55 protein-coding genes, 1 other RNA gene, 2 pseudogenes and 1 riboswitch (1 of these 59 running past the window's edge) are annotated in these 55655 nt (G+C 72.0%); of the genes and pseudogenes, 25 read left to right on the forward strand and 33 right to left on the reverse strand.

Annotated features, from left to right (window positions below):
- Positions 1 to 679 (forward strand): M4 family metallopeptidase (locus K7G59_RS05740; RefSeq protein WP_225830760.1); only part of this gene is annotated, 679 nt, incomplete at its 5' end.
- A gap of 185 nt (positions 680 to 864) precedes the next feature.
- On the opposite strand, the gene K7G59_RS05745 is transcribed toward K7G59_RS05740, so the two are convergent.
- Complete coding sequence (locus K7G59_RS05745; RefSeq protein ID WP_225830761.1) at positions 865 to 1764, reverse strand: ketopantoate reductase family protein; 900 nt, start codon at positions 1762 to 1764, stop codon at positions 865 to 867.
- Between the two features lie 92 nt (positions 1765 to 1856).
- Between K7G59_RS05745 and K7G59_RS05750 the strand changes: the two genes are divergently transcribed.
- Positions 1857 to 2123, forward strand: a complete 267-nt coding sequence (locus K7G59_RS05750; RefSeq protein ID WP_225830762.1) for a DUF2277 domain-containing protein — start codon at positions 1857 to 1859, stop codon at positions 2121 to 2123.
- Positions 2124 to 2393: 270 nt separating this feature from the next.
- On the forward strand, positions 2394 to 2957 hold the full coding sequence (locus tag K7G59_RS05755; RefSeq protein ID WP_225830763.1) for a DedA family protein: 564 nt from the start codon (positions 2394 to 2396) through the stop codon (positions 2955 to 2957).
- 52 nt (positions 2958 to 3009) lie between these two features.
- On the opposite strand, the gene K7G59_RS05760 is transcribed toward K7G59_RS05755, so the two are convergent.
- Entirely contained in the window at positions 3010 to 3654 is a 645-nt protein-coding gene (locus K7G59_RS05760; RefSeq protein ID WP_225830764.1) for an HNH endonuclease family protein, read from the reverse strand.
- Between the two features lie 375 nt (positions 3655 to 4029).
- Here K7G59_RS05760 and K7G59_RS05765 point away from each other — a divergent pair, with 375 nt between their 5' ends.
- Together K7G59_RS05765 and K7G59_RS05770 are read left to right on the forward strand one after the other, a co-directional pair.
- A complete protein-coding gene (locus K7G59_RS05765) occupies positions 4030 to 4611 on the forward strand; it encodes a TMEM165/GDT1 family protein (RefSeq protein ID WP_225830765.1) in 582 nt (193 codons plus the stop codon).
- Positions 4612 to 4768: 157 nt separating this feature from the next.
- Positions 4769 to 5449, forward strand: a complete 681-nt coding sequence (locus K7G59_RS05770; protein WP_225830766.1) for an HAD-IA family hydrolase — start codon at positions 4769 to 4771, stop codon at positions 5447 to 5449.
- A gap of 52 nt (positions 5450 to 5501) precedes the next feature.
- Here K7G59_RS05770 and K7G59_RS34940 read toward each other — a convergent pair whose 3' ends face one another.
- A complete protein-coding gene (locus K7G59_RS34940; RefSeq protein WP_225830767.1) occupies positions 5502 to 6470 on the reverse strand; it encodes a peptidoglycan-binding protein in 969 nt (322 codons plus the stop codon).
- Between the two features lie 162 nt (positions 6471 to 6632).
- On the opposite strand from K7G59_RS34940, the gene K7G59_RS05780 reads away from it, so the two are divergent.
- The gene (locus K7G59_RS05780; protein ID WP_225830768.1) at positions 6633 to 8711 is read left to right on the forward strand and encodes an MDR family MFS transporter; all 2079 of its coding nucleotides are present in this window, start codon (positions 6633 to 6635) and stop codon (positions 8709 to 8711) included.
- Between the two features lie 23 nt (positions 8712 to 8734).
- On the opposite strand, the gene K7G59_RS05785 is transcribed toward K7G59_RS05780, so the two are convergent.
- Together K7G59_RS05785 and K7G59_RS05790 are read right to left on the reverse strand one after the other, a co-directional pair.
- Positions 8735 to 9244 carry a GNAT family N-acetyltransferase gene (locus tag K7G59_RS05785; protein WP_374114191.1) on the reverse strand — a complete coding sequence of 170 codons (510 nt, stop codon included), beginning with the start codon at positions 9242 to 9244 and terminating at the stop codon, positions 8735 to 8737.
- Positions 9213 to 9704 carry a DUF1992 domain-containing protein gene (locus tag K7G59_RS05790; protein WP_225830770.1) on the reverse strand — a complete coding sequence of 164 codons (492 nt, stop codon included), beginning with the start codon at positions 9702 to 9704 and terminating at the stop codon, positions 9213 to 9215. Before K7G59_RS05790 ends, K7G59_RS05785 begins: the two co-directional genes overlap by 32 nt.
- A gap of 133 nt (positions 9705 to 9837) precedes the next feature.
- Here K7G59_RS05790 and K7G59_RS05795 point away from each other — a divergent pair, with 133 nt between their 5' ends.
- On the forward strand, positions 9838 to 10230 hold the full coding sequence (locus tag K7G59_RS05795) for a hypothetical protein (RefSeq protein WP_225830771.1): 393 nt from the start codon (positions 9838 to 9840) through the stop codon (positions 10228 to 10230).
- A gap of 22 nt (positions 10231 to 10252) precedes the next feature.
- Here the strand turns inward: K7G59_RS05795 and K7G59_RS05800 are convergent, their stop codons facing one another.
- Positions 10253 to 10924 (reverse strand): O-methyltransferase, encoded by a 672-nt coding sequence (locus K7G59_RS05800; RefSeq protein WP_225830772.1) that lies wholly within the window; start codon positions 10922 to 10924, stop codon positions 10253 to 10255.
- 813 nt (positions 10925 to 11737) lie between these two features.
- Here K7G59_RS05800 and K7G59_RS05810 point away from each other — a divergent pair.
- Positions 11738 to 13789 (forward strand): bifunctional glycosyltransferase 87/phosphatase PAP2 family protein, encoded by a 2052-nt coding sequence (locus tag K7G59_RS05810; RefSeq protein ID WP_225830773.1) that lies wholly within the window; start codon positions 11738 to 11740, stop codon positions 13787 to 13789.
- Positions 13790 to 13923: 134 nt separating this feature from the next.
- Here K7G59_RS05810 and K7G59_RS05815 read toward each other — a convergent pair whose 3' ends face one another.
- The 7 genes from K7G59_RS05815 to K7G59_RS05845 form a co-directional block, all read right to left on the reverse strand.
- Positions 13924 to 14622 (reverse strand): YoaK family protein, encoded by a 699-nt coding sequence (locus K7G59_RS05815; RefSeq protein WP_225830774.1) that lies wholly within the window; start codon positions 14620 to 14622, stop codon positions 13924 to 13926.
- Positions 14623 to 15092: 470 nt separating this feature from the next.
- Positions 15093 to 15509: a lytic transglycosylase domain-containing protein gene (locus K7G59_RS05820; RefSeq protein ID WP_225830775.1), complete on the reverse strand. Its 417-nt coding sequence runs from the start codon at positions 15507 to 15509 to the stop codon at positions 15093 to 15095.
- Positions 15510 to 15858: 349 nt separating this feature from the next.
- A complete protein-coding gene (locus tag K7G59_RS05825) occupies positions 15859 to 16674 on the reverse strand; it encodes an ECF transporter S component (protein WP_225830776.1) in 816 nt (271 codons plus the stop codon).
- Positions 16671 to 18485 (reverse strand): ABC transporter ATP-binding protein, encoded by a 1815-nt coding sequence (locus K7G59_RS05830; RefSeq protein ID WP_225830777.1) that lies wholly within the window; start codon positions 18483 to 18485, stop codon positions 16671 to 16673. The genes K7G59_RS05825 and K7G59_RS05830 overlap by 4 nt, the downstream gene beginning before the upstream one ends.
- Positions 18397 to 19617 carry an energy-coupling factor transporter transmembrane protein EcfT gene (locus K7G59_RS05835; RefSeq protein WP_225830778.1) on the reverse strand — a complete coding sequence of 407 codons (1221 nt, stop codon included), beginning with the start codon at positions 19615 to 19617 and terminating at the stop codon, positions 18397 to 18399. Before K7G59_RS05835 ends, K7G59_RS05830 begins: the two co-directional genes overlap by 89 nt.
- Complete coding sequence (locus K7G59_RS05840; protein WP_225830779.1) at positions 19610 to 20266, reverse strand: SCO2322 family protein; 657 nt, start codon at positions 20264 to 20266, stop codon at positions 19610 to 19612. Before K7G59_RS05840 ends, K7G59_RS05835 begins: the two co-directional genes overlap by 8 nt.
- Entirely contained in the window at positions 20263 to 21498 is a 1236-nt protein-coding gene (locus K7G59_RS05845) for a prenyltransferase/squalene oxidase repeat-containing protein (RefSeq protein ID WP_225830780.1), read from the reverse strand. Before K7G59_RS05845 ends, K7G59_RS05840 begins: the two co-directional genes overlap by 4 nt.
- A 113-nt stretch (positions 21499 to 21611) precedes the next feature.
- Positions 21612 to 21740: riboswitch (cobalamin riboswitch) on the reverse strand.
- 59 nt (positions 21741 to 21799) lie between these two features.
- Here K7G59_RS05845 and K7G59_RS05850 point away from each other — a divergent pair.
- Positions 21800 to 22474 (forward strand): phosphotransferase, encoded by a 675-nt coding sequence (locus K7G59_RS05850; protein WP_225830781.1) that lies wholly within the window; start codon positions 21800 to 21802, stop codon positions 22472 to 22474.
- Here the strand turns inward: K7G59_RS05850 and K7G59_RS34945 are convergent.
- Positions 22471 to 23514 (reverse strand): hypothetical protein, encoded by a 1044-nt coding sequence (locus K7G59_RS34945; RefSeq protein ID WP_225830782.1) that lies wholly within the window; start codon positions 23512 to 23514, stop codon positions 22471 to 22473. The two genes, K7G59_RS05850 and K7G59_RS34945, sit on opposite strands and share 4 nt — an antisense overlap.
- Before the next feature lie 253 nt (positions 23515 to 23767).
- On the opposite strand from K7G59_RS34945, the gene K7G59_RS05860 reads away from it, so the two are divergent.
- Together K7G59_RS05860 and K7G59_RS05865 are read left to right on the forward strand one after the other, a co-directional pair.
- Positions 23768 to 24373, forward strand: coding sequence for a helix-turn-helix transcriptional regulator (locus tag K7G59_RS05860; protein ID WP_225830783.1), 606 nt, complete (start codon positions 23768 to 23770; stop codon positions 24371 to 24373).
- Between the two features lie 221 nt (positions 24374 to 24594).
- The gene (locus K7G59_RS05865) at positions 24595 to 25038 is read left to right on the forward strand and encodes a hypothetical protein (protein ID WP_225830785.1); all 444 of its coding nucleotides are present in this window, start codon (positions 24595 to 24597) and stop codon (positions 25036 to 25038) included.
- A 69-nt stretch (positions 25039 to 25107) separates the two neighbouring features.
- Here K7G59_RS05865 and K7G59_RS05870 read toward each other — a convergent pair whose 3' ends face one another.
- Positions 25108 to 25743, reverse strand: coding sequence for a TetR family transcriptional regulator (locus K7G59_RS05870; protein WP_225830787.1), 636 nt, complete (start codon positions 25741 to 25743; stop codon positions 25108 to 25110).
- A gap of 221 nt (positions 25744 to 25964) precedes the next feature.
- Between K7G59_RS05870 and K7G59_RS05875 the strand changes: the two genes are divergently transcribed.
- From K7G59_RS05875 to K7G59_RS05890, 4 genes are all read left to right on the forward strand, one after another.
- Positions 25965 to 27392 (forward strand): glycosyltransferase family 4 protein, encoded by a 1428-nt coding sequence (locus K7G59_RS05875; RefSeq protein ID WP_225830789.1) that lies wholly within the window; start codon positions 25965 to 25967, stop codon positions 27390 to 27392.
- Complete coding sequence (locus K7G59_RS05880; protein WP_374114192.1) at positions 27386 to 28183, forward strand: class I SAM-dependent methyltransferase; 798 nt, start codon at positions 27386 to 27388, stop codon at positions 28181 to 28183. The genes K7G59_RS05875 and K7G59_RS05880 overlap by 7 nt, the downstream gene beginning before the upstream one ends.
- Positions 28180 to 29250: a prenyltransferase gene (locus K7G59_RS05885; RefSeq protein ID WP_225830791.1), complete on the forward strand. Its 1071-nt coding sequence runs from the start codon at positions 28180 to 28182 to the stop codon at positions 29248 to 29250. Before K7G59_RS05880 ends, K7G59_RS05885 begins: the two co-directional genes overlap by 4 nt.
- Before the next feature lie 123 nt (positions 29251 to 29373).
- Entirely contained in the window at positions 29374 to 29940 is a 567-nt protein-coding gene (locus K7G59_RS05890) for a hypothetical protein (RefSeq protein ID WP_225830793.1), read from the forward strand.
- A 64-nt stretch (positions 29941 to 30004) separates the two neighbouring features.
- Here the strand turns inward: K7G59_RS05890 and K7G59_RS05895 are convergent, their stop codons facing one another.
- The 4 genes from K7G59_RS05895 to K7G59_RS05910 form a co-directional block, all read right to left on the reverse strand.
- Positions 30005 to 30841 (reverse strand): DUF5336 domain-containing protein, encoded by an 837-nt coding sequence (locus tag K7G59_RS05895; protein WP_225830795.1) that lies wholly within the window; start codon positions 30839 to 30841, stop codon positions 30005 to 30007.
- A 446-nt stretch (positions 30842 to 31287) separates the two neighbouring features.
- The gene (locus K7G59_RS05900) at positions 31288 to 32274 is read right to left on the reverse strand and encodes an N-acetylmuramoyl-L-alanine amidase (protein WP_225830797.1); all 987 of its coding nucleotides are present in this window, start codon (positions 32272 to 32274) and stop codon (positions 31288 to 31290) included.
- 22 nt (positions 32275 to 32296) lie between these two features.
- On the reverse strand, positions 32297 to 32950 hold the full coding sequence (locus K7G59_RS05905; protein WP_225830799.1) for a class I SAM-dependent methyltransferase: 654 nt from the start codon (positions 32948 to 32950) through the stop codon (positions 32297 to 32299).
- A 184-nt stretch (positions 32951 to 33134) separates the two neighbouring features.
- The gene (locus K7G59_RS05910) at positions 33135 to 33767 is read right to left on the reverse strand and encodes a response regulator transcription factor (RefSeq protein WP_225831501.1); all 633 of its coding nucleotides are present in this window, start codon (positions 33765 to 33767) and stop codon (positions 33135 to 33137) included.
- Between the two features lie 83 nt (positions 33768 to 33850).
- Here K7G59_RS05910 and K7G59_RS05915 point away from each other — a divergent pair, with 83 nt between their 5' ends.
- On the forward strand, positions 33851 to 34075 hold the full coding sequence (locus K7G59_RS05915; RefSeq protein ID WP_225830800.1) for an AbfB domain-containing protein: 225 nt from the start codon (positions 33851 to 33853) through the stop codon (positions 34073 to 34075).
- On the opposite strand, the gene K7G59_RS05920 is transcribed toward K7G59_RS05915, so the two are convergent.
- Positions 34053 to 35351 carry a sensor histidine kinase gene (locus tag K7G59_RS05920; protein ID WP_374114193.1) on the reverse strand — a complete coding sequence of 433 codons (1299 nt, stop codon included), beginning with the start codon at positions 35349 to 35351 and terminating at the stop codon, positions 34053 to 34055. The genes K7G59_RS05915 and K7G59_RS05920 overlap by 23 nt on opposite strands.
- Positions 35352 to 35636: 285 nt before the next feature.
- On the opposite strand from K7G59_RS05920, the gene K7G59_RS05925 reads away from it, so the two are divergent.
- Positions 35637 to 36512: a MaoC/PaaZ C-terminal domain-containing protein gene (locus K7G59_RS05925; RefSeq protein WP_225830804.1), complete on the forward strand. Its 876-nt coding sequence runs from the start codon at positions 35637 to 35639 to the stop codon at positions 36510 to 36512.
- 27 nt (positions 36513 to 36539) lie between these two features.
- Positions 36540 to 36709, forward strand: a pseudogene (locus K7G59_RS05930) (alcohol dehydrogenase catalytic domain-containing protein); the annotation flags it as partial.
- Positions 36710 to 36983: 274 nt separating this feature from the next.
- On the opposite strand, the gene K7G59_RS05935 reads toward K7G59_RS05930, so the two are convergent.
- Both K7G59_RS05935 and K7G59_RS05940 read right to left on the reverse strand, forming a co-directional pair.
- Positions 36984 to 37142 carry a hypothetical protein gene (locus K7G59_RS05935; RefSeq protein WP_225830806.1) on the reverse strand — a complete coding sequence of 53 codons (159 nt, stop codon included), beginning with the start codon at positions 37140 to 37142 and terminating at the stop codon, positions 36984 to 36986.
- A gap of 96 nt (positions 37143 to 37238) precedes the next feature.
- Positions 37239 to 38543, reverse strand: a complete 1305-nt coding sequence (locus K7G59_RS05940; RefSeq protein ID WP_225830808.1) for a hypothetical protein — start codon at positions 38541 to 38543, stop codon at positions 37239 to 37241.
- 185 nt (positions 38544 to 38728) lie between these two features.
- Between K7G59_RS05940 and K7G59_RS05945 the strand changes: the two genes are divergently transcribed.
- The 3 genes from K7G59_RS05945 to K7G59_RS05955 are packed head-to-tail and all read left to right on the forward strand — an operon-like array spanning position 38729 to position 41674.
- On the forward strand, positions 38729 to 39685 hold the full coding sequence (locus K7G59_RS05945) for a Nif3-like dinuclear metal center hexameric protein (RefSeq protein ID WP_225830810.1): 957 nt from the start codon (positions 38729 to 38731) through the stop codon (positions 39683 to 39685).
- Positions 39682 to 40425 carry a zinc ribbon domain-containing protein gene (locus tag K7G59_RS05950; RefSeq protein ID WP_225831503.1) on the forward strand — a complete coding sequence of 248 codons (744 nt, stop codon included), beginning with the start codon at positions 39682 to 39684 and terminating at the stop codon, positions 40423 to 40425. Before K7G59_RS05945 ends, K7G59_RS05950 begins: the two co-directional genes overlap by 4 nt.
- 22 nt (positions 40426 to 40447) lie before the next feature.
- Positions 40448 to 41674, forward strand: a complete 1227-nt coding sequence (locus K7G59_RS05955; protein ID WP_225830812.1) for a bifunctional RNase H/acid phosphatase — start codon at positions 40448 to 40450, stop codon at positions 41672 to 41674.
- A gap of 269 nt (positions 41675 to 41943) precedes the next feature.
- Here K7G59_RS05955 and yaaA read toward each other — a convergent pair whose 3' ends face one another.
- Complete coding sequence (gene yaaA / locus K7G59_RS05960) at positions 41944 to 42726, reverse strand: peroxide stress protein YaaA (RefSeq protein ID WP_225830814.1); 783 nt, start codon at positions 42724 to 42726, stop codon at positions 41944 to 41946.
- Between the two features lie 180 nt (positions 42727 to 42906).
- Here yaaA and K7G59_RS05965 point away from each other — a divergent pair, with 180 nt between their 5' ends.
- From K7G59_RS05965 to rnpB, 3 genes and pseudogenes are all read left to right on the forward strand, one after another.
- On the forward strand, positions 42907 to 43731 hold the full coding sequence (locus K7G59_RS05965; RefSeq protein WP_225830816.1) for an AraC family transcriptional regulator: 825 nt from the start codon (positions 42907 to 42909) through the stop codon (positions 43729 to 43731).
- 52 nt (positions 43732 to 43783) lie between these two features.
- A pseudogene (locus K7G59_RS35255) lies at positions 43784 to 44530 on the forward strand (DMT family transporter); the annotation flags it as partial.
- Positions 44531 to 44648: 118 nt separating this feature from the next.
- An RNA gene (gene rnpB, locus K7G59_RS05975) (RNase P RNA component class A) lies at positions 44649 to 45056 on the forward strand.
- A gap of 141 nt (positions 45057 to 45197) precedes the next feature.
- Here rnpB and K7G59_RS05980 read toward each other — a convergent pair.
- From K7G59_RS05980 to K7G59_RS06025, 10 genes are all read right to left on the reverse strand, one after another.
- Entirely contained in the window at positions 45198 to 46058 is an 861-nt protein-coding gene (locus tag K7G59_RS05980; protein WP_225830818.1) for an SAM-dependent methyltransferase, read from the reverse strand.
- Positions 46059 to 46085: 27 nt separating this feature from the next.
- Positions 46086 to 46952 carry a cyclopropane-fatty-acyl-phospholipid synthase family protein gene (locus K7G59_RS05985; protein ID WP_225830820.1) on the reverse strand — a complete coding sequence of 289 codons (867 nt, stop codon included), beginning with the start codon at positions 46950 to 46952 and terminating at the stop codon, positions 46086 to 46088.
- Positions 46953 to 46991: 39 nt separating this feature from the next.
- The gene (locus K7G59_RS05990) at positions 46992 to 47855 is read right to left on the reverse strand and encodes a cyclopropane-fatty-acyl-phospholipid synthase family protein (RefSeq protein ID WP_225830822.1); all 864 of its coding nucleotides are present in this window, start codon (positions 47853 to 47855) and stop codon (positions 46992 to 46994) included.
- A 7-nt stretch (positions 47856 to 47862) separates the two neighbouring features.
- Positions 47863 to 48423, reverse strand: coding sequence for an EF-hand domain-containing protein (locus tag K7G59_RS05995; RefSeq protein WP_225830824.1), 561 nt, complete (start codon positions 48421 to 48423; stop codon positions 47863 to 47865).
- Between the two features lie 151 nt (positions 48424 to 48574).
- A complete protein-coding gene (locus K7G59_RS06000) occupies positions 48575 to 49807 on the reverse strand; it encodes a cytochrome P450 (RefSeq protein WP_225830826.1) in 1233 nt (410 codons plus the stop codon).
- Positions 49804 to 50562 (reverse strand): DUF6182 family protein, encoded by a 759-nt coding sequence (locus tag K7G59_RS06005; RefSeq protein WP_225830829.1) that lies wholly within the window; start codon positions 50560 to 50562, stop codon positions 49804 to 49806. Before K7G59_RS06005 ends, K7G59_RS06000 begins: the two co-directional genes overlap by 4 nt.
- Complete coding sequence (locus K7G59_RS06010; protein WP_225830831.1) at positions 50559 to 51677, reverse strand: hypothetical protein; 1119 nt, start codon at positions 51675 to 51677, stop codon at positions 50559 to 50561. The genes K7G59_RS06005 and K7G59_RS06010 overlap by 4 nt, the downstream gene beginning before the upstream one ends.
- A 2-nt stretch (positions 51678 to 51679) precedes the next feature.
- Positions 51680 to 52540, reverse strand: coding sequence for an SAM-dependent methyltransferase (locus K7G59_RS06015; RefSeq protein WP_225830832.1), 861 nt, complete (start codon positions 52538 to 52540; stop codon positions 51680 to 51682).
- 82 nt (positions 52541 to 52622) lie between these two features.
- Entirely contained in the window at positions 52623 to 54311 is a 1689-nt protein-coding gene (locus tag K7G59_RS06020; protein ID WP_225830834.1) for a GH3 auxin-responsive promoter family protein, read from the reverse strand.
- Positions 54298 to 54942 carry a hypothetical protein gene (locus tag K7G59_RS06025; protein ID WP_225830836.1) on the reverse strand — a complete coding sequence of 215 codons (645 nt, stop codon included), beginning with the start codon at positions 54940 to 54942 and terminating at the stop codon, positions 54298 to 54300. The genes K7G59_RS06020 and K7G59_RS06025 overlap by 14 nt, the downstream gene beginning before the upstream one ends.
- Before the next feature lie 218 nt (positions 54943 to 55160).
- On the opposite strand from K7G59_RS06025, the gene K7G59_RS06030 reads away from it, so the two are divergent.
- Positions 55161 to 55655, forward strand: partial view of an EF-hand domain-containing protein gene (locus K7G59_RS06030; RefSeq protein WP_225831505.1) — the 5' portion only. It continues 60 nt past the right edge of the window; only the first 495 of its 555 coding nucleotides appear in the window; it begins with the start codon at positions 55161 to 55163; its stop codon lies off the right edge, out of view.

The following is a 55655-nucleotide window of genomic DNA, read 5'->3' on the forward strand; positions in this document are numbered from 1 at the left end:
TGTCCACTACGGCAACGGCTACGTCAACGCCTTCTGGGACGACAGCTGCTTCTGCATGACCTACGGCGACGGCGCGAACAACACCGACCCGCTGACCTCCCTCGACGTCGCCGGCCACGAGATGAGCCACGGCGTCACCTCCAACACCGCCGGCCTGAACTACAGCGGTGAGTCCGGTGGCCTGAACGAGGCGACCAGCGACATCATGGGCACCGGCGTGGAGTTCTACGCCAACAACGCCTCCGACCCCGGTGACTACCTCATCGGCGAGAAGATCGACATCAACGGCAACGGCACCCCGCTGCGCTACATGGACCAGCCCAGCAAGGACGGCAGCTCCGCCGACTACTGGTCCTCGTCCGTGGGCACCCTGAACGTCCACTACTCGTCCGGTGTCGCCAACCACTTCTTCTACCTGCTGTCCGAGGGCAGCGGCGCGAAGACCGTCAACGGGGTGTCCTACAACTCGCCCACCTACAACGGCTCCACGGTCACCGGCATCGGCCGGGACAAGGCGCTGCAGATCTGGTACAAGGCGCTGACCACGTACTTCACGTCGACGACCGACTACGCGGGCGCCCGCGCCGGCACCCTGCAGGCCGCGGCCGACCTGTACGGCTCCGGCAGCGCCGAGTACAACGCGGTGGCGGCGGCCTGGTCGGCGGTCAACGTCAACTAGACGAGTCTCTCCCGAAAGGCCGCGGGCACAAGACGAGGGTGTCCAAGGTCCGTTCGTGACGACGGGCATGGCACGGGTGTGGATCTGCGACTCCACACCCGTGCCACTCACGGTTCCACTGGAGGGCGCCCGCCCCACCTGTCACCGCGACATGCCAGAACCGAAATCAACCCGGCCAAGCACTGCTAGTGGCCGGCCGCCTTCAGTTCGCCCACCAGGCGTGCCGTCACCGGAGCCGGGACCCCGTGGCGGTCCGCGGCGCGTAGCAACGCCCCGCCGATCGCGTCCAGTTCGAGCGAGTGGCCGGCCTCCGCGTCGCGTTGCATGGACGACTTCGTGCCCGGCGGGAAGGCGTCGTACCGGGCGAGTGCCTGGGCGGGGTCGGCGGGGGCGCCGCAGGCGCGGCTGACCGCGGCGGTCTCGGCGACCAGGGCCTCCAGCTCCTCGCGGTGCCGGGTACGGACCTCGCCGAGGGGCATGCCGTACCGGGTGGTGAGCAGGGCGAACGGTGCGAGGAAGGCCATCTTGGCCCACAGGGCGGCTGTCTCGTCCCCGACCACGCGGGCGGCCGTTCCGGCGGCGGTGAGGACGGCGGCGAACGCGTCGAGACGGGGGCGGGGCACGCCGTCCCCGGCCAGGTCGATCTCCGCGAACGGGCTGCCGTGTTCGATCACCCCGGGGGCGGTCCGGGTGGACTCCACGCGGATCACGGCCGGGGCCACGCGGTCGGCGCCGTAGCGGGCGCGCAGTGCCGCGGGGTGTTCGACGCCGTTCAGCAGCGGTACGACCAGGGCGTCGCCGAGGACGGCGGGCGGGACGCGGGTGAGGGCGGCGTCGAGCGCGGTGTGCTTGACGGCGATCACACAGGCGTCCACGGGCTCGCGCAGTTCGGTGTCCGCCTCGACAGGGGCGGTGAAGTCGCCGAACTGGCCGCTGCGGACGTGGATTCCGCTCTTGCGCAGGGTGTCGGCCGTGCCCTCGCGGGCCAGGCAGATCACGCGGTGGCCGGAGCGGGACAGGAGGGCGGCGAGGAGCCCGCCCGTGCCGCCGGGGCCGAGGACGGCCACGGTATGCCGGAGAGCCATGAGGCTGTTCCTCTCGTCGGTCGGCCCCGGGGATCGGTGGCCGCCTTGCGGTGATCTTCGCAGGGCGGGACGGGCCGGTCCAGACTGGGGGCATGTGCCGGAGTATCAAGACGCTGCGTCCGCCCGTGCTGTCCGGTGAGGCCACGGACGAGGACATCCACGCCGCCGCGCTGCAGTACGTACGGAAGGTCTCGGGCCTGCGGGCCCCCGCCGCCCACAACCGCGAGGTCTTCGACCGGGCCGTGGCCGCCGTGGCCCTGGCCACCGCCGAGTTGCTCGGCGGCCTGGAGATACGGGGGCAGGCGGTGCGCGGGGCGGGCGGGCACGCGCCTGGTGCCGGAGCGGCAGGCATGGGCTAGGTGTTCTGTCCCGGGAGGTTGTGGACGGGTGAGCCAGGTCTCGGCTGAGGAATCTTGAAGCGGGTGAGGGCCTTCCGGTTCGGTGTGGACCGCGGCGGGCAGACGCCGGTGGCCGGCCGACCCTGCGCCCCCGTGACCCGGCGGAACGCCCCCCGCGCCTCTCCTGTCACACCCGCGGCGTACGCTGTATGGCTGTCATCGGGGGAGCAACGGGGGAGTGTCGTGTTGGAGAGTGTGGGGTCACTAGCGGCCGGGCCATGGATCTACGCCATGGTGGCGCTGTCCGTCCTGCTCGACGTGTTCGTGCCGGTGCTGCCGAGCGGAGTCCTCGTCATCACCGCGGCCACCGCCGCGGCGGCGGGTTCCGGGGCGGCGGCGGGAAGCGTCCCGCACGAGGTGCCGGACATCGCCGCCCTGATCCTGTCCGCGGCGACCGCCTCGGTCCTCGGTGACGTGGTCGCCTACCGGCTGGCTTGGCGCGGCGGTGAGCGGCTGGACCGGGCGATAGCCCGCTCACGGCGGCTCGCCACCGCGCAGGAGCGGCTCGGCGAGGCGTTGTCCCGGGGCGGGGGCGCGCTGGTCGTGCTGGCCCGTTTCGCGCCGGCGGGCCGCTCGATCGTCTCCTTCTGTGCGGGTGCCGCCCACCGCCGGGCCCGCGACTTCGTGCCCTGGTCCGCTCTGGCCGGGCTCTCCTGGGCCGCCTACAGCGTGGCCCTCGGCTACTTCGGCGCCCGGTGGCTGGGCGAGACCTGGCTGGCCACGGGCGTGTCGCTGGTGGCGCTGTTCGGGGCGGGCGCCGCGGCGGGCTTCCTGGTGCGGCGCCGGCCGGCCTGACCGACCGCGGCCGGCCCGGCCGGCGCCGTGCTACCGGCGGATGCCCGGGTGATCAGCAGGCGGCCAGGTAGTTCTGCAGCGCGTTCTTCTCGGCGGAGTCGACCGAGAGGTTGTAGTAGTACTTCACCTGGACCCAGGCGCGCACGTAGGTGCAGACGTACGCCGAGCGGGGCGGCACCCAGGTCGCCGGGTCCTGGTCGCCCTTGGCCTGGTTGACGTTGTCGGTGACCGCGAGAAGCTGCGGGCGGGTGACGTCGTTGGCGAAGTCCTGCCGCTTGGCGGTGGTCCACTTGCTCGCGCCGGAGTCCCAGGCCTCGGCGAGCGGGACGAGGTGGTCGATGTCGACGTCGGACGGGGAGTACCAGGTCGCGCCGTCGTAGGGGGAGTACCAGCTGCCGCTCTGGGCCACGCAGCTGGAGTCGGTGACGACGTTCGAGCCGTCCCGCTTGAGGATCCACTCGCGGGTGTTGCAGGTGCCGGAGATGGTGATCCAGGTCGGGAACAGGGAGCGGTCGTAGCCGGTGCGGTTCTCGGTGGCCACGGTGAGCTGGGAGAGGTAGCTGCGCGCGGTGGAGGCGCTGACCGGGGTGGGCAGGGCGGCGGAGGCGCTCGGGGAGTCGAGCAGGGCGGCGGAGGCGATCAGGCCCGTCAGGGCCGCGAGTATGCCCAGACGTCGACGCGCGTAGAACTTCGGCATGCGAACTCCCTTGGGGGGTAGGGGCGTTGGGGCGCGAGCGAGGGAATGCTCGCGGTGCCGTGCGACCGGAAGGTGAGCGCCCGGTAAGAAGATAATGACGTGTTCATGACATGACAAGGTCGGTGGCGGAACTTTCACGTCGCGTACCATGGACGGCGCAGAAGGGGAGTAGCTCCTCGCCGGACCGTCGACATACTGCTCAGCCAGCCTGAGCCGGCGCCCGGAGGCGGATCGACACACGACCGCCCAGCGAGACCTTCGGCCAGCAGTACACGCCCGTGCCCCATGGCGCGGGCACCGAGTGTGCTGCCGTGCCGAGGCGTCTCATGTGAAGTGCGGCACTCTCGGTGGGGCAGCCCGACCGATTGAGGACCCTTGATCAGTATCACCGTGACGGCGCTCGTATTCGGCGTCATCTTCCTCGCCGAACTGCCGGACAAGACCGCGCTCGCCGGTCTCGTCCTGGGCACCCGTTACCGCGCCTCGTACGTCTTCGCGGGCGTCGCCGCGGCCTTCCTGCTGCACGTCGTGCTCGCCGTCGCGGCCGGCAGCGCCCTGACCCTGTTGCCGCAGCAGATCGTGCACGCGCTCACCGGTGTCCTCTTCCTCGGCGGCGCCGCCGTGCTCCTGATGAAGAAGGACGAGGACGAGGAGGAGATCAGGAAGCCCGCCGACCAGTCCTTCTGGAAGGTGGCGGGCACGGGCTTCACGCTCATCCTGGTCGCCGAGTTCGGCGATCTCACCCAGATCATGACCGCCAACCTGGCCGCCCGCTACGACGCCCCGATCTCCGTCGGCCTCGGCGCGGTCCTCGGTCTGTGGGCGGTGGCCGGTCTCGGCATCGTCGGGGGAAAGGCCCTGATGAGGCGGGTTCCGCTGCGGCTGATCACGAAGATCGCGGCCCTGCTGATGACGGGCCTCGGCGTCTGGAGTCTCTACGAGGCCGTGGCGGGCTGAGGCGCCCGGCCGGGGTGAACGGACGATGAACCCTCATAAAGGCGGTGGCGGGACCGGGCCTTGTTTTGTACCGTAGAGAAACAAAGTGGCTCCCGCCCGTTTTCCCTGACCGGCGGGCGGGGCCGCCTTGTCCTGTATCTCGTTCCTGGAGTTGCCGATGCCGGCCACCGCCACGCCCGCCGCCACCCCGTCGGTCCTCACGGCCCGTGCCCTCCTGCTCGACATGGACGGCACGCTCGTCGACTCGAACGCCGTGGTGGAGCGCGTCTGGCGGCGCTGGGCGAAGCGGCACGGGCTCGACGGCGACGAGGTGATGCGGGTGGTCCACGGCCGCCAGGGGCACGCCTCCATGGCCCTCCTGCTGCCCGACCGGCCCAGGGAGCAGAACCTCGCCGACAACGCCCGCCTGCTCGCGGAGGAGACCGCCGACGTGGACGGCGTGGTAGAGGTCCCCGGCGCAGGCGTCTTCCTCGCCGCCCTGCGCGGCCTCCCGCACGCCCTGGTCACCTCCGCCGACGTCGCCCTGTCCACGGCCCGCATGGCCGCCGCCGGACTGCCGCTGCCCGGGCTGCGCATCACCGCCGAGTCGGTCGGCGCGAGCAAGCCCGACCCCGAGGGCTTCCTGAAGGGGGCCGCCGAACTGGGCGTCGCGCCGGCGGACTGCATCGTCTTCGAGGACTCCGGTGCGGGCATCGCGGCGGGACGTGCCGCGGGGATGACGGTCGTGGGTGTCGGTCCGCGGGCCGCCCGCCACGATCCCGACATCGTCGTGCGCGACCTCACCCAGGTGAGCGTCGAGGCGTCGGCGGACGGGGCGATCTGCCTCCGCATCGGCTGAGCCGCCGTACCGCGCAGCCGAGCCGCTGTACGCGGGCGCGCCGGTCCGGCCGTCAGGGCTGCGACGTCTCCGACTCCAGGCTCGCCCGCGTCGCCGGGCCGTACGTGCCGGGATCGTCGCCCTGGATGCCCCGGGCCAGCTGGTAACGCCGCACCGCGTCCTCCACCGGGCGGGTGAAGACGCCGTTGGCCTGGTCGCCGTAGAGGTTCAACTGGCGCAGCCGCAATTGGAGTTCGGTGATCTCCGGCCCCTTGTCGCCGCGCCGCAGCACCAGTGGGGCGGCCGGGACCGTGTCCGGGCTGCCGGAGGCCGTCTCCGACGAGGTCCCGGGGGTCGAAGGGGTCACCGTCGGGGTGGGCGCCGACGGCGTGGGGGCGCCGGACCGGCCCCGGGCGGCCGACCGTGACGCGGAGCGCGTGGGCTGCCGGGCCACGGTCGAGGACGGCGAGGACGGGGGTGATGGCGGCACCGCGTCCGAAGCGGTCACGTCCGGGACGCTCTCCCGTACCTCCGGGGCCGCCCGGTCCCGCGACGGCGCCTGGTAGCCGAACAGCCCGCTCGCCAGACCCGCCACCGTCACCGCCACGACCGTGGCTCCCGCACCCGCGACCGACAGCAGGGCCGTACGCCGGGTACGACGGCGGGGGCGGCTCTCCTCGGCCGCCTCCGGAGCCACCCCGATGGCTGTGGCTGCTGTGGCTGCTGTGGCTTTTGTGCCTGGTGTGGCCGTCGTGGCTGTCGTGGCCGCCAGGCCCGGCCCGTCACCTCGAACGCCTCGAACGCCTCGACCGCCCTCGGGAAGCCGCAGGCCGGACGGGCTCGGCTCGGGGCCGGAGGGCTCCGGGACCTGGACGTAGGGGCGGATGCGCAGCCGGTCGAAGTCCTCCGCGGCTGCCGTCTGCGCCGTACGCGCCTCGCGCAGGGCCCGCGCCGCCCGCTGGGTGCAGGTGCAGGACGGGGTGTTGTCCGCCCCTCTGGGCGCCCCGCATTCCGGGCAGCCGTGGTCCGCCGGTTCCGTCACGCGTTCGCCCCTCCCCTCGGGAACTTCCGAGTTTATTCATACCGTCTCCACATAAACCGTTTCGCAACACGCGGGAAATCGGTCACGCAGAGGACTCAACAGGCCATGAGCGAGGACACCGCCCAGGATGGAAGAGGTGCATCCGAGCCCCGGGAGGTCTCCATGGCCTTGGACACGCACGGGACGGCGAGGGACGCGAGGGGCGGCGAACACGTCCCCGGAAACGCGCTCGTCTCGATCGGTGCCCTGCTGCTCGGCCTGCTGCTCGCCGCCCTGGACCAGACCATCGTGGCGACCGCGCTACCGACGATCGTCAGCGACCTCGGCGGACTCGAGCACCTGTCCTGGGTGGTCACCGCCTACCTGCTCGCCTCGACCGCGGCGACCCCGCTGTGGGGCAAACTCGGCGACCAGTACGGGCGCAAGCGGCTGTTCCAGACCGCCATCGTCATCTTCCTCGTCGGCTCCGCGCTGTGCGGGGCCGCGCAGAACATGCCCCAGCTCATCGCCTTCCGCGCCCTTCAGGGGCTGGGCGGCGGCGGGCTGATGGTGCTGTCGATGGCGATCGTCGGCGATGTCGTACCGCCGCGTGAGAGAGGGCGCTACCAGGGGCTGTTCGGTGCCGTGTTCGGTGCCAGCAGCGTGCTCGGGCCGCTCCTCGGCGGGCTGTTCACGGAGCATCTGAGCTGGCGCTGGGTGTTCTACGTCAACCTGCCCGTCGGCGTCGTCGCCCTCGCCGTGATCGCCGCCACGCTGCACATCCCACGCCGCGCCGCCCGGCACGTCATCGACTACCTCGGCACCTTCCTGATCGCCTCCGTCGCCAGCTGCCTGGTGCTGGTCGCCTCGCTCGGCGGTACGAGCTGGGGGTGGGGATCGGCGCAGATCATCGGCCTCGCCGTGCTGGGCGTCGTCCTCGCCTTCGCCTTCGTCGTCGTGGAGCACCGGGCCGTCGAACCCGTCCTGCCGCTCAAGCTGTTCCGCATCCGCACCTTCAGGCTGGCCGCGGTCATCAGCTTCATCGTCGGCTTCGCCATGTTCGGCGCGATGACCTACCTGCCGACGTTCCTCCAGGTGGTGCACGGTGTCTCCCCGACCATGTCGGGCGTGTACATGCTTCCGATGGTGTTCGGGATGCTGCTGTCCTCGACCGGCTCGGGGCAGATCGTCAGCCGCACCGGCCGCTGGAAGGTGTTCCCGGTCGCGGGCACCGCCGTCACCACCGTCGGCCTGCTCCTCCTCCATCGGCTCGACGAGCACAGCCCGACCGGCGAGACGAGCGTCTGCTTCTTCGTCTTCGGTCTCGGCCTCGGCCTGGTCCTGCAGGTCCTGGTCCTCGTCGTGCAGAACGCGGTCTCCTACGAGGACCTGGGCGTGGCCACCTCCGGCGTCACCTTCTTCCGCTCCGTCGGAGCCTCCTTCGGCGTGGCCATCTTCGGCACCGTCTTCGCGAGCCGCCTCGGCGACGAGCTCACCGCCGCCTTCCGGGGCGTGCGCCTGCCGTCCGGCGTCACCGCCGACGCCCTCAAGTCGGACCCGCGCGGCATCGCCGCCCTGCCGCCCGCCCTGCGCCCGGCGGCCCTGCACGCCTACGCGTCCGCCATCACGGACGTGTTCCTGTACGCGGCGCCCGTCGCCGCCCTCGGCTTCGTCCTCGCCTGGTTCCTCAAGGAGGACCGGCTGCGGGCCTCGGTCACCGTGCCGGACGCCTCCGAGACCATCCCGCCGAACCCGGTCGAGCGGTCCTCCTACGACGAGTGCTACCGGGCCCTGTCCGTGCTCGGCACCCTCGAGGGGCGCCGCGAGGTGTACCGGAAGATCACCGAGCGGGCCGGGTACGACCTGCTGCCCGCCGCCAGCTGGCTGCTGCTGCGCATCCGCAAGTACGGCTCGGTGGAGCCGGGCGTGCTCGCCGAGCGCGGCCCCGTCCCGTTCCAGCGCGTCCTCGCCGCCGCACGGCAGGTCGAGGAGCGGCGCCTGGCCGAACGCCGGGGCCTGGACCTCGTGCTGACCGAGTCCGGCCGCGAGGCCGCCGAACGGCTCGCCAAGGCCCGCGAGGAGTCCCTGGCCGAACTGCTCGGCGACTGGTGGCAGCCCCGCCGCTCGACCGACCTGGTCCAGCTGGTCAGGGAACTCACCGGCGAACTGTGCGGCTCGGAGCGCGAAGAGCCGGGTACAAGGGCTGCCGCCAGGTCCCGTCTGACAGCCCCTGGGCGTCCGTCCGCCGGGGCTCCCGGGTGAGGGCCGCCGCGCCGACGGCTCCTTCACCGCAGGGGCAACAGCTCCTTGCGGAACCAGTGTTCGGCATACGGGTCGTCGTTGTGCGGGCCGGTCTCCGTGTAGCCCAGGCGGGCGTACAGGGCGCGGGCCTCCACCAGGTCGGACCGGGTGTCGAGGACGATGTGCCGGGCACCCAGGGCGCGTGCGGCGTCCTCCGCGGCGGCGACGAGCGGCGAGGCACCGCCCCGGCCGCGCATCCCCTCGTACAGGAAGACCCGGGTCAGTTCCGCCGTGTCCGCGTCCAGGAGCCGTACACCCGCCGAACCGGCCGGCTCACCCTCGTACCGAGTGATCAGCAACTGGCCGGTGGGCGGGGCGAGTTCTGCGCCGGTCTTGGCCGCGATCTCCCGTTCCAGCTCGTCCGGGTCGGTGCGCCGGCCCTCGTGCAGCAGGTACCAGCGGTCGCTGACCTCCGTGTAGTACGCCCGCCACAGTGCGGCAGCGGCGGGGGAGTCGTACGGCTCAGCGGCGATCGTCCACGTCATGCCCGGCATGATTCCCCATGGGCCGGTCCCGCGCGGGTGATTTTCCCGCGGTGCCACGGGCATCGGTGGTGGCCCTGCGCAGCCGCCATTCGCGTACGACCTCCTCGACGTCGTACGGCTTCTTGCCCAGCGGAGGGCCGGGCGGGGGCTTGAACATCATGTCGCGGATCTTGACGTTGACATCCTCGATGATCTTCCGTGCGATGCGCTCCGAAGGCGCCGCACAGGCCGCCGCGAAGGCGTCCTCGGCCTCTTTGCGCAGGGCCAGGGACGGGGGCAGCACGGCCAGTCCCTCGCGGGCCATCTTGCGTTTGACCCACCACAGTTCGTCGTACGTGGAGTCGAGCCCGTCGGGCAGCGGTTCTCCCGCGCCCGGCAGCCGGTCGAACTCGCCGCGCCGCTGGGCGTCGCGGATCTGCTTGTCGGCCCAGGACTCGAACGGGACGCCCGGTGGCTTTCGCTCGGTCATGAACCCATTGTGCCGGACGGGCCCGAGCCGGTCGTTTTATCATGCGGCGACGGCACGGCGATCCGGCCGCCGCACAGGGACGTCACAGGCTCACCGGCCTCGCTGAGGTACCGGTCGTCGCAAGGGGAACACCGTGCTCGAACTCACCATGGCCACCGTCTCCGGTGCCGATGCGGGCGCCACGGCCGGCATGTCGATGGCTGAGGCGCCCAGTGCGCCGGGCGCCGTGCTGCGGGTGGGCCGGGACGCGTCGGTGTGCCGACTGGTCACGCCCGAGGACTGGCTGTTCGTCTCCCGTGTCCACCTGGAGTTCCGGTGCGGCCCCGACGGCGCCTGGCAGGTGTCCTGGCTGCGCGGCTCCCAGGCCGAACCGGCCTCCGAGGTCCGGCTGACTGTCGGGGAGCGCACACAGCCCGTCACCTACGGCGGCACCGTGGCGCTGCCGCACGGCGGCTCCGGCGAGCTGGTGGTCAAGGACCGCGCGCAGCCGCGCAGCGTCAACGTCGGCTTCTACCACGACGTGTGAGCCCGGTCCCGCTCACCTCCGCTCAGGCCAGCACCCGGGCCATGGCGAAGCCGTCGTAGCCCTTGCTGCCCACCGTCTGGACCGCGGTGCCGCTCAGTCTCGGGTGCGTGGCGATCAGCTCGATCGCCTCGCGGGTGCCGATGATGTCGGGCTCGGTGCTCTCCGAGTCGACGACCTGACCGCCGCGCACCACGTTGTCCAGGATGATCAGGCTGCCCGCGCGGGTGAGCTTCAGCGCCCACTCCACGTAGTGCGCGTTGTTGGCCTTGTCGGCATCGATGAAGACCATGTCGAAGGGGGCCGGGTTCTCGTCGGCGAGCTTGGGCAGCGACTCGAGTGCCGGGCCCACGCGCACCTCCACGATCCGGTCCAGGCCCGCGCGGGCGATGTTCCGCGTGGCGACGTCGGCGTTCCTGGCGCTGTACTCCAGCGAGATCAGCCGGCCGTCCTCGGGGAGGGCGCGGGCCAGCCAGATGGTGCTGTAGCCGCCGAGGGTGCCGATCTCCAGGATGGTGCGGGCGCCCTGCACCTGGGCGAGCAACTGCAGGAACTTGCCCTGTGCGGCCGTCACGCTGATGTTCGGCAGCCCCGCCGCCTCGCTGTCCCGCAGGGCGGCGTGGAGCACGTCGTCATCGGGTGAGAGATGGCTGGAGAAGTAGAAGTCGACGTCATCCCAGATCTGCGCCCCGCTCATCGCGCCCGCCGCCTTTCGGAGTGTCTGCCCGGCGTCATTATCCCAGCCATCGGAGCAGAGATCAGGCGCAATGGCCAAGAGCGTGGGGCCGTATGCGCCTCCGCGGCTGTGTCGTGGGCCGTATCCGGCCATGCAGTCCTGCGGTCGGACGGGCTGTGCCGTGGGGCGTGTCCCGGCCGCGCGGGCCTGCTGCCGGACGGCGGCGCGGAGGCCGGTGGCGCTCGGCTGCCACCGGCCCTCGGCCGCCGGGGCGAGTCCGGCAGCGGACGTCCCGCCGACTCCGCCGCGCGCCACACGGCGAGACCGCCGACGACGGTCGCGGCCGTCAGGCAGTACGCGGCCATCGTCACGTCGCCGGTCGCGCCGACCGGCGTGGTCACGACCGGCGTGGTCACGACCGGCGTGGTCACGACCGGCGTGGTCATGACCGGCGTGGTCGTGACCAGCGGGGTCGTGCCGCCCCGAAGACCGTGCCGTCCCGCGGCCGGAAGAAGACCTTGCCCGGGACGGTGACCGCGATGCTCGCCCGCCTGACGACGGGGCAGGCACCGGGCCCGCCGGCGAAGCCCCGGAGGCGGCCGAAAAGCGACGCCCGGCGCCGTTTCCGGGCTCCGGCTGTGATCCTTCTCGCGCTCAGCGCGGGCAACCAAGCCCCCCTCGGACTATCGTCATCCGGACAAAAGGAGGTCGGACGTCAGGTGAAGCGGGGATAGCCTGCGTCCTCCTCCGGGGGGTCCGCGAGCTTCATGGGCTCGCGGAAAGAACCCGGCTGCACGGGGCGCCGGGACGAACGGGGCGGGAGGCCGACGAGGCGTGGCGAACGTGGAGCACAGCGGGCGAGCGACGGATGCCTTCGGAACGGCAGCGGATGCCTTCGGGACGGCGCCGGCCGGAGCACGCCTGCGCGCGGTTCGGCTCGCACTGTGGGTGGTGGCCGCGGCTCTCGCGGTCCGGCAGATGGCCGTCGTCCTCACCACACCGAGCGGCAAGCGGCTCACCGACCTGGAGACCTGGGTCGGCCCGCACGGCGTGCTGCATGTGAAGGGCTCGCTGTACGACTCGACGCGGTTCACCGGCACCCCCTTCGGCGGGCTGGTGCTCAAGCCGCTCACCCGATCGGCGCAAGCGGCCCTCGGCTGGGGCTGGACATTAGGCTCCCTGCTGCTGGTCGTGGCCCTCGGCCTGGTCGCCGCCCGCGCGCTGCCCCGGCCCGTCAGCCGCCGCACCTCGCTGCTGGCCGCGCCGGTCGCCGTCAGTCTGCTCATGTTGTCCCTGCCGGTCCGCAACGCCCTGTGGCTCGGCCAGACCAGCATCATCCCGGTGCTGCTGGTGCTGCTCGGCTGCTTCACCGTGCGCGGCGAACGCGCGAGCGGCCTGTGCATAGGCGTGGCCGCCGCCCTCCAGCCGACCGTCCTGCTCTTCGCCCCGCTGCTGTGGTTCACCGGCCGTCGCAAGGCCACCCTCGGCACGGCCGCCGGCTTCGCCGCGTGCACCGCCCTCGCCTGGGCCGCGATGCCCCACGACTCCTCCACGTACTGGGTGCACCACATGGCCGGTGTCGGCCTCGGCGGCAAGGCCGACGCCCTCGCCAACCAGTCACTGCACGGCGCCCTGCTCCGCCTGGACCTGACCGGCCCCCTGGAGATCGCGCTCTTCCTCCTCCTGAGCGCCGCCGTCGCCACCCTCGCCCTGCGCCGCGCCGTCCGCTACGCCCACGACGGACAGCTCCTGCTCGCCGTGGCCGTCACCGGCTGCGCGGCCGTCGTCGTGTCCCCGACCACCTGGCAGCACCAGCTGCTGTGGGTGCTTCTCGCGGTGGTCGGCCGGGTCGGCAAGCGCGCCTCGGACCGCTACGTCTGGCCGGTGGCGGTGGTCCTGGTGACGACCCTCCCGGCGAAGATGATGCTGCCGAACATGTCGTCGCTGTATCCGCTGCGGGACAACATCGTGGTGCTCGCGGCCGTCGCCGCCGCCACGGCCGTACCGTTCCTGTCCCGCACGTCGCCGCACTACCAGAGGCCGATCCCGACGGAGTGCGCGCCACCGGTCCCGGCCCGCTGGCGGCGCGTCCCCCTGCTGCCCTTCCTGCGCCGGGTCCTCACCCGCCCCAACCTCCTGCTGGAACTCCTCCTCCTCCGCGTCACCTACGCGGCCTACCAGCAGGTGCGCCTGGCCGCGACCGGCGGCAGCAATTCCAAGGGCCGGGCGCGGGCCGAACACCACGGCCACCTCGTCCTCGACCTCGAACGCTTCCTGCACATCGATGTCGAGCACGCGGTCAACCACGCCGTGGTGAAGATCGACTGGCTGCGGAACTTCTTCGACTTCTACTACGAGTCCTTCCACTTCGTGGTCCCCCTGACGGTCCTCGGCGTCCTGTACTGGCGCCGCCCCGTCGACTACCGCTGGGCCCGCGCCTCCCTCGGCTTCGCCACCCTGCTGGCCCTGGTCGGCTTCTGGCTCTTCCCGCTGGCCCCGCCGCGCCTGATGCCGAGCCTGGGCATGATCGACACCGTCCACGGCGTCCAGGACTTCTCCAAGCCGGACTACGGCACCCTGACCGCGCTCACCAACCAGTACGCGGCGATGCCGTCCCTGCATTTCGGCTGGTCCCTGTGGTGCGGGGTGGTCATCGCGGTCATCGCCCCCCGATGGTGGATGAAGGCCCTCGGCCTGCTGCACCCCTTCTTCACCGTCTCCGCCATCGTCGCCACCGGCAACCACTGGGTGCTGGACGCGGTCGGCGGAGCGGTGGTGGTGAGCGCGGGCTTCGGGCTGTCGTACCTGTTCCAGGGGCCGCGGGCGCGGGTGGTGTCGGCGGTGGCGGCGAAGAGAGAACCGGAGCGGGTGGGGGAGACCGGCTGACGGCGGACCGGCCGACCGTCAGGAAAAGGAGTCCGCGCTGATCACGATGTGCGCGGGCGGGGGCCGGCGACCGGGACGGTCATCCGGCGGCTGTGGAAGCCGTCGTCATGACCGCTGTCTGCGCCGCACCGCACTCACTCCCGGCCCGAAGCCAGTCCCCCCAGCACCCCCGACAGCGCCGCCGCGATCAGCAGCGGGATGCCCAGGCCGTGGTGGAGGACCAGCCACGCGCCCAGGCAGGCGCCGGCCGTCATCGCGAGGACCGAGGCCGTGCGGCGGGGGGAGCGGTGGCCGGTGGCGTCGCCCAGGCGGGATTCGGAGGCGAGGGCGGTCAGGGTCATGGTGAGGACCGTGGTGGTCAGGTCGGGGACGCCGAGTTTGCGGACCGTCGCGTTGCGCAGGCCCATCGCGAAGGCCGTCAGGGCGATGAGGGTGTAGCGGGTGGCCGGTTCCCGGGGCCAGAGGAAGGCGACCGCCGCTGACGTGCCGACCAGGAGCGCTTCCACCGCCAGGGTCAGGCGGGCCCAGCGGCGGCGCGTGCCCTGGCCGTGGCGGGCCGCCATCCTGCCGCCGGCCACCGCGCCGAGGAGGAAACACAGCAGAGAGGTCGCCGTGTGCGGGACCGAGAAGCCCGGGGCGCCCGCCGCCGCGAAACCCAGGACCACCACGTTGCCCGTCATGTTCGCCGTGAAGACGCGGCCCAGGCCCAGATAGCTCACCGCGTCGATCAGGCCGCTCACCACCGTCAGCACGAGGAGTACGGCCACCAGCCGGACCCCGCGTGCCTCCGGGTCCGGGCCCCGGTCCGGGCATGCCGTGGTGCGGGTCGTCATCGGATCCTCCGGTTCGCCGGGCGGCAGAGCGGACAGGCGGGACAGGGCGGACAGGGCAGGACAGGGCGGACAGGGCGGGCAGGCGGAGACGACCGCATCGCGGGCGCGGGGGTTCCCGGCTGTCCCGGCGCAGCGTGCGTCCGTAGCGGTCGGGGCGCGACACGGGACACGCGTGTGCCGCGTGGATCCGGGGAAAAGCAGCCCGGTCGGCGGATGCGGGAGAGGTCCGTCGCCGAGCCGGCCGCCGCGTACAGGCTGAGTTCGCCCGTTTCCTCGGGTGAGTTGCCGTCGCCGCCGACTCCCTGTGCCCGCGAGCACACCTGTGACGTGGGCCGTGCCCGGACATGCGCGCGCACCCCCGCCCGGCAGGGGGCGAGGGTGCGTGTGCTGGATCAGGGAGACGTCGACCACGTGGGGTCGTACGTCGCGGCGCTGCCGAAGACCGCTCGGTGGTCCGGCGGCGGGCCGGCTCAGTACCAGCCGTTGGCCTGCCAGAAGGACCAGGCCTTGGCGGGGCTGCCGTAGCGGGAGTTCATGTAGTCCAGGCCCCACTTGATCTGCGTCGCCGGGTTGGTCTTCCAGTCGCCGCCGGCGGAGGCCATCTTCGAGCCCGGCAGGGCCTGGACCAGGCCGTAGGCGCCGGAGGAGCTGTTGGTGGCCGTGGGGTTCCAGCCGCTCTCGTGCTGGACGATCTTGCTGAACGCGTTGAACTGCGCGGCGTCCGGGATCATCTTGTGCGCGATCGCCTGAGCGGAGGAGGCCGAGGCGGGCGTGGCGGCCTGGGCGGGCGCCGCGGTCAGAGCCATACCGGCGGTGGCGGCGGCCACGGCGGCGGTGGTGAGGGCCTTCTTCGGGGAAGCGATGCGGCGGATGAAGGAGACGGACACGGAGAACCTCTTGCGTCGGGGACAGGGGGATCGCCTGTATGCCGTGAACCACGCGGAGGTGGTTGCCGCATACGTCGGCGCCGCGGCCCGGGTGGGTTCGTGGCGCCTGGCGACGTCCTCAAGAGAAGCAGGCTGACGAACGGCCCGCAATGCCCCCTTTTACTAGTTGTGGCCGGATCGGCGGCTATTGACCGCTGTGTGGCGTGGCTCTCAATCCGCAGGTCAGAGGTGGTGCCAGAAAGGGTGTATGGGGCAAATAGGTCTACTATGGCGGACCGTAGGTGACGTGCGTCATGTGGGGTGCTTCACCGCGCGGGCCACCGCACGGACACAGCATGGATGCGGCCCCTCACGCACCGGGAGCGTCGAATGTGACCGCGGTCTCGAAGGCGGCCCGGCGCGTGGCCCGGCGCAGCGCGCGCAGCAGCGCCGGACCGAGGGCGAGCGTGAGGACCACCGTGCAGACGGCCCGGCCCAGGTCCCAGCCGAGGGACGTGGCCAGGCAGTACGCGAGGAAACGGGCCAGGTTGGCGGGGACCCCGGCGTGCGGGTCGAAGGCGATGTCCGAGGCCAGCGCCCCCATGAAGGGCCACCCGGCCAGGTTCATGACCGTGCCGTAGGCGAGGGCCGCCAGGCAGCCGTACACCGCGAGCAGCAACAGCTCACCCCGGCCGCGCAGGCGGTACGGGCCCGGCAGCAGCCCGGCGCCCATGGTGAACCAGCCCATCGCGAGCATCTGGAACGGCAGCCACGGGCCCACCCCGCCCGTCAGCAGCGCGGAGGCGAACATCGTCACCGAGCCCAGTGCGAACCCGAAGCCCGGACCGAGCACCCGGCCGCTGAGCACCATCAGGAAGAACATCGGCTCGATCCCCGCCGTGCCCGCGCCGATCGGGCGCAGCGCGGCCCCGGTCGCCGCGAGCACGCCCAGCATGGCGACGGCCTTCGGACCGAGGTCCGACTCGGAGATCGTCGCCGCCACGACCGCGACCAGCAGCGCCAGCAGACCCGCGAACAGCCACGGCGCGTCCTGCGCGTGTGCGCTCAGCTGCGAGGTGGGCGGGGCGAGGAAGGGCCAGCCGAAGGCCACGACCCCGACCGCGCCGGTCAGCACCAGGGCGGCAAGGGAGCGGGGCCCGAGGCGCACCGGGCGGGCGGTGCTCATGCCAACGCCTCCCGCACCTCGGTGACCGTGAGCCACTCCAGCGGGGCGAGGATCTTCGTCACCTGCGGGGCGAAGGACGGGGACGACACCACGATCTCCGCCGTCGGCCCGTCGGCGATCACCTCGCCCTCGGCGAGCAGCACGACCCGGTGGGCGATCTCGGCCGCCAGCTCCACGTCATGCGTGGCCAGCACGATCGCGTGACCCGCGGCGGCCAGCTCGCGCAGGACGCCCACCAGGCGGGCCTTCGCCGCGTAGTCCAGGCCGCGCGTCGGCTCGTCCAGCAGGAGAAGGGGCGGGCGTGCGGTCAGGACGACGGCCAGGGCGAGCGTCAGGCGCTGCCCCTCGGAGAGGTCGCGCGGATGCGTGTCGTCCGTGATGCCCGGCAGCAGCTCGGACACCAGGGCCCGGCACCTGCCCGGCTCGGCGCCCGCGTCCCGGTCGGCGGCCTCGCACTCGGCGCCCACCGTGTCGGCGTACAGCAGGTCGCGCGGCTCCTGCGGGACGAGACCGACCCGGCGGACGAGATCCCGGGGCGCGGTGCGGTGCGGTTCGGCTCCGCCGACGCGGACCGTGCCCGAGGCCGGCTCCACCAGCCCGACCAGGGAACCGAGCAGCGTGGACTTCCCCGCGCCGTTGCGGCCCATCAGCGCCACCGTCTCACCCGGGGCCACGGCCAGATCGACCCGCCGCAGCGCGTCGACCCCACCCCGGCGCACGGACAGGGCACGGACCTCGGCGGCCTGCTGTCCGGCAGGCGGGGCAGCCGGGGCGGAACGGCGCAGCAGGTGCCGGCGGGGCCTGCGGGCCGTGGGCGCCGACTGGGCGGGTGCGGGTGCCGGCGCGTGTCCGGGTTTGGGCGCGGGTTTGGATCCGGGTCCGGATTCGGGTCCGGGTCCGGGTCCGGGAATGCGCGGAGACGAGGTCCGGCCGGCGGCGGCCGTGCCCGGCCAGGGGGCTGGGCCGACGGGCCGGGCCTGACGCACGCGAGCCCGGTCCGCGAGCCGTTCCCGCAGGTCGCCGGCGCGGCGGCGGGCGTCGCGGACCGTCAGGGGCAGCGGGTCCCAGCCCGCCAGCCGACCGAGCTCCACCACCGGCGGACACACCGGGGAGACGGCCATCACCTCGGCCGGGGTGCCGAGGACCGGGGCCGCGCCGGGTGCGGGCAGCAGGACGACCCGGTCGGCGTACTGGACGACCCGCTCCAGGCGGTGTTCTGCCAGCAGGACGGTCGTCCCGAGGTCGTGGACCAGCCGCTGGAGCACCGCCAGCACCTCCTCGGCCGCGGCCGGGTCGAGCGCCGAGGTGGGCTCGTCGAGGACCAGCACCCGGGGGTGCGGCGTGAGCACCGAGCCGATCGCGACCCGCTGCCGCTGCCCGCCGGAGAGGGTGGCGATCGGCCGCTCGCGCAGCCCGGCCAGCCCCAGCAGGTCGAGGGTCTCCTCCACCCGGCGCCGCATCACCTCCGGGGCGAGCCCCAGGGACTCCATGCCGTAGGCGAGTTCGTCCTCCACGGTGTCCGTGACGAAGTGCGCGAGCGGATCCTGCCCCACCGTGCCGACGACGTCGGCCAGTTCGCGCGGCTTGTGGGTTCGGGTGTCCCGCCCGGCCACGGTGACCCGGCCGCTCAGGGTCCCGCCGGTGAAGTGCGGCACCAGCCCGCTGACCGCGCCCAGCACGGTCGACTTCCCGACCCCGGACGGACCGGCGAGCAGCACCAGTTCACCCTCGGGCACCTCGAAGTCCACGCCCCGCACGCTGGGTTCGGCCGCGTCCTCGTACGTGACGCTGACATCCTCGAAGCGGATCACGACGGCTCCTTGGGGTCCTGGGGTCCTGGGGTCCCTGGGGCTTACCGGGCACGATGAAGGCGGGCAGCAGGGCGAGCAGCACGGACGCCGCCGGCCACACGGGGAGGGTGGGCGCGACCAGCGGGACGACCCCGGGATGCAGCGCCTCCGGTTCCCGTACGGAGGCCAGCGTCAGCAGTGCGGCGACCGCGGCGCCCGAGCCCGCGACCAGCCAGGCGCGCCCGCCCCACGGGTCGGGGCGGTAGCGGGTGCGCAGCGAGCGGCGCCCACCCAGCCGCAGCCCCGCGAGCGCGGCGGCGACCCCGGTGAGCAGCACCGGCAGCCCGTACGTGCCGCCCTCCGCGGTGAGCAGCCCGTACGTGCCCGCGCACACGCCGAGCAGACCGCCGAGGGTGAGCGCCGCCGTCGTACGGCGTACGGGGGCGGGGACCTCGGCGGTACGGCCGTAGCCGCGGGCCTCCATCGCGGCGGCGAGTGCGACCGAACGCTCCAACGCGCCCTCCAGGACCGGCAGTCCCACCTGGAGCAGGCCGCGCACGCCCCGGTCCGGCCGGCCGCGCAGCCGCCGCGCGGCGCGCAACCGCTGGACGTCGGCGACGAGATGCGGCGCGAAGGTGAGCGCCACGACCACCGCCACGCCCGTCTCGTACAGCGCACCCGGCAGCGACTTCAGCAGGCGGGTGGGGCTCGCGAGGGCGTTCGCGGCACCCACGCAGATCAGGAGGGTGGCCAGCTTCAGGCCGTCGTAGCAGGCGAAGACGAGCGCCTCGGCGGTGACCTCGCCGCCCAGCCGGATGCCCTGCGCCCAGTGCGGGAGCGGGACTTCGGGAAGGGTGAGGAGGATGTGCGTGCCGGGAACGGGCGAGCCGAGGGCGACGGCGAACATGACGCGGACGACGACGACGGCGGCGGCGAGCTTGGCGAACGCGCCGTAGGAGCGGGACCAGGGGGCGGTGGAGCGGTGGGTGGCGACCACGTACCCGGACGCGGCTATGAGCAGGGCGAGGAGGAGGGGATCGGTGGTGCGGGTGGCGGCGGTGCCGAGGGAGAGGGACCACAGCCACCAGGCACCGGGGTGAACCGTGCTGCTGTGCCCGCGACCGCGGACGTACGGCTGCGCACGGCTACGCACGACGACGTGCCCGCCATATCGCCGCCCCGGCCAGCAGCGCGACCACGCCCGCGCCGACCGGCAGGCCCAGGGACGGGCCACCGTCCTTGTGCGAAGCGGTGTTCCCGGCGGCCGTGCTGCCCTGCTTCCCCTTCTTCCCCGTCCCCGACGACACCTGCTCCCCGCACCCCTTGCGCGGGTACCCGACGATCGCGCACAGCAGGGCGTTCGTGTCGTAGCGCAAGGGCCCCGCGACCTTCGCCAGGGCCTCGGCCGTCGTCGCGCCGGGCGAGATGCGCACGCAGGCCGTACGCCCGGCGGGCGGGGCTTCGCCGGACGGGGCGTCCGCGGGCGTGCCGAAGTCGATCACCAGCGCGACCCGCTTGGTGCCAGGCCTCGCCGGGGTGTGGGCGCAGATGGTCGTGAAGTCCGCCGTGCCGCGCGGCCGGTCGGCGTCGGCCGAGTCGTCACTCACCGCGAACCGGAATCCCTCGACGGCGCCGTCGTCGGGCCGGGCGGTCGACGGGCCCTGCGTGGCGTACGTCCAGTGGCCGCCCGAGCGCTCCCAGAACGACCAGTAGCGGTATCCGGTGGCCCGGGCCTGGGCGGCACCGGCGAACAGGACGAGTACGGCGACGAGCAGGGTCGCGGCACGGCGGACGGCGGTCACGGCTGCTGCTTCTTCCGGCGACCGCTGAGCAGGAATCCGACGCCGATGCCCGCGACGAGACCCACGCCGACGATCCACCACACGCTCGTCCCCGAGTCGTGCTCGCTGCGCTTCTCGTTCCCGTGCCCGGCCGTGGCGGTGGCCCCGGCCCGCTGCGGTGCCGGGCCCGTGGCGTCGAGCGCGCGCACCAGGTCGGTGCCGCCGAAGTGGCGCGGGTCGGCGCCGGTCGCGTGCGCGGCGAGGATCAGCTGGGCGTACGCGGCCGGGCCGTTCTGCCGCGCCCAGCCGGTGGCGTTCTTCTCCAGCCAGGTGTACGACTTCTCCGCCTGCCCGGTACGGCCGGCGGCGGCGAGCGCGACGACCGTGTCCGCCGTGTTGCCGTAGTCGGGCTGGTCCGCGGCGCCGGGCAGGGCGGACTTCAGGTAACCGCTCTTGGCCACCGCGCCGGACAGGTACGCGGCGGCGTTGTCCGCCAGCTGCGCCGGGGTCGGCTTCTCGGCGGTGACGCAGCCGGTCTTCGCGGGCGCCTTCCCGGCGGTCGTCACGAAGCCCTTGCCGAGCGCACCGAGCACACCGGCCGCCGACGCATCGGCGTTGGCAGCCAGCTTGCCCTTCTTGTCCGGCTGGTACGCGAACGCGCCGCCGCCGTCCTGGTCGCAGGGGATGGACCACTGGGCCAGCGCCTCGTAGGGCGTCCGGCCCTCGGTGCGCAGCCGGGTGGTGTCCTTGCCGGCCGCGGTGAGCGCACCGATGACGACGGCGGTGGAATTCGTGTCGCTCGGGCTGCCAGGCGTGTAGCCCCAGCCGCCGTCCTTGTTCTGGGCCGTCTTCAGCCAGGTCGCGGCCTTGCGGACCTCGCCGTCGTGCTCGCCGAGCGCCTGCAGGGCCTGGACGGCGGCGGCCGTGCTGTTGGTGTCGGCGCTGCCGCCCTTGCCCCCGCACGGCCCGGCCGGGGCGGCGCGGAAGGCGGCGAAGCCCCCGTCGGGGCACTGCTGTCCGACCAGCCAGTCGACGGCGGAGGCGGCCGGGCGTTCACCGAGCGTCCGCTGGGCGAGCAGGGCCAGCGACTGGCGCCACACGCCGTCATAGGTCGGGTCGGACGTGCCGAACAGCCCGGCGGGGAGGGTCACTTTCGGCGAAGGGGACGGGGAAGCCCCGGCGGCCGTGGCGGGCGCGGCGGCGGCCAGCACGCCCACGGCGGCGAGAGCCGCGGCACTGCGGCGTACGTTCATGGTCGGCGACTGCCTCTCCCTGCGGGGAACCGGCAGCGCACGGGGACCCCCGGGCGGCTCGGCTCCGTAGACCTCGACGGTGCCGTGCGCGGCGGGCCGCCGCGCACGTGAGCCGGTCAACGTCCCGTGCGGGTCAGTCCGGCTCACCACCCAGAGGCGGTTCACGGGTGCGGGGTCAGCGCCGGAATTGCACCGGCTTTGCCCCGTACGGGTGATGACGACCCCGCCACTTTACCGGCACCCCCGAGGACGTCCCGGAGGTGGCTGCGGGCGCACAGGGGCGACGGGTACGGTCGCGGCCATGACAGTGACGGGGAGACTGCTCGGCTCGGGCCGCTCGGCCGACGTGTACGAGATCGACGACGCGTGGGTGCTGCGCCGCGACCGGGACGGCTGGGGGGACGCGTCCGCCGAGGCAGAAGTGATGACGTACGTACGACAGCACGGGTATCCGGTGCCGCGGGTGCGGCCCTCCGGCTCGCGCACCGACCTGGTGCTGGAGCGGCTGTCCGGGCCGACCATGCTGGACGCGCTGACGCAGGGGCACCTCGCCGTGCAGGAGGCGGGCGCACTGCTCGCCCGCCTGCTGCGGCAACTGCACGCCGTACCGGGCCGGAACACCGGTGACCCCGGCGCCCGCGTGCTGCACCTGGACCTCCATCCGGACAACGTGATGATGACCCCGGACGGGCCCCGGGTCATCGACTGGTCCAACGCCGAGGACGGGCATCCGGGCCTGGACTGGGGCATGTCCGCGGTGATCCTCGCCCAGGTGGCCGTCGGCGGCGAGCCGCTCGCCGCCCCGGCCCGCGCGCTGCTCACCGCGTTGCTCGCCGACCCGTCCGATCTCACCGACGCGGGCCTGACCGAGGCCCGCAGGCGCCGGGCCGGCAATCCGACCATGACCCGCCGCGAGGTCGGACTGCTCCCGGCGGCCGAGCAGTTGATCCGCGCGCTGGCCTTCGGGGACGACTAGGCGGCGAACACGTCGGACGCCGGGAGGGTTGCGGCGGTCAGGTGGTCGGCCATCCGGCGCAGGGCCCGTGTGCACTCCTCGGCGTCCTCGCCCGTCACCACCCAGTGGGCGAGCCGGTCGGTGACGTTCCCGTACGGGGCCGCCGTCACCGCCTCGCCGGCCTGCCTGGTGAGCACCATGCGCTCGGCGGACGGCTCGTGCGAGGCGGTGGGGTCCACGTCCAGGCGGGTCAGACGGCCGGTGGCGGCCGGGTAGGCGAACTGGATCGCGGCGGCCCGCTGCCGGGTCGGGGCCAGGTCGGGCAGGGCGCCGGTGGCCAGGGCGGCGGCGGCCCGGGCGAGGTCGACGCCGGTGGCCAACTCGACCAGCAGCGGGACCAGGTCGCCGGGAAGGTGCGGGACGACATCGGTGACGCGGGGGCCGCGGCCGGTGAGCCGCAGGCCGACGCGTACGACGGTGTGGGTGAGGCCGAGCGCGCGTACCGTCCGCTCGACCGCCTGGCGGCAGAACGGGTTGTGCAACAGCCCGTCGTGGGCGTGCACCTGGTGGCGCAGCGGCAGCCGGGCGGGCGGCGGGCCCAGCGTCGTACGCGTCAGCGCGGCGATGCGGACCTCGTCGTCCAGGACCACGGTCTCGGCGAAGACCAGCGGTCCCTCCAGGTCCTCCGCCCCGGCCGGCGGTGCGTTGAGCCGGGCCAGTGACGCGCGCAAGGACGCCCGGTCGGCGCAGGCCGAGGCCGTCTCGTACGACAGCCCGGGCAGCCCCAGCCGTCCGGTGATCCGCGCCGCCGTGAGCAGATGCGCCCTGTCCCAGGTCAGCAGGCCGCGCACGGGATGCCGGGCCGCGTACCGGGTGACCGCGGCGGCCGTCTGGGCCTCCCGGCGCGGGTCGGCCGCAATGTGTCCGGACAGGTAGGGCCGCGTCCAGTCGGGCGGATCCGTGTCGACCAGCACCACCGGGTGCGCCGCCGCGATCCTTGCCAGCGGGAATTCACCGTAGGCGGAGCGGCGTTCAACCCCGAGAAGAAGGACAGGCTGCACCGACGGTGCCTCACCTTCATGGGAGAAGGCGGGCAGAGTGACGCCCCGGATGCCGCTCCCCCATAGGCGGCACCCGAGGCGGGCCAGATCTTGCTCTGTGTGTCGTGATCCTCACCTATCGAGACCTCAACTGTCAACGATTGCTGCATATTTGAGCAGGGGATGCTGCCAGCCTGGTCGATGGACGGGTGACCGGGTAGCCTCGCGTCAGCCCAGCCACTGAACCGACGAGACGCGCCCGGGGGGGACTTCGGTGAGTGACGCCTACGCCCCGCTTGCCGAAGCGCTCGGCCTGCTGGGCGAGTTGACCGGACAGCCGCCCGGCCTGCTGCCGGAGGTGGTCGATGCCGCCGACCTCTCCCACCGCACCGGCATCCCGGTCGGTGTCGTGGTCGAGATGCTCTCCGGCGGCCGGGCGCCCGAGGTCTGCCTGGCCCAACGGGTGCGGCAGCGACTGGACTTCATCCGGGAGACCCGCCGCCGGCCCGACGGCAAGCGGTACTCGCTGGACGAGCTGGCCAGGATCGCCGGCACCAGCCGGCAGTGGCTGAGCGAGTGGCGCAAGAGCGGCATGCCCAGCCTCGAACACACCGACCGGCTGCGCCGGTTCTTCGGTCTGCCGCCGGGATTCTTCACCGCCGATGAGCCGGAGGCACTGTGCGAGGCCCTGCAGCCGGTGCTGCAGAGCCTGGAGGCCGAGGCGGACCCGCTGCTGCGGCTGCGCGAGTGCGGACTGGTCCGGCTCGCCGCACGTGCCCCGCAGATGAACCCCCGCCAGCTGGCCGCGCTCGCCGACCTCGCAGAGATGATCATCTCTGCGGAGCATGCGGGGGACGCGGCGGGTCAGGGCCGTTCCTGAACACCCCGGGGCGGTCCGCCGGCGCTACCGCACCGCCGAGTGCGCCACCGGCCCACTCCCCGCCACGGCCCACTCCCCGCGACGGCCTGCGCCCTCCCCGGCCGCACCAGGCGCCGCAGATGCGCCTCGGCCTCCGAGACCGCGATGCTCCGTGAGGTGGCAGATCATGTCTGTCGTACAGACAGGTCTGGGCATGCCGAGCTGACTCGGAGGGGTACAGGATGGGTGCTTCGCAGTGGGACTACTACGTGCCGTACCAGGAGGATCTCGGCGCCGCGCTGGAGGAGTTGCGGCACCGGGTGTTCCTCACCGGTGACTACTACTGGGCGCGCGGCGGCGACTGGCTTGCTGAGGAGGAGCGTCGCCCGCGGCCTTCGACCCAGGACGAACTGTGGGCCGACGAGTGGACGCAGCACTCCGGAACCCATTCGATCCTCGATGTCTTCCACGTTCAACGGGAGGACGAGGTGCCCGAGATATGTGCGGTACAACCGGTGACCGCCGAAGAGGCCCGGAGGGTCACCGGCACCGAACGGCTGACCCGCGACCACGTCCCAGCGATCGAAGACCTCGCTCGCGAACGCGGGTACGGCCGTTGCGCCGTACTGCACGACGACCACGGAACGCCACGGGAGATCTACTTCTGGGGTTGGTCCGGAGACTGACCCTTTCAGGAGACGCGGAGCCGGCTTGCCGGGCGTCCCGGCCGGGTGCCGGTTCCGCCCGGCCCGGGCTCACGAAGTCCGGGAGTGCGAGCCCTCCGTCAGGTCGATCAGCCGGCACACCGTCTCGATGTCGACCTTCACCTGGGCGATCGAGGCGCGGCCCGACAGCCAGGTGATCAGGGCCGAGTGCCACGTGTGCTCGATGACCCGGACAGCTGACAGCTGTTCGGGGGTGGGGTGCTCCAGGCCCATCGCGTCCAGGATGATCGCCGTGGTCTGCCGGGAGACCTGGTCGACCTCGGGGGAGACGCTGCGGTCGGCGAAGGTGAGGGCGCGGACCATGGCGTCGGCTAGGTGCGGTTCGCGCTGCAGGGCACGGAAGGCGCGCATCAGGGTCTCGGCGACCCGCTCGGCGGCCGTGTCGCCCGCAGGAGGCTTCTTCCGCAGGGTGCGGTGCATGTGCTCCAACTGGTCCTGCATGGTGGCGACCAGCAGGTGCACCTTGGACGGGAAGTAGCGGTAGAGGGTGCCCAGGGCCACGTGGGAGGACTCGGCGACCTCCCGCATCTGCACCGCGTCGAATCCGCCCCGGCCGGCCAGTTGCGCGCTGGCGTGCAGGATCCGGCGGCGGCGGGCCTGCTGCCGCTCGGTGAGCGGCGGGGCGGGCCGGACCGCACTGGCTTCCAGCTTGGATTCCGCAGGCATGGGTCCCGTTCCGTGACAGTCGGTGAGGGCGTCTGTGGGGGCAGGTGATCAGTCAGCATGGCAGGCCTCCGCGCCGTGGCGCGAATCACCTGATCCACTGGTCACACCGCCCTTACCTGCCGGTAGATTCAGAGCCTCTTGAACGATCAAGTCTGAAACTTGTTCTAGATTAGCGTCCCGTCATAGTCTCGCGGGACAGTGCAGGCAGAAGGGGGCACAGAGTGACCGCTGAGGCCCGGACGGCGGGCGCCCATCGGGAACCCGCGGCCGGTGGGGGTCCCTCCCGCTCGCGCGCTGCCGGGAGTGGGGGAGAGCGACCTCTCGACATCGCGCTCCTCACCTACAAAGGGAACCCGTTCTGCGGCGGCCAGGGCGTCTACGTACGGCACCTGTCGCGCGAGCTGGCCCGCCTCGGGCACCGGGTCGAGGTCATCGGATCGCAGCCCTACCCCGTCCTGGACGAACTCGAGGACCACGCCGGCCGGCTCACCCTGACCGAGCTGCCCAGCCTCGACCTGTACCGGCAGCCCGACCCCTTCCGCACTCCCAAGCGGGACGAGTACCGCGACTGGATCGACGCCCTCGAGGTCGCCACCATGTGGACCGGCGGCTTCCCCGAGCCGCTGACCTTCTCACTGCGCGCCCGCCGTCATCTGCGCGCCCGGCGCGGCGAGTTCGACGTCGTGCACGACAACCAGACCCTCGGCTACGGGTTGTTGGGGGACATCGGTGCGCCTTTGGTGACCACCATCCACCACCCCATCACCGTCGACCGGCAGTTGGAGCTGGACGCGGCCGACAGCCGCAAGCGCCGCCTGTCCGTGCGCCGCTGGTACGCCTTCACCCGGATGCAGAAGCGCGTCGCCCGCCGCCTGCCCTCCGTGCTCACCGTCTCCGGCACCTCCCGCCAGGAGATCGCCGACCACCTCGGCGTCCGCGACGACCGCATCCACGTCGTCCACATCGGCGCCGACACAGACCTGTTCGCGCCGGATCCGGCCGTCGCCGAGGTACCCGGCCGGATCGTCACCACCTCCAGCGCCGACGTCCCCCTCAAGGGTCTCGTCTTCCTCGTGGAGGCGCTCGCCAAGGTGCGCACCGAGCACCCGGCCGCCCACCTCGTCGTCGTCGGCAAGCGCCCCGAGGAGGGGCCGGTCTCGGCGGCGATCGAACGGTACGGCCTCGAAGGCGCCGTCGAGTTCGTCAAGGGCATCTCCGACGCCGAGCTGGTCGACCTGATCCGCTCGGCCGAGGTCGCCTGCGTGCCCTCCCTGTACGAGGGCTTCTCGCTGCCCGCCGCCGAGGCCATGGCCACCGGCACCCCACTGGTCGCCACGACGGGTGGTGCGATCCCCGAGGTCGCGGGCCGCGACGGCGAGACCTGCCTGGCCGTGCCGCCCGGCGACGCGGGCGCGCTGGCCGCCGCGCTCGGGAGGATGCTCGCCGACCCTGAGCTGCGCGCGCGGCTCGGCACCGCCGGACGCGAGCGGGTGCTCGCCCGCTTCACCTGGGCACGGGCCGCCGAGGGCACCGTCGCCCGCTACCGCGAGGCCATCGCCCGCTCCGGCGGCCTGCGCCCCGAGCCGCACCGACCCGGCCGCCCCGCGGCCACCACCGGCGTCTACACCGAAAGCAGGGCCACGTGCTGACCGTCGACTTCTCCCGGTTCCCGCTCGCCCCCGGCGATCGTGTCCTGGACCTCGGCTGCGGGGCCGGCCGGCACGCCTTCGAGTGTTACCGGCGGGGCGCGCGAGTCGTGGCCCTCGACCAGAACGCCGAGGAGATCCGCGAGGTCGCCAAGTGGTTCGCGGCGATGGAGGAGGCCGGGGAGGCGCCGGAGGGCGCCACCGCCACCGCCATGGAGGGCGACGCGCTGGCGCTGCCCTTCCCGGACGAGTCCTTCGACGTCGTCATCATCTCCGAGGTGATGGAGCACATCCCCGACGACAAGGGCGTGCTCGCCGAGATGGTGCGCGTGCTCAAGCCCGGCGGCCGCATCGCCGTCACCGTGCCCCGCTACGGCCCCGAGAAGGTCTGCTGGGCGCTGTCCGACGCCTACCACGAGGTCGAGGGCGGCCACATCCGCATCTACAAGGCCGACGAACTGCTCGCCAAGATCCGCGGGGCCGGCCTGAAGCCGTACGGCACCCACCACGCCCACGCCCTGCACGCGCCGTACTGGTGGCTGAAGTGCGCCTTCGGCGTCGACAACGACAAGGCGCTGCCGGTGCGCGCGTACCACAAGCTGCTGGTCTGGGACATCATGAAGAAGCCGCTGGCCACCCGGCTCGCCGAGCAGGCGCTGAACCCGGTCATGGGCAAGAGCTTCGTCGTCTACGCGACCAAGCCGCACCTGCCCCGGCTCGACGAGACCGACGGGGCCGCACACATGTCCGGGACCTCAGGGACGTCCGAGACCTCCGAGGCGGTCGCCCCGTGACCACCCCCCGGACAGAACACCTCGTCCTGCCCGGGGTCCTCACCGCCGAGCAGGCCGCCGCGACCGTCCGCGGCATCCTCGCCGTACAGCGGGAGGACGGCGCGATCCCGTGGTTCCGCGGCCACCACCTCGACCCGTGGGACCACACCGAGGCCGCCATGGCCCTGGACGCGGCCGGCGAGCACGAGGCGGCCGAGCGGGCCTACACCTGGCTGGCGCGCCACCAGACCGGGGACGGCTCCTGGTACGCGGCCTATGCGGACGGCGCCCACGACGACGTCACCGACCGCGCCCGCGAGTCGAACTTCGTCGCCTACATAGCCGTCGGCGTCTGGCACCACTACCTGTCCACCGGCGACGACACGTTCCTGGACCGCATGTGGCCCACTGTCTACGCGGCCGTCGAATGGGTGCTCCGGCTCCAGCAGCCCGGCGGCCAGATCGGCTGGCGGCGCGAGGACGACGGCACGCCCACCGCGGACGCCCTGCTCACCGGCAGCTCCTCCGTCCACCACGCCCTGCGCTGCGCCCTCGCCATCGCCGAACAGCGGGAAGAACCGCAGCCCGACTGGGAGCTGGCCGTCGGGGCACTGCGACACGCCATCCGGCGGCACCCGGAGCGGTTCCTCGACAAGAACCGCTACTCCATGGACTGGTACTACCCCGTCCTCGGCGGTGTGCTGACCGGAGCGGAGGCCAAGTCCCGCATCGAGGCGGACTGGGACCGTTTTGTCGTCCCCGGCCTCGGCGTGCGCTGCGTGGTGCCCAACCCGTGGGTGACCGGCGGTGAGTCCAGCGAACTCGCCCTGGCGCTGTGGGCGATGGGCGAGTCCGACCGGGCGCTGGAGATCCTCCAGTCCATCCAGCACCTGCGCGATCCGGACACCGGCCTGTACTGGACGGGGTACGTCTTCGACGACGACACGATCTGGCCCCGGGAACTCACCACCTGGACGGCCGGCTCCCTCCTGCTGGCCGTCGCCGCCCTCGGCGGCCATGACGCCACGTGCGCGGTGTTCGGCGGGGACCGTCTGCCGACGGGCCTGGACCCCGACTGCTGCGGTTAGCGGGTCTGCCGAGGGACCCTGGGCGGGCACCCGGACGGCGTTCCCCAGGTGGCGCGGGCCGGGCCGCCGGGTGAGGCTGCCGGAGGAAGCAACGGCTCGGGGAGGACACGTCGGGAGGACCCTGTGCCCGTACCGATGCGACGCCTCTTCGTGGCGCTCACCCTCTGCTGCGCCCTGGCGGCCGGTGCCACCGCCTGCGGGAACGACGAGAAGAGCAGGGCGCGGGACACGGCGTCGGCGTCCGCCGTGCCCGCCGGAACGCCCAGCCCGACGACCTCCGCCGAGCGCCAGAAGTTCGCCAAGGCCCGGTTCGTGGCGAACGCGGGCCTCGCGGCCGGTGCCACCTACCAGTGGATCGTGAAGCCCTGGAAAGCCGGGAAGTTCAAGAAGGGTGCCAAGGGCCGCAGGACGGCCCTGGTCAAGGCCGCTCTCGCCGGCGCCTTCACCTACAACCGGCTCAAGGCGGCCAAGAAGAACGCCCAGGGCGATCCGGCGCTTTCGAAGGCCCTCGCGCCGCTCGCCGCGGGCATCGAATCCCTGAAGAGCCTGCCGTCCAAGCTGCGCAACGGTGACGGGAACGCGGCCGACGCCTTCGACGACGTCATCAACAAGGTCAAGGAGGCGGGCGCGAGCACCGGTGCCCGGGTCGACGACAAGGTGCCGTCGGCTGCCCAGCTGCGCGCCGGTTAGGAGCCGTACGACAACGACCCCCCGCCCGGAAGGGCGAGGGGCCGTACGTCACGGCGTGCGGCGCTCAGCCGCGCTGGATGCCGGTGGTGTCCTGGAGCACGCCACGGCGGCCGTCCTGGGTCTGCGCGACCAGCGCGGAACCGCGCTGCTCGACCGCCAAGTACCAGGTCCCGGGCGCCAGTTCGGCGATCGGGTTGGGCGAGCCGTCCTCCGCGAACAGCGGGCGGGTGGCCGGGACGGCGAACCAGAACGGCGAGAAGTCCGTGGGGCCCGGCTGCGACTGCGGCTGCGGCTGCGGCTGCGCCGTCGGGGCGGCGGACTGCGCATCGGCCTGCCCGAACGGCTGGCCCGGCTGCGGCTGGGTGCCGTACGGCTGCTGCGGGGCGGCCGGAGCACCGGGGTAGCCGTAACCGCCGGCCGGCTGGGCGCCGTACGGCTGCGGGGCCTGCGGCTTCGTGGCCGGCACCAGCGCGGCCTGGAGGGCCGGCACGAGGGGGGTGGCGACGGCGGCGGCGGCCAGCAGGAGGGCTGCGATGAGACCGAGGATCAGGCCGGAACCGGAGTCGATGTTCGCGCCGTCCAACTGGTCGCTGAACGCGCCCAGCGGGTCGACGATCGTCCAGAACGAGGTCCACGCGGCGAAGACCGTGAAGGCGACACCGACCTGACCGAGGTCCAGGCCGGCGATCTTGCGGGGCTGCGGGAGGGCTCGGGCGACGACGACAAGGACCGCGCCGAGGATGCCGCCGACGTACACGCTCATCACGAGGCCGAGGTTGTCCCAGGCGTTGGGGATGTCGCTGCCGGAGCTGTCGAACGTGTCGAGGAACGACGCGATGAACAGCAACACCGCTGCTCCGATCACCACGCCGTCGCCTCTAGTGAGGGAGCGGATATTCACTTCAAAGGGTCCTTCGGTTCAGTCGTCTCGTCATCGGTGGAGGCGTCGCTGTCACCGTGTCGCCATCAGGCCGCGGTGTGAAGCGCGGGGGTGGCCCCTCATCCTAGGGACGACACTATCGTCCGTTCGAGCAGTGTGTCCGTCGGGTTCAGCCCGGCGGTCAGCACCACCGCAGAAAACCCACGGTTCCTCCAGGGGTTGCCGCCCTGCGACGCCATGCGTCGCTGGTCAGCGGCGCCATGCTCTTCCTACCGCGCATGCCGCCGCGCCGATGAACACTTCGGGAACCGTTGGCAGATCGAGACCCGGCGAGACATCGCTGACCGACGGACCCTTCAGGTCAGGCCTGTTGGCTTCAGTGCCGGTGATCCAGGCGTGGCCGTCGGCGCGTTGGAGGAGACGGATGCGCCGATGGTGCCGTACGGCTGCCGCGGGGCGGCCCGCCGTCATGCGCGCAAGAAGTCCGCGATTCCGTCAGCGATCCCTTGCGCCGCCTTCTGACGCCAGGCGCCGCTGGTCAGCAGTGCCGCGTCCGTGCTGTCCCGCATGTTGCCGCACTCGATGAACACCTTCGGAACCGTTGACAGATTGAGACCGCCCAGGTCGGTACGCGTGACGAGACCGGTTCCGCCGCCGAGGTAGTTGGAGGGCGGCTCGCCCGTGACGCGGAGGAAGTTGCCTGCCACGCGCTCACCGAGATCGCGCGAAGGGCCCACGATCGGGCGGGTGTCGGCGGCGCCCGCGTGCACGGAGCCCGGCAGGATCACGTGGAAGCCGCGGTTGCCCTGGGCCGAGCCGTCGGCGTGCAGGGAGATGGCCGCGTCCGCGCGCGCGGTGTTCCCGATCCGCGCCCGCTCGTCGACACACGGCCCCCAGGCGGGACTCGTGCCGTCATGGGTCAGCCTCACCGTGGCCCCCTGCTCCTCCAGGAGTGCGCGCAGGCGGTGCGCGACGTCCAGGCTGAACCGGGCCTCGGTGTAACCGGAGTTGGTGGACGCCCCGGTCGTGTCGCATTCCTTCCAGTTCGTCCCGATGTTCACCTTGCGGTTGATGTCATTCGCATACCGGAAGTTGCCCGGATTGTGACCGGGGTCGATGACGACGACCTTGCCCTTGAGCGGCTTGGACCCGGCGGGCGCGGAGGCGGCGGGGGAGGGGGTGGGCAGGCCCGGCCGCTTGGCGTCGTCGGCCGGGGCACCCGCCGACGGCGAGGACGGCCGGGGCGGCGAGGACGGGGTGGGTGACACCGGGGACATGCCGGACGCGGCGGCGGCCGTACGGTCCGAGTGCCCCGAACCACCGCCGCCCACCTGCCCGTACACCAGCCACCCGAGCAGCGCGCCCGGCGCCAGCACGGCGAGCGCCACGGTCAGCGGGCCGCGCCGGGGCCGCCGCGGCTGCGGGGTTTCGAACTCGGGGCCTGTGTACGACACGTCAGCGACTCTAACCGGGGCCTCAGATCCCCGCTCCGGTTCGCCGCAGGACGCGCAGCGACCCGGCCGCCGAGACCTCCGAGAACGCCCCGGACCCCAGGGCCCGCAGATAGATCCGGTACGGCGCCTGACCGGTGAACTCGTCCTCCGGCTCCGGGAAGACGTCGTGGATGACGAGCAGGCCGCCCTCGGCGACGTGCGGGGCCCAGCCCTCGTAGTCGGCGCTCGCGTGCTCGTCGGTGTGGCCGCCGTCCACGAAGACCAGGCCGAGAGGCGTGTTCCACAGCGCGGCGATCTGCGGGGAGCGGCCGACGAGGGCCACCACGTGCTCCTCCAGGCCCGCCCGGTGCAGCGTGCGGCGGAACGTCGGCAGCGTGTCCATCAGCCCGATCTCGGGGTCGACCGTCTGCGGGTCGTGGTAGTCCCAGCCGGGCTGCTGCTCCTCGCTGCCCCGGTGGTGGTCGACGGTGAGCGCGACGAGCCCGGCCTCACGGGCCGCGTCGGCGAGCAGCACGGTCGACCGCCCGCAGTACGTGCCCACCTCCAGCAGCGGCAGCCCGAGCCGCCCGGCCTCCGCCGCCGCCGCGTACAGTGCCAGCCCCTCGTCGACGGGCATGAACCCCTTCGCGGCCTCGAACGCGGCCAGGATCTCGGGCTTGGGTGCGGCGGGCGGCATGGGGGGCCTTTCGGTCGTACGGCTCCGGTTGTACGGCTCTTCCGGGGCCCATGCTGCCGCACCCCCTGCCGGCCGGCTGACAGGGGGTGCGGATGGGGCCTCCCGCATCCCGGCCCGCCGGCGGAGCGCTACGCGGTCACGGACTGCGCGGGCAAGGCGACGCCGGCCTGATCCGGGCCGCGGTTCACAGCCACCCCTGCTGCCGGGCCTCCCGCACCGCCTCCGCGCGGTTGCGCGTCCCGGTCTTGCCGATCGCGGAGGAGAGGTGGTTCCGGACGGTGGACTCGGGCAGACGCAGCCGGACGGCGATGTCGGCAACCGTCGCCCCGTCCACCGACGCCTTCAGTACGTCGCACTCCCGGGCCGTCAGCGGATTGGGCCCTGCGCCGAGCGCTGCGGCGGCCAGCGCCGGATCGACCACGGTCTCCCCGGTGAGCGCGCGCCGGATCGCGGCGGCCAGTTCCTTCACAGGACCGTCCTTGACGAGGAACCCGGCCGCCCCGGCCTCCATCGCCCGGCGCAGATAGCCGGGCCGGCCGAAGGTGGTGAGGATCAGCACCCGGCAATCGGGTGCCTCCTCGCGCAGCTCGGCCGCCGCGTCCAGGCCGCTCATGCCCGGCAGTTCGATGTCGAGCAGGGCCACGTCCGGCCGGTGGGTGAGCACGGAGTCCACGATGGCGTCCCCCGACGACACCTGGGCGACGACCTCGATGTCCTCCTCCATGCCGAGCAGCAGGGCGAGGGCGCCGCGCAGCATTCCCTGGTCCTCGGCGAGCAGAACCCGGATGGACTTGGCGGTCCGGTGGCCCTGGGGCATCTCGTTCACGGGCAACAGGCTAGGGCTCGAGGCCCGTCGGGCGCGTCCGCATCCGGGGCGTCTACCCGCTCTGCCGGCAGCACATGGACGACACCGCCCTGTTCCGGCCCGACGCCACCTGCTGCCCGCAGGCCGGGAAGAGCGGCACGCGCATCTCGTTCGCGTCGTACAGCCACCCGACCAGGTATCTGCGTCACTGCAACGACCACGTCTGCCTGGCGAGCGACGGCGGCTCCGACGCCTTCGACAGCGGCGCATCGTGGGCCGCCGACGTCAGCTGGGCGGTCAGCGCACCCTGGACGCCGTAGCCGTAGCCGACGTGACCCCGGCAGCACCCGTCACCGCGAACTGCGGTTCCTGCACCGGCAGTCGCGCGGTGACCGTGAAGCCGCCGCGCGGCGACGGGCCGGCCGTGAGGGAGCCGCCCGCCGCCGCGAGGCGCTCGGTCAGGCCGGTCAGGCCGGTGCCGCCGATGCCCTCCCCGGGCCGGGTCACGGCCCTGCCGGTGCCGTTGTCGCACACGGTGAGCCGTACCCGCTCGGCGGCGCCCTCGATGGTGATCTCGCAGCAAGTGGCGTCGCTGTGCCGGACCACGTTGGTGACGGCCTCGCGCACCACCCACCCCAGAAGCGCCTCCGTCTGCGGTTCCAGCGGTGTCCCCGACTGGCGGACCACCGGCCGTACGCTCGCCGCGGACAGCGCCGAGCGGGCCCGGACCAGCTCGGTGGCCAGGCTGCCCTCGCGGTAGCCGGTCACCGCCTCGCGGATCTCGGTCAGCGCCTGCCGGCCCACGGACTCGATGTCGGTGATCTGCACGAGTGCCGCGTCCATGTCGCGCGGCGCCAGCCGCCGGGCCGCCTCGGACTTCACCACGATCACCGACAGCGTGTGGCCGAGCAGGTCGTGCAGATCGCGGGAGAAGCGCAGCCGCTCCTTCTGCACCGCCCGCCGGGCCAGCTCCTCCCGCGCGGCGCGCAGTTCCCGCACCGCCTCCGACAGGCCGAGGATCGCGGCGGTCACCATGCTGGACAGGAAGGTGTCGTAGGCGATGTCCGTCGCGTCGACCCAGCGCTCGCGCACGGCGCACACACCGCCCGCGTACAGCGTCAGCAGCAGGGCGGTGCGGCCCAGCCACGGCCCGCGCAGGGCGGCGCCCACGGCGAGGCCCAGCAGCGGGAAGAACATCAGCCAGTCCCCGCCGTAGCCGAGAGCCAGGGCGGTGGTCACCAGGGCCATGAGCAGCAGTGCCACCCGGGTCGGGGCCGCCTCGCGCTTCTCGCGGTCGAAGGAGCGGAAGGTGACGTAGACGTACAGGGAGTCGAAGGCCAGCAGGCCCAGGGCACCGGCCCACGGGTCCGGGGACGTGCCCTGGAGCAGGTTCGAGAGGGAGCCGAGGCCCATCAGCAGCCAGGGCAGCAGGGAGAAGCCGGTGGGGGCCGGGCCCGGACGGTCGACGGCCGGGGGCGTTCCTGTTCCGCGGGCCGCACTCACCGCCGCCCGGCAGCGGGCTGTGTCCGCCCGCCACCGCGCCCGCGCCCGCTGGACGGCCCGCATGCGGCGTCTGGTTCTCCGCAACCACGTCATGTCTGTGTTTCCCCCGGTCAGATGGTCTCCGCCGTGCGGCGGTCCGACAGCACAGCGTACGAACCGGGCGCGGTCCCCGGCAGATGCGGATGTCCGGGCCCGGGCAGTACACATGTCACCGCCCTGCTGGCTGACAGGCTGTCAGGAGCCTTCACAAGTGAGGAGTGCTCGGTTATACAGAGGGCGCCGGACCGGAACGCGTTCTCGATCCGCCCCGTGGACGACCTCGGTGCGGCCGACGGTGCGGACGTCCGCACCGAGGTCTTGAGATCCGTCAGGAGCCCCATGCCCATCGACGCAGCCAAGGCCGTCGCCGCCGAGCCCCGGACCGGCCGGATCAGCTGGACCGTGAAGGACGTCCAGCTCTACCACCTCGGCGTCGGCGCCGGCGCGAACCCGGACAAGGACAGCCCCGCCACCGACCCCGACGAACTGCGCTACACCCTTGAGTCCCGGCTGCACGTCCTGCCGAGTTTCGCCACCGTCGCGGGCGCCGGCTCGCCCGGAGTGATCAGCAGCCTGTCCATGCCCGGCGTCGACGTCGACCTGGCCGGGGTCCTGCACGGCGGCCAGACCCTGGAGATCCACCGGCCCCTCCCGGCCGAGGGCACCGCCACCGTCACCGACCGCATCACCGCCGTGTACGACAAGGGCAACGCGGCCGTCCTCGTCATGCGCACCGAAGTCACCGACGCGGCCGGCCCGTTGTGGACCAGCGACGCCCACATCTTCGTGCGCGGCGAGGGCGGCTGGGGCGGCGACCGAGGCCCGAGCACCCGCCCGGAACCCCCCATCGGCGAACCCGACCGGATCGCCGAGCGCCCGGTCCGCCCCGACCAGGCCCTGCTCTACCGCCTCTGCGGCGACCACAACCCGTTGCACGCCGACCCTGAGTTCGCCGAGCGTGCCGGGTTCGAGCGACCCATCCTGCACGGGCTGTGCACCTACGGCATCACGCTCAAGGCGGTCGTGGACACGCTGCTCGGCGGTGACGTCACCCGGATCCGCTCCTACCGCACCCGCTTCGCCGCAGTGGTGTACCCGGGGGAGACCCTGCGTGTCCGGATGTGGCGGCAGGAGGGCGCCGTGCGGGTCGCCGTGAGCGCGGTCGAGCGCGGTGACATGCCCGTCCTCGCCGGCACCGTCGTCCGGCACACCTGAGCCGGCCGGCAGGCGAGGGGAGAGCGGGAGGCCCTCGACGACGTCGAGGCGACGGGCTCAGGGCCCGGCAAGGTGCGGGTCCGGGTGCGGGCGGCCGGGCCGTGCCACTCGGACCTGTCCGCGATGATCGGTGCACTGCCGCAGCCGCGCCGTTCCTGGCCGGCCACGAGGGCGCGGGCGAGATCCGGGAGGCAGGAGCCGCGTCCGTCTCAAGGGGCACTTCAACCGTCCACGCGCCGCCCCGGATGGCGGAGGACGTCCTCGCGGGCCCTGCCAGGCCCGAGGAGGGCGTGCCAGGCCCGAGGAGTGCGGCCCCGATCCGCTCGCCCCCGAACATGTCGCCCCGGCCGCCGGGGGAGACGTTCGCGGCGGCGCAGACGCCGGGACTCGGACGCGGGTGAACCGGCCGAACGCGAGAGGGGCCTCCCGTCCGGTGACGGAAAGCCCCTCTTCCCCGTAACGCCTGAAGCGTCAGGCAGCCGCCTCGACCTTCTCCGTGGACGGCTTGCGGTGCCGACCGCGCGGAGCCGTCTCGGTGTCGTGGGCCGCGACCGGACCCCGGTGCCGACCGTGGCCGACCGTCTCCTGCGAGTCGGCAGACAGCTGCTTCGTGGTGCTGATGTCGCTCATCGGAAGAATTCACCCCGTCAACATGATCTTTCGTACAGCCGGGCGAGTCTAACCGGCACACCACGGGCCGAATCCAGGCGCACACGCCAACCGGCACTACTTCGTTACAAGACGCCCCAGGGGTGCCTCGGCGAGCGGCATCGGACGTGCCGCACAAGGTTGCGGAGGCTCCGCTTCCGACGCCTTCCGTTGCTCCGTCCTTCCCGGTCCCTCCGTCTCCCCGGTGGCCATCTCCCCCCTGGGCGCCGTCAGTTCTGCCACGCCGCACGGAACCTCGTATGTGGCGTACGGCAGCCGCAGCACCCCCTCGTGCGTCCACAGGCCGGCACCCGTCAACCAGCCCGCCGGTGCGCGAAGATGACGTACCTGCCGCTCGGCCGGCCGCCAGGTGGCCACCCAGCTGCCGAACGGCCCGTCGACGCGCAGCGCGACCGCACAGTTCTCCGGCATCAGCGCCTGACCCGGCTGGATCGCGAACGGTGTCACCGAGCAGTCCGTCACCCGCAGGCACTCCGGGAAGCGCACCGGCAGCGTGCTGCCCAGAACCCCCCAGCCCAGCCGTTCCTGCCCGGGGGAGGGCGCGTCGGAGGAGATCAGCAGCAGCCCGCTCTCGGGGTCGGCCAGCAGCAGCCGGTCGTCGCTGTCGTCCGCGATCTGCAACAGGGGCGAGATCTCGCCGCCGCGCTCCAGGTCCACCACGACCGTCTTGGTGCGCCCGCCCAGTTCCCGGTCCAGCGCGAGCATGCGCCCGGCGTGGTCCAGCCACGCCCCGCCCGAGCAGCGCCCCGGGATCTCCGCGAGCGGCTCCGGCCCGACGGCGCCGCCCGCCACCAGCCACACCGTGGTCGTGTGCGGGCCGACGGCGAGGGCGTACGCCCGCGCGCCCCCCGGCGCCGGCGGCAGCAGCGTGAGCCGGGTGCCGGGCTCGGGGCTCTCGACCGCGCCCAGCGGCAGCTCGCCGGTGCCGGGTCCGGTCGGGTACAGCAGCGAGAAGGCGTGCCGCCGCTCCACCAGCCGGTGGATCAGCACCCGCCCGTCCGCCATGGGCTGCACCTCGGTGCCGGGCTCCTCCGGCTGGTTGCCGGGCAGCGGCACCGCGTAGGGCTCGGGGCCGTCCAGTGTCCAGCGCTCAGGGAACAGGGAGTCACCGTCGAGCGCGAGCCGGGCCGCGTACGCGCCGTCCGCCGTGAGGGCGCACCCCGCTCCCCGCACACCGCCGTCCTCGCCGGCTCCCTCGCAGGATCCCTCGGTCGCAGGAGATCCGGTCGCAGGAGATCCGGTCGCAGGGAATGCGGGCGCGGAGAACCCGGTCGCAGGGAATCCGGTCGCAGGGAATCCGGGGGCAGGGAATTCGGTCGTGGGGAATTCGGCCGAAGGGGGTTCGATCGCACAGACCGTCATCGTTCGGTCACCTCCGGCGACGAAGCTAGTTTTCGCACGCACGGCCGTGGGACGGGCCGATGTCGCTTCACACATACGGGTGGCGCAGAAGCGATTCAGCTGAGGAAGCGAGGCATGTGTGCTGAACGGGATCCGGGGGAGCGGACGCGGTACAGCCCGCCAGATCATCCAGGTAGCCTTTTACCGTGCCCCGTCTGTCTGAAGTCATTGCCGCGCTGGAGAACCTGTGGCCCGCAGAGCGGGCCGAGTCCTGGGACGCGGTCGGCACGGTCGTGGGCGACCCCGACCAGGCGGTCACCCGGATCCTGGTCGCCGTCGACCCCGTGCAGGAGATCGTCGACGAGGCGGTGGAACTCGGCGCCGACCTGCTGATCACCCACCACCCGCTCTACCTGCGCGGTACGACCACGGTCGCGGCCACGCACTTCAAGGGCCGGGTGGTGCACACCCTGATCAAGAACGACATCGCCCTGCACGTCGCCCACACCAACGCCGACACGGCCGACCCGGGCGTCTCCGACGCGCTGGCCGGAGCCCTGGATCTGCGGGTCGTACGGCCTCTCGTGCCCGACCCGACCGACCCCGCGGGCCGCCGGGGCCTCGGCCGGGTCTGCGAACTCGACCACCCGCTCACCGTCCGCGAGCTGGCCGCGCGAGCCGCCGAGCGGCTGCCCGCCACTGCGCAGGGCATTCGGGTGGCCGGCGACCCCGAGGCCATGGTCCGCACGATCGCCGTCAGCGGCGGCTCCGGCGACAGCCTCTTCGACCAGGTCCGCGCGGCGGGCGTCGACGCCTTCCTCACCGCCGACCTGCGCCACCACCCCGCCTCGGAGGCGGTCGCCCGGAGCCCGCTCGCGCTGCTCGACGCGGCGCACTGGGCCACCGAGTGGCCCTGGTGCGAGCTGGCCGCGACCCAGCTCGACGAGATCTCCGACCGCCACGGCTGGGACCTGCGCGTCCACGTGTCGAAGACCGTCACCGACCCCTGGACCGCCCACGCGCCGTCCTCCCACCCGTCTCCCGCCACCGCCCCTCCAAGGAGCGCTTCGCGCGCCGCCTCCGATTCGTCTCCCGCCACCACCCCTCCCTCGAGCGCTTCGCGCGCCCCTTCCACTTCCGATACACCTGGAGCCCCCAACTGAACGCCGCGCCCGCCGACCAGATCCGACTCCTCGACGTCCAGGCCCTGGACGTGCGCCTGCAGCAGCTCGCGCACAAGCGGAAGTCGCTGCCCGAGCACGCCGAGATCGAGTCGCTGACCAAGGACCTCACGCAGCTGCGCGACCTGCTGGTGGCCGCGCAGACCGAGGAGAGCGACTGCGCCCGCGAGCAGACCAAGGCCGAGCAGGACGTGGACCAGGTGCGCCAGCGCGCCGCCCGCGACCAGCAGCGACTGGACTCCGGTGCCGTCTCGTCCCCCAAGGACCTGTCCAACCTCCAGCACGAGATCGCCTCCCTCGCCAAGCGGCAGGGCGACCTGGAGGACGTCGTCCTGGAGGTCATGGAGCGCCGTGAGGCCGCCCAGGAGCGGGTGACCGAGCTGACCGGGCGGGTCGCGTCGGTGCAGTCCAAGATCGACGACGCCACCGCGCGCCGGGACGCGGCCTTCGGACAGATCGACACCGAGGCCGCCGCCGTGACCAAGGAACGCCAGGTCGTCGCCGCGTCCGTCCCCGCGGACCTGCTCAAGCTGTACGACAGGCTGCGCGGGCAGCAGGGCGGCATCGGCGCGGCCAAGCTGTACGCCCGCACCTGCCAGGGCTGCCGCCAGGAACTGGCCATCACCGAGCTGAACGAGGTCCGCACGGCGGCGCCGGACGCGGTGGTCCGCTGCGTGAACTGCAGCCGCATTCTGGTGCGTACCGCCGAGTCGGGTCTCTGAGAGACCGGTAAGGAGCTCTGGCGTGGGGGAGTTCATCGTCGAGGCCGACGGCGGGTCGCGGGGCAACCCGGGGCCCGCCGGCTACGGAGCCGTGGTCAGCGACGCGGCGACCGGGGAGACCCTGGCCGAGGCCGCGGAGTACATCGGCGTCGCCACGAACAACGTGGCCGAGTACCGGGGACTGCTGGCCGGCCTGCGCACCGCGCACGCTCTGGACCCCGGCGCCACGGTCCACGTACGGATGGACTCCAAGCTCGTCATCGAGCAGATGTCGGGCCGCTGGAAGATCAAACACCCCGGCATGAAGCCCCTTGCCGCCGAGGCCGGCCGTGTCTTCCCGCCCGGCCGGGTCACCTACGAGTGGATCCCCCGCGAACAGAACAAACACGCCGACCGCCTGGCCAACGAGGCGATGGACGCGGGCACGAAGGGCGAGCAGTGGTCTGCTTCGGTACCCGCGGCCGACGTGACCGCACGCGCGGCCGAGACCGGCGGCACCGGTGTGGCGGCACCTCCCGGCGAGCAGCCCCCCGCCACCCCCACCGAGCCGCGCCCGGCCACCACGGCCGCTACCGCGCCCGCGGCCACCACCACCCCCGGCTGGAGCGCTGCCCCTGACCTCGGCGCCCCCGCCACCCTCGTCCTGCTCCGCCACGGCGAAACCCCGCTCACCCCCCAGAAACGCTTCTCCGGCAGCGGCGGTACCAACCCCTCCCTCTCGGACGCGGGCCGCGAACAGGCCCACCGAGTCGCCGAGACCCTCGCCCGGCGCGGCACGATCCAGGCCGTCCTCGCCTCTCCGCTCGCCCGCACCCGCGAAACCGCCGCCATCGTCGCCGCCCGCCTCGGCCTGGACGTGGCGATCGAGGAAGGCCTGCGCGAAACGGACTTCGGCGCCTGGGAGGGCCTCACCTTCGGTGAGGTGCGCGAGCGCTACCCGGACGACCTGAACGCCTGGCTGGCCGACCCGCAGGCCCACCCCACCGGCGGCGGCGAGAGCTTCGCGGAGACCGCCACCAGGATGGCCGCCACCCGTGACAAGCTGGTCGCCTCCCACGGGGGCCGTACGGTGCTGCTGGTCACGCACGTCACCCCGATCAAGACCCTCGTCCGCCTGGCCCTCGGCGCCCCGCCGGAGTCCCTGTTCCGCATGGAGCTGTCGGCGGCCTCCCTGTCGGCGGTGGCCTACTACGCCGACGGCAACGCGAGCGTACGGCTCTTCAACGACACGTCCCACCTGCGCCCCTGATCCCACCGGCCTCCCCTGAGAGGCCCCCGGGCCAGGTGGTGCCCCTGATGTCCCCGGGGCAGGCGGCACTCGGGCGCGGTCTGCGGCCCGACCCACCGGTCGCGCAGAAGCGGGCCTGCGGCAGCGGACCGGCCGGCGACCTCAGACACCCGGCGCCGCCCGCAGCCTGCGCTGGGAAGAACCCCCCAGCCACACCCTGTGCAAAGGACGTTGCGCAGGGTGCAAACGGCCCACGAGGGCCCGGCCACGAACGCAGTCACGACCCGGGCTCAGTGGACCTGCTCCACCAGCACGTCCAGCGACCACGCCTTCCCGGCGCCGCCAGGCGCCTGCGCCTCCACCGCGTACCCCAGCTCCCGCAGCACGCCGACCAGTGCGGCAGGGTCCCGCGGCGCGGCACCGGCCGTCAGCAGGCTCCGTACGATGCGGCCCTTGGTCGCCTTGTTGAAGTGGCTGACGACCTTCCGGGTCGGCGCGTGCAGCACCCGTACCGTCGCGGTCCGCGCGGCGATCTCGCCCTTCGGCTTCCAGGCCGCCGCATAGGCGGAGGACCGCAGGTCCAGCACGAGCCCGTCACCGGCCGCCGCCGGCAGCACCTCGGCCATCGGCGCACGCCAGTGCCCGGCCAGCGCGCCGAGCCCCGGCAGCTTCACGCCCATCGAGCAGCGGTAGGAGGGGATGCGGTCCGTCACCCGGACGGCACCCCACAGCCCGGAGAAGACCAGCAGCGAGCGCGCCGCGCGCTTCTTCGCCGCCGCGTCCAGCGAGGCCAGGTCCAGGGCGTCGTAGAGCACACCGGTGTAGATCTCCCCGGCCGGGCGGGCCCCGGCCGTCCGCAGGCCCGCGTTCTTCACGACCTCACCGCGCAGCCCCTCGCTCAGCCCGAGCACCTCGCGCGCCTTCTCCTCGTCCCCGGCGCACAGCTCGACCAGCTCGCCGAGCACGGCCTCGCGCGCACCGCTCAGCCCGGGCAGGGACAACGACTCCAGCTTCACCGGGGCACCCTTGCCCGGATTCGCCTTGCCTTCGGAGGGCGGCAGCAGGACCAGCAACACGTACTCCTTACGTAGACCTCCGCGCCAGCGTACGGCGTGCCGCCCCGCCTCCTCGGCCTGCGCTCGCTCCCCGTGAGGGCCCCGGCCCGCGCGGACCCGCCCCGGCATGGAACCGGAGCGGTACGGCGTTGCACCCGCAGGAAGCGGTCGGACGGGTACGGCAAAGGGGGGTGCGCCATGGCGGAACGGGCGCTGTGGACACGGGCACGACTGGGCCGCTGCGGCCCCCCGCTCGACCTGCTGACCGCCTCCTTCGACAAGCACGTCTACGCCCCGCACGCCCACGAGGAGTACACCATCGGCGTCTGCGTGGGCGGCTCCGAGGTGATCGACTACCGGGGCGGCCACATCCGCACCGGACCCGGCACGATCGTCGTCCTCGACCCCGGCGAGATACACACCGGCGGTCCCGGCGACACCGGCGACGGCTACGCCTACCGCGCCCTGTACGCCGACCCGGCCCTGCTGACCGAGGGCACCCTCGGCGGCCTGCCGTACTTCCGTGAACCGCTCCTCGACGACCCCGAGCTGACCACCGCGCTGCGCACCGCGCACACCGAACTCAGCGTCTGCCCCGACCCCCTGGAGGCCGAGTCCCGCCTGCCCTGGCTGCTGACGGCGCTGGCCCGCCGCCACTCCACGGCCCGGCCGGTCGCCGACCGGATCCCCGGCGCCCATGCCATCGCCCTGACCGTCCGCGACCGCCTGGCCGACGAACTCACCACCCCGCCCTCCCTCGCCCTGCTCGCCGCCGACCTCGGCCTGTCCCGCTACCAGCTCCTGCGGGCCTTCCGTACGACGCTGGGCGTACCGCCGTACGCCTGGCTCGCCCAGCACCGCGTCGCCCGCGCCCGCGGGCTGCTGGAGAGCGGGCTGCGCCCCGCCGAGGTGGCCGCCCTCGTCGGCTTCGCGGACCAGGCCCACCTGACCCGCTGGTTCCGCCGGGTGCTCGGGGTGACCCCGGCGGCCTACCGCAACAGCGTTCAAGACGCCCGCGGCTGAGGTGGCCGAAACTCATCCCATGACTGCACGCGGCTGGCTTCTGTTCTCCCTGATGGGAGTGGTCTGGGGCATCCCCTATCTGTTGATCAAGGTGGCGGTGGACGCGGTGTCCCCGCCGGTCGTGGTGTTCACGCGCTGCGCGGTCGGCGCGGCCCTGCTGCTCCCGTTCGCCCTGCGCCAGGGCGGCCTGGCCGACACCGTACGAGCCCACTGGCGCCCCCTGCTGGCCTTCGCGGTCCTGGAGATCATGGGCCCCTGGCTCACCCTCACCGACGCCGAACGGCACCTGTCCAGCTCGACGGCCGGCCTGCTGATCGCGGGCGTCCCCATCGCGGGCGTCGTCATCTCCCGGTTCTTCGGCGGCGCGGAACACCTCGGCGCCCGGCGCGTCTCGGGCCTGGCCCTGGGCCTGGCCGGCGTCACCGTCCTGACCCTCCCGCACCTCACCGGCGGCGACGCACGCTCGCTGGCCGAGGTGCTGTTCACGGTCCTGGGCTACGCCACCGCGCCCCTGATAGCCGCGCGCCGCATGAAGGACGTACCGTCCCTGCACCTGACCACGGTGTGCCTGACCCTGGCCGCCCTCGCGTACGCCCCCGCCGCCGCACTCACCCACCCGACGGCGCTCCCCTCCGCCTCCGTCCTGGCCGCCCTGGCCGCCCTGGGAGTGCTGTGCACGGCGGTGGCCTTCGTGGCGTTCCTGGAACTGATCAAGGAGGCGGGCCCGACCCGGGCGACGGTGATCACGTACGTCAACCCGGCGGTGGCCGTGGCGGCGGGCGCCCTGTTCCTGAACGAACGGCTGACCCCCGGCATCCTGGTGGCCTTCACCCTGATCCTGGCGGGCTCGGTCCTCGCGACGGCCTCCGCCGGTCCACGCCGGTCCACCCGACCGGTACCATGGTCGGCACGGCAGACGAGCCGGGCGGACGGCCGCGTGGAGTCCCCCTAGGGGGCTTCCCGAGGAACGTCCGGGCTCCACAGGGCAGGGTGGTGGCTAACGGCCACCCGGGGTGACCCGCGGGACAGTGCCACAGAAAGCAGACCGCCGGGGACCTCGGTCCTCGGTAAGGGTGAAACGGTGGTGTAAGAGACCACCAGTGCCCAGGGTGACCTGGGCAGCTAGGTAAACCCCACCCGGAGCAAGGTCAAAAGGAGCCGCCGTGAAAGGCGCGCTCTGCGCGGACGTTCGAGGGCTGCCCGCCCGAGTCCGCGGGTAGACCGCACGAGGCCGGCGGCAACGCCGGCCCTAGATGGATGGCCGTCGCCCCGGCGTCCGCGAGGACACCGGGGAACAGAACCCGGCGTACAGCCCGACTCGTCTGCCGCCACCTGCGGCTTTGCCCGGGAAAGAGCCTCAGCACCGAAAAGTCCCTGGCGCAGACGCCCGGGGGATGCCTCTGACCTGGGGCAGATCCAGCGCGGCCGGAAGGCGGCGGCAGGGCGGTCACGGGTGAGGCGAACGCCTAGCAGCGCTTGCCGTGCAGGTAGTACAGGCGTGGGGCGTCGGTCTGCGAGGGCAGCGGCACCGGATCGTCCCAGCGGTCGTAGTGCGCGGTTTCGCCGTCGCCGGGCAGCACCGCCCGCACATCGAAACCGTGCTTGGCGAACAGCGCCTCGGGGTCGTCGCAACTGAACACGGCCGGGCAGCCCCAGCCCCTCAGCATGTCCCACATGGGCTGCCATTCGGGGCAGGTCAGGGCAGTGCTGTTGCAGACGTCGGACGCGATCAGGCTGCCTGGTGGCATCATGGCCGCGATGCGCTCCAGAAGCCGGTGCGCCTCCGGTTCCGGGAGGTAGTAGAGCAAGCCCTCGACCAGCCAGGTGGAGGGCAGCCGAGGGTCGTAGCCGGCCGCTTCGAGGTCGGCCTCCCAGCTGTCGCTGAGCAGATCGGCCGCGACCGTGCGGCGGTCGACGCGCGGTCGGACGCCGTCCAGCCGGCTCTCCTTGTACTCCAGCACCGCCGGCCGGTCGATCTCGAAGTACCGGATGCGGTCGGGCCATGCGAGGCGATAGGCACGCGTGTCCATGCCGGCCGCGCCCAGTACGACCTGCCGCATGGACGGCAGGGCGGCGGCGTGCCGGAGGAAGCCGTCGAAGAACCGGGTACGGATGCCGACGTGGTCCGGGCTGCTGAACACCGTGCGCGTGCCGTCGGTCGGGTAGGTGATGCCGTGCAGCACCTCCAGCATCTCGAAGCCGGTCTCGCCGGCGAGCCGTTCGGCGTAGGGGTCCTCGAAAAGGCGGTCCTGCCGCCTGGTCTCCGTTGCCCGGACGGCAGCGGCCAGCAGTGCGGTCCGTCCGACCGCGTCCAGCTCGTGGGTCATGAGCAGTCTCCCTGATGCGGCCGGCGGTCAGACGCGCTCGGCGGCGATGAGCAGGTAGTCCAGGCTCCGCTCGCGGTACCCCTCGAGGAACGGGTCCTCCACCCCGGTCCGCAGCGTGGACTGGTTGCGCAGTTCCCAGTAGGGGACGGCCTCCTCGGTGTGCCTGGTCACCCGGTACGGAACCAGCCCGTTGGCCGCCAGCGCCTCGAAGTACGTGCTGCGCTTGTGCATCGCGCACAGGTAGTGCTCGTCGATGCGCCGGGACGCCTCGGAGCGGTCTTCCACGGCGTCGTTGCGGCACCAGGTGATCGCCACGTAGCGGCCGCCCGGACGCAGCAGCCGTGCGAACTCGCGGAAGGCGTCGTGGATGTCCACGCACATGGTGGTCTCGTTCGAGACGATGAAGTCGAACGCCTGGTCCTCGAAGGGTGTCCGCACCATGTTCGCGAAGTGGAAGCCGACCTTCTTGTCCCACCCGTGCTTCCGCGCGACCTGCTCGGCGAAGCGGATGTGGTGGTCACAGTAGTTCACGCCGTCCATACGGTGGCCGTACTTCTCGGCGATCATGAAGGAGGTGCCGCCGCGGCCCGAGCCGGCGTCCATGCCCCGTGATCCGGCGGGCAGGTCACCCAGCTCGTCGAGGATGAGCCGGACCTCCTCCGTCTCCATGCGGTGCAGTTCCCGCAGGATGCGCTCCTCGCGGATCTCCGCAGGTGCGGTCAGTACGCTGCGGTCGAAGTCACCGATGCCGTAATGGTGGTGATAGAGCCCGTCCTCCTCCCCCAGCAGCAGATTGATCTCGTCGGCCGTCTTGGCGTCCCAGTACCCTCGCTGCTCGCCGTCGTGCCGGCCCAGTACGGCCAGGCCGGCCTGGGATGCGGTGTGCGTGGTCATGCGTTGTCTCCTCTGCGTCGTGGCCCGTGGCGGTGTCGGTCAGATGCGTTCGGCGGCGATGAGCAGGTAGTCCAGGCTCCGCTCGCGGTACCCCTCCAGGAACGCGTTCTCCACCCCGGTCCGCAGCTCGGAGTGGTTGCGCAGTTCCCAGTAGGGGATGGCCTCCTCGGTGTGCCTGGTCACCCGGTACGGAACCAGCCCGTTGGCCGCCAGCGCCTCGAAGTACGTACTGCGCTTGTGCATCCGGCACACGTAGTGCTCGTCGATGAGGCGGGAGGCCTCGCAACGGTCCTCCTTCGCGTCGTTGCGGCACCAGGTCGTCGCGATGTAGCGCCCTCCCGGGCGCAGCAGGCGCTGGAGCTCGCCGAACAGCTCGTGCAGGTCCACGTACATCGTGGTCTCGTTGGAGACGGCGAAGTCGAACGTCCGGTCCTGGAAAGGCGTCTGCACCATGTTGGCGACGTGGAAGTCGACCTTTTTGTCCCAGCCGTGTTTCTGCGCAACCCCCTTGGCGAACTCCACTTGGTGCGTGCAGAAGTTCACCCCGTCCATACGGCAGCCGTACCTCTCGGCGATCATGAAGGAGGTGCCGCCGCGGCCCGAGCCGGCGTCCATGCCCCGCCACCCGGCGGGCACCTCACCCAGGGCGTCCGTGAGGAGGCCGACCTGGGCGCTCTCCATACGGTGCAGTTCCCGCAGGATGCGCTCCTCGCGGATCTGCGGGGGTGCGGTCAGTACGCTGCGGTCGAAGTCACCGACGGCGTAGTGGTGGTGGTAGAGCCCGTCCTCCGCGCCGAGCAGCAGATTGATCTCGTCGGTTGTCTTGGCGTCCCAGTGTGCCTTCAGTTCCCGCTCGTAGGCATTGCGTACGACGCCGTTCTTCTCACTTCCCCTGGTGTGCATGCGAGGGTCACCTCCCCAGATGTCCGAAGAACAGGCTGCCCGGGGCGTCCAGGTCGGGCGAGAAGAAGAATTGCCTGACCGCCAGGATGAATTCGTTACGTGAAATGAGTCCGTCTCCGTCGGTGTCCAGAGCGTCGAACGTGTCCACGGCGTCCGGCGCGGTGATGCGCCAGACGTCCTTCACATAGCGCGAGAACTCGCTCCTGCTCATCTGATGGTCGTCGTCGGCGTCAATGAGGTCGAAGACGGCATGCGGAACGCCTTCGGTCATGCTCATCCGGCTCGTGTCGATGCTCGCGGCGCGATTCGCCGCGATGTACTCATCCTTGCCGAGGCGGTCGCCCTCTGCGTCGGCGTGGCGGAGGAACTCCAGCCACAACATCGTGTACGCCGCCATGAGGGCACTGACCCTGCGGTCGTTTCGAGCCAGTCCGTACCCCTCCACGTGACGGTCGATCAAGCTCTCGTAATCGGCCCATTCCACATATCCGTCACGGTCGACGTCGAGCGCATCGAAGACGTGCCCGATTTTGATGTCGACAGGATCGCGGGGTGCCGTCGGGGCCATTTTCCCGTCCTCTCCCGGAGTGAATTCACAACACGAGTTCGGTTTGACCGACGGTTACTCACATTAATTCCGATTCTGGTGATCGACAGGCAATCAATGCCGAAACTCACCTGATCAGCCGGAACGGAAATGACCGAACGGGACTGGGCGGTCACCAGGCCACAGGAAGCTCATGGAGCCCGAAAATCGACATGTCCGCCCTGAACGACACCTGTTCGAACGGAACAGCCAGCCGCAGGGTCGGCAGTCTGTTCAGCAGCGCCGACAGGGCCAGCTGGATCTCCAGGCGGGCCAAGCGCTGGCCTGGGCACTGGTGGATGCCGTGGCCGAAGGCAAGGTGATCCCGGATGTCGCGGTCGATGTCGAGCGTCTCGGGGTCATCGGTGAAGTCAGGGTCGCGGTTGCCGGTGAGCAGGCTGATGACCAGACCCTCCCCGGCCCGGACCAGCTGACCACCGAGAGTGATGTCCTCCGTCGCCACGCGGATCACCGGATTGTCGACCACGCTGGTGTAGCGCAGCAGTTCCTCCACCGCGTTGGCCACCACATCGGGGTCATCAGTGTCGCGGACCCGCTCAAGCTGGTCGGGGTGGAGCAGCAGAGCCAGGGCGCCGAGGGCGATCGTGTTGCCGACGGTCTCATGTCCGGTACTCAACATCATCCGGATCATGACCGTCAGTTCCTCGCGGCTGAGCTTGCCCTCGGCGACCTGCTCGACGAGCAGACGACTGATCATGTCGTCCGCGGGCTCGCGTTCCTTCTGTTCCAGCAGCCGGCGCAGGTAGTCGAGGAACGACGACCGGGCAGCCGCGGCGGTCTCCGTCGAAGAGTCCAGGCTGCCGATGAGGGCAGTCTGTTCCTGGAAGAACCGGTGGTCGTCGTACGGCACACCGAGCAGCAGGCAGATGACGGATGACGAGACGGGCAGCGCGAAGTGGTGGACGAGATCGGCCGGACAGCCCTTGTCGATCAGGCTGTCGAGGGCGTCGTGCACACAGTCCTGAATGCGCGGACGAAGTTCCTCCACCCGTCTGGCGGTGAAGTCCTTGGTGACCATACGGCGCAACCGTGCGTGCTCGGGATCGTCCATCCGGGCGAAACCCGTGGCCTGACCGGTCACGGCTTCGCTACCGGGGCGGATCACGGGCATGCCCGGCCGGTAGATGTCGGCGCTCAGCCTCGGATCGGCGAGAGCGATCCGGATGTCCTGGTATCGGGTGACCACCCACGGCGTGCTGCCGTTCCACAGCCGCACCCGCCCGAGACCCGGCTTCGCGCGCCAGTCGGTGTATACGTCCGGCGGGGCGAACGGGCAGTGGACGGGGCGGTCACTGGGAAAGTCCGGAAGAGTGTTCCGCCCGGCGCTTCTGGTCGTGGTCGTCATGGGTTCCTCCGTTCCTGTGACGGTTCGTTCGTCCGCCTGGTGAGAGCGGCGTACACGCGGAGCCGGTCCGGGTTCGCGGTGTCGATGTCCACCCGCACGGCGTCGAAGTCGTAGGGGCCTTTGAAGACGTGCGGTACCGGGCGCAGTGTCAGGCGGTCACCGGGGGCGATGCGGCCGTCAAGAACCGCCTCGACGAGGAGGTGGTTGATGTGCACCAGGGCTCTGGCGATGGAGACTCCGGAGGCCGCGATGTGCATCTCGCGGTGACCGCCTACCGAGCGGGCGGCACCGTGCGGGGGAACGACCAGTGACACCGGTGGCCCGACAGGTAGCTCATGCGGTGCCTCGAACGCCTTCAGCAGACGCCGCAGGCCGACGGTGTCCTGGGCAGGACCGGGTGTCGTCCATGCGCACTCCCCGGCAAGGTGCGCGAATGGGAACCGGTCCAGCAGGTTCGCCGGATTCCCCGCCAGGAAGAGCGTGCGGGTCAGTGAGCGGCGCCATGCGGTGGCGTGTTCCGGGGCGAGACCGAGTGCGAACGTGCAGGTAGCGGCAGTCCAGGAGGTGAGATCCAGTCCGCCGATCACGACCGCGACGACCACGTCGTGAGGGTGCGGCAAAGTGGCGAGTGCCAGCTCCTTCGCCGCCAGGAGGCCCTGTACGGTGTCCAGTTCGGACTGCGCGACCAGGTCGGGGCAGGCAGTGCGGAAGCGGGCCGCGGCCTCGGCACAAAGTGCGGTTTGGTCATATTTCATAGGTACACCTGCGCCAACAGGGCCTCGTGAGGCGTGGAACGCCGCCTGCCGAAGAGTTCGGCGGTGAGCCGGTACGGGTTGACGTACAGATGGTCACTGCGGTGACGGGCGAGCAGCGGCGCCACCTCGTCACCCGGGGCGGTGCCGCGGGCCGCGAGGATACGGTCGGCACGTGCCACACACTGGCGGAGCAGGTCGAGACGGAGGGACTGTTCGGGGCCGGGGCCGAGCACGGTGATGAAGTACAGCCGCAGTCCGAGCCGTACCGCAGCCTGTTCCCCGTCCCCGTTCACGGCCGCGAGCAGGCTGGGCACGTCGTAGCCCCGCCAGTCGCCATGGCGGGCCGAACGGATGGTGCCGTCGATCGGCACCCGGCCGATGACGAACCTCCGGGTGCGCGTCCCGAGCAGACCGAGTACGCGGTGCAACAACTGGTAGTCGGGGTCGAGTTCCGGATCGCGCAGCAGCACCACCTCGTCGTACTCCGGTGCCATGGGCAGGAGTTCACGCAGGGCGCAGGCGAGGTAGTTGGGCCGGCCGTCCGCGCCCACGATCTGGCGCAGCGGCAGGCCGTACCGGGTCAGGTCCAGATGCACCGGGCCGCCGAGGGGCCGCAGGTCGACCAGGACGTTCAGCTCGGCGAGGAGGCCGAGTGTCTCCTCCAGGCTCAAGCCGGGGGGCTGATGGGCGAGCAGACCGGGATCGTGCATCCCCAGCCGCGCGTAGTGGGAGGTCCACTGCCGCAGTACGCGCGTGCTGACCGGGTGCACCCAGCCTTGCTCGACCGCCGCCTCATAGGGGCGCAGATCGGCACCCGAGGCCGTGCGCCCCTCCGCCCGGTAGGCGACGTAGAGCTCACCGATCTGCGCTTCCGTCAGTTCCTCGTAATCGTCCTCACCCCGGGTGCGGTCGAGGTACGCCCAGAAGCCGAGGGTCTGCTCGGTCGGGTGGTACGTCGTGTGGCTGCACCGGTAGGTGACACCGGTGAGCAGCGCGGTCGCCCGGTACATCACGTCCGTCCACAACAGGAACTTGACGTGGCTGGGGGTGAGCGGCTTGGTCGGGGTTGCCGTGACCGGTGCGAGCAGCACCCGGCGCGGACCGCCGGCGGACACGGTCAGCGGCGCCTTCCGTGCACGTAGAAGAAGCGGCGGACGTCCTTCGCGGAGCGCGGCGGGACGGGGTCCGTCCAGCGGCCGTACTCGGCGGTCTCCGCCGTGCCGGGCTGCACCGCCTGAACGGTGAAGCCGTGCTTGGCGAAGAGCCCCTCGGGGTCGTCGTCACCGAACACCACGGGGCAGCCCCAGCCCGCGAAGACGTCGAGGAGCGGCTGCATGTCGGGCACCCGCAGGGCGGCGGCTCCACAGATGTCGGCGGCGATCAGGCTGCCGGGCGCCATCATGGCGGCGATCCGGTCCAGGACCCGGTGGGTCTCGGCCTCGGGGATGTAGTACAGCAACCCTTCGAGCAGCCAGGTGGAGGGCAGCTCCGGGTCGTAGCCGGCCGCTTCGAGGTCGGCTTCCCACGTGTCGCTGACCAGGTCGACGGCGACCGTGCGGTGGTCCACACGCGGCTGAACGCCGTCGAGCCGGCTCTTCTTGTAATCCAGTACGGCGGGCCGGTCGACCTCGAAGTAGCGGATGCCGTCAGGCCATTCGAGGCGGTAGGCCCGTGAGTCCATCCCCGCGGGGGCGAGCACGATCTGCCGCATCAGGGGCATGCGGGCGGCGTGCTGGAGGAAGCCGTCGAAGAACCGGGTGCGGATGGCGTTGTAGTCGGGGGTGCTCGGTACCACGCGCTCGCTGTCGGTGGGATACGTGACCTCGAGGACTTCGGCCAGCAGCTGGGGGCCGATGTCACCGGCGAGCAGGGCCGCGTAGGGGTCCTCGTACAGACGGTCCTGGCGGTTGGTCTCGGCGGCGCGGAGTGCTGCCGTCAGCAGCGCGGTCCGTTCCACGGCGTCCAGTCGTCGGGGCATGGCGGGTCTCCTTGCGTACGGGGGGGTGCCCGGCGATCGAGCGTCGCCGGCGGTGCGGGGACGTCCGGCAGTCGGTGCCGTGTCAGCGCCGGTCCGGGGCGTCACCGGTCAGTTGCCGCCACTGGGTACTGTCCTGCCGGAAGAGCCGGTCCTTGACCTGGGTGAACCGGACTCCACCCGCCACCGTGGCGTCCCACTGGCGCTGGAACGCGCCCTCGGGCAGGCACAGGACGGACGGCAGTCCCAGGCGGCCTTCGGCGCGCGCCTGGCGGTAGCCGGAGGACTCCTTGCGGAGCGCGGTGTCGAGCAGGCGGGCGAACCGGCTCGTCTCGTGCTCGCTCCACGTCCCCCAGGGTTCGACGGCGAAGGTGTAGTACGGCGTCGGACCGTCCGCGGCGGCCACCCGGCAGGCCGCGTTGCGCACCTCGAGGCCGGTGGCGGTGAGCGTGCTGCGGAGCGCTCGGACGACCTGGCCCTCACGCAGTCGTTCGCCGACGGCATCGGACAGGGTGGCGCGGCCCGCGTACTCCATGCGGGGGACGCCGTCCGCGTGGTCCAGGACCCGCACCACGTCACCCATCGCATAGCGGTACAGCCCGCCCACGTGGCTGAAGACGACGTGGTAGTCGCGGTTCGTCTCCAGTTCGTGGGGGAGCAGCGTCTCGCTGTCCGCGGCGAGGTCGGCGTCGGCGTCCACGAACTCGTGCACGGCCGCGGTCACGACAAGGCTGCCCGCGGAGGGATGCCGGTCCAGGGCGACGCCGACCGGACCCTCGGATGCGCCCACCGGGGCGGGCAGCAGAGTGACCCCGGCTCCGAACTCCTCCCTCACCCGGGGCAGGTACAAGGAGGCGACGCCTGTCGTCCAGCTGAGGATGACCTTCATGCGGGGCCACACCAGGGAGGGCCGCACCGTGGGGTGGTACTGCGCCAGCTGTTCCAGTTCGGCGGCGCGCCCGGGGTTGGGCGAGTGGTGCGGGCGGCCGCCGAGGGTGCCGTCGCGGATTTCCTTGAGGATGCGGGGCCACCAGTGTCCGAGCTGGTACGGCAGGGCCGCGATCATGGCCGGGTTGAAGGCGACGATGCCCTGGACGTCCCGGTTCTCTGCGGCAAGCCGCAGACGCAGGTACTGCCGCTCCATGTGGTCGTCCTCGGAGACGGCCGGGGGCAGCTGCGCCCAGGGTGCCGCGGTGCCCGGCTCGGCAGCGAGCGTCTCGCCGAACACCGCCCCGAAGTCCACCTGACTGGCGCCGAGGTGGGGGCGGCCCGAGGCGGTGGTGCGGGGAGTGGTCAGGATGTCCTGCTTGAGGTTGAGCACTGCGTCGGGCCGGGCCACCACGTCCCAGAAATGTTCCGCCATGGGGGCCCACATGGCGTAGTAGAACGGCATGAAAACCGTCTGGATGAATCGCGGTGTGACCGGAATCTTCTTGTGTGCGCCGGTCGTTCCGCTGCTGGTGAAGTAGATCGCGGGGTCGTCGGAGGTGAGCAGCCCGCTTTCTCCCGCCGCCATGCGCTCGATCCACGGCTCCAGCGCCGCGTAGTCGGAAATGGGCACGGCCTTGCGGAAGTCGTCCAGTTCCCGGATCTGGCGAAATCCGTGCTTCTTCCCGAATTCCGTGTCGGCGTTGAAGGCCAGCAGGTCTTCGAGGACCCGGCGCCGGTGGCCGTCTGTGTCGCCGCATGCCTCTCGGAGAATGCGCTGTTCGCCTAGAACCCGCTCGCGGTATCGACTCAGCCGGTCGGGGTGTGCCCACTCATCCACGGTCATCGGCGACCACCTCCATAATGGCCTGCGCTGTTCGGGAGACGCTGCTGTGCTGCTGGTCGATCACGGTCACCGGAAGATGACCGATCTCGTCCCGCATGAGTTTGGCGAGGTCCCGCTGGTAACGGTCGAAGGCGGCCTCGTCGACCTGCTCGCCGTGGCATTCCAGGTGGTGGATCCCGGCTCCCCGGCCGGCGCGGTTCCACGCCGTACGGGGGTCGATGTCCAGGTAGACGACCCGGCGTGGCTGGGGGAAGGTCCGCCACCAGGTGAACATCGGGTGGTCGCCGGCTCCGGCGAGACGGCACTTGGCCAGAATTTTGTAGTAATAGGAGTCGACCAGCACGGGACGGTCGTGCCGGGTTCGGACGATCTGATCCCGCAGATGCACCACGATCGCCTGGGAGAGAGCGGTGAGAAAGTCAGCCGAGTAGGTGATGCCGAGCGCCGTACCCACCTCGGAGATGATGTCCTGCCGCAGCCGTGAGATCAGCGCGCGCTCAGGCGTGAGCTGGCCACAGTCCGGCGTGATCACATCACAGGGAAAGCTCTGTGAAAGGAATTCCAGCGCCGTCGACTTACCCGCGTGATCAGACCCCAGGACAACGAAGAACTCCGGCACTTCCTTGCTCACGAGCTTTCAACTTCCTGTCGGTGGCTGAGAGCGAGCCTAGGAGGGAAAGCGCGACTCGCAGGTGAGCGGAGCGATCTCGGAGTGTCGCAACCGGCTCCTCATGGGGTGTCGGATCTCTTCCGGGTGGGTGAATTTCCACAGCGTCCGAATGGCGGCTGGATGGATGGGGCACCTGAACGGACTGAAGACCAAGGCGGAAGGAACCGGTCGTGACGACCATGACGACAGACCCGATCGATCTGAAGATCGGGTACGAATTCGACGCGCTGGACACGGACGGCGACGGCATTGTCGTCTGGGGTGACTACCAGGACATCGTCGACCGGCACGCCGCCGTGTTCCGCCTGAGCCACGAGGACCGACGCATCCGGGCCGTCCGGGCGACGTACGGGCTGCTCTGGCAGGAGTTCCTCCGGCACACCGGCGTGGCGGCCGACGAAGGCCTGACCCGGGATCAGTACATCAGAGCGTGCCGTGCGGCGAGTCTCGACAGCAGCAGGATCAAGATGATGGAGGCCGCCCCGCACGCGGTCTTCGATGCCCTGGACCGCGACAACGACAACAAGGTGAGCAGGAGCGACTTCTCGCGCTACCTGAAGGAGGTCCGGCGGATCACGGCGCCAGGATCGATGGACGCGTTCGCCGCCCTGGACACCGACGGGGACGGGTACATCACCCGCAATGAGTTCATCCGCTCCGTACGGGAGTTCCTC

The sequence above is a fragment of the Streptomyces sp. NK08204 genome (assembly GCF_020400585.1).
In the GTDB taxonomy this organism is placed as follows: Bacteria; Actinomycetota; Actinomycetes; order Streptomycetales; family Streptomycetaceae; genus Streptomyces.

Excerpts from the sequence above, each read along its gene's own strand:
- K7G59_RS05745 (WP_225830761.1), bottom strand. The coding sequence starts at position 1,764 with ATGGCTCTCCGGCATACCGTGGCCGTCCTCGGCCCCGGCGGCACGGGC.
- K7G59_RS05750 (WP_225830762.1), top strand. The coding sequence starts at position 1,857 with ATGTGCCGGAGTATCAAGACGCTGCGTCCGCCCGTGCTGTCCGGTGAG.
- K7G59_RS05755 (WP_225830763.1), top strand. The coding sequence starts at position 2,394 with ATGGTGGCGCTGTCCGTCCTGCTCGACGTGTTCGTGCCGGTGCTGCCG.
- K7G59_RS05760 (WP_225830764.1), bottom strand. The coding sequence starts at position 3,654 with ATGCCGAAGTTCTACGCGCGTCGACGTCTGGGCATACTCGCGGCCCTG.
- K7G59_RS05770 (WP_225830766.1), top strand. The coding sequence starts at position 4,769 with ATGCCGGCCACCGCCACGCCCGCCGCCACCCCGTCGGTCCTCACGGCC.
- K7G59_RS05780 (WP_225830768.1), top strand. The coding sequence starts at position 6,633 with ATGGCCTTGGACACGCACGGGACGGCGAGGGACGCGAGGGGCGGCGAA.
- K7G59_RS05785 (WP_374114191.1), bottom strand. The coding sequence starts at position 9,244 with ATGCCGGGCATGACGTGGACGATCGCCGCTGAGCCGTACGACTCCCCC.
- K7G59_RS05790 (WP_225830770.1), bottom strand. The coding sequence starts at position 9,704 with ATGACCGAGCGAAAGCCACCGGGCGTCCCGTTCGAGTCCTGGGCCGAC.
- K7G59_RS05800 (WP_225830772.1), bottom strand. The coding sequence starts at position 10,924 with ATGAGCGGGGCGCAGATCTGGGATGACGTCGACTTCTACTTCTCCAGC.
- K7G59_RS05815 (WP_225830774.1), bottom strand. The coding sequence starts at position 14,622 with ATGACGACCCGCACCACGGCATGCCCGGACCGGGGCCCGGACCCGGAG.
- K7G59_RS05825 (WP_225830776.1), bottom strand. The coding sequence starts at position 16,674 with ATGAGCACCGCCCGCCCGGTGCGCCTCGGGCCCCGCTCCCTTGCCGCC.
- K7G59_RS05845 (WP_225830780.1), bottom strand. The coding sequence starts at position 21,498 with ATGAACGTACGCCGCAGTGCCGCGGCTCTCGCCGCCGTGGGCGTGCTG.
- K7G59_RS05850 (WP_225830781.1), top strand. The coding sequence starts at position 21,800 with ATGACAGTGACGGGGAGACTGCTCGGCTCGGGCCGCTCGGCCGACGTG.
- K7G59_RS05865 (WP_225830785.1), top strand. The coding sequence starts at position 24,595 with ATGGGTGCTTCGCAGTGGGACTACTACGTGCCGTACCAGGAGGATCTC.
- K7G59_RS05870 (WP_225830787.1), bottom strand. The coding sequence starts at position 25,743 with ATGCCTGCGGAATCCAAGCTGGAAGCCAGTGCGGTCCGGCCCGCCCCG.
- K7G59_RS05905 (WP_225830799.1), bottom strand. The coding sequence starts at position 32,950 with ATGCCGCCCGCCGCACCCAAGCCCGAGATCCTGGCCGCGTTCGAGGCC.
- K7G59_RS05910 (WP_225831501.1), bottom strand. The coding sequence starts at position 33,767 with ATGCCCCAGGGCCACCGGACCGCCAAGTCCATCCGGGTTCTGCTCGCC.
- K7G59_RS05915 (WP_225830800.1), top strand. The coding sequence starts at position 33,851 with ATGGACGACACCGCCCTGTTCCGGCCCGACGCCACCTGCTGCCCGCAG.
- K7G59_RS05920 (WP_374114193.1), bottom strand. The coding sequence starts at position 35,351 with ATGACGTGGTTGCGGAGAACCAGACGCCGCATGCGGGCCGTCCAGCGG.
- K7G59_RS05925 (WP_225830804.1), top strand. The coding sequence starts at position 35,637 with ATGCCCATCGACGCAGCCAAGGCCGTCGCCGCCGAGCCCCGGACCGGC.
- K7G59_RS05935 (WP_225830806.1), bottom strand. The coding sequence starts at position 37,142 with ATGAGCGACATCAGCACCACGAAGCAGCTGTCTGCCGACTCGCAGGAG.
- K7G59_RS05940 (WP_225830808.1), bottom strand. The coding sequence starts at position 38,543 with ATGACGGTCTGTGCGATCGAACCCCCTTCGGCCGAATTCCCCACGACC.
- K7G59_RS05965 (WP_225830816.1), top strand. The coding sequence starts at position 42,907 with ATGGCGGAACGGGCGCTGTGGACACGGGCACGACTGGGCCGCTGCGGC.
- K7G59_RS05980 (WP_225830818.1), bottom strand. The coding sequence starts at position 46,058 with ATGACCCACGAGCTGGACGCGGTCGGACGGACCGCACTGCTGGCCGCT.
- K7G59_RS05985 (WP_225830820.1), bottom strand. The coding sequence starts at position 46,952 with ATGACCACGCACACCGCATCCCAGGCCGGCCTGGCCGTACTGGGCCGG.
- K7G59_RS05990 (WP_225830822.1), bottom strand. The coding sequence starts at position 47,855 with ATGCACACCAGGGGAAGTGAGAAGAACGGCGTCGTACGCAATGCCTAC.
- K7G59_RS05995 (WP_225830824.1), bottom strand. The coding sequence starts at position 48,423 with ATGGCCCCGACGGCACCCCGCGATCCTGTCGACATCAAAATCGGGCAC.
- K7G59_RS06000 (WP_225830826.1), bottom strand. The coding sequence starts at position 49,807 with ATGACGACCACGACCAGAAGCGCCGGGCGGAACACTCTTCCGGACTTT.
- K7G59_RS06005 (WP_225830829.1), bottom strand. The coding sequence starts at position 50,562 with ATGAAATATGACCAAACCGCACTTTGTGCCGAGGCCGCGGCCCGCTTC.
- K7G59_RS06015 (WP_225830832.1), bottom strand. The coding sequence starts at position 52,540 with ATGCCCCGACGACTGGACGCCGTGGAACGGACCGCGCTGCTGACGGCA.
- K7G59_RS06020 (WP_225830834.1), bottom strand. The coding sequence starts at position 54,311 with ATGACCGTGGATGAGTGGGCACACCCCGACCGGCTGAGTCGATACCGC.